The following is a 57671-nucleotide window of genomic DNA, read 5'->3' on the forward strand; positions in this document are numbered from 1 at the left end:
AGGCCGAACCAGCCGCCGGTGGCCAGCGCCTGGGTGCCGTGCAGCGCCTGGTAGCCACCGGCGCTGAGGTCGGCGTTGCCGCCGAACTGGTCGATGATCCGCTGCATCCGGTTCTCGCTGGTGATCGCCAGCACCGCGACGGCGGCCGCCGTCGCCAGACCGGTGACGGCGAAGACCCGCATCGGCACGCCGGCGACGAACAGCGCCCCCGCGACCAGCATCATCATCACCATCGCGGTCCCGAGGTCGTTGCCGACCAGCACCACGCCGATGGCGATCGCGGACACCGGCAGCACCGGGATCACCGCATGGCGCCAGTCCAGCAGCAGGGCGCGTTTGCGGGAGAGCACGGCACCGAGCCAGATGGCGAGTGCGAGCTTGATCGCCTCCGACGGCTGCGCGGTGAACCCGGCGATCGAGATCCAGTTCCGGTTACCGCCCTGCCCGATGCCGAGCGGGGTGAACACCAACAGCTGCATCACGACCGCACCGGCCAAGATGAACCAGGCGAACCGGCTGTAGAACCGCAGCGGCAGCCGCGAGGCCACCCACATCAGCGGCAGACCGATCAGCGCGAACTGGGCCTGGTTGAAGAACACCGCGTAGGGCGATTTGCCGTCGGCCAGGGAATCGACCGAGGACGACGACAGCACCATCACCAGACCGAGCACCAGCAGCAGGACGGTGGCACCGGTCAACAGGTAGTAGCTGGTGACGGCGGAGTTCCACTGGCCGAGCCGGGAGCCCCGGGGCGACGCCTCGACACCGGGGGTCGCGCCGGTGGGCACCGGGGCCTCGGTGGTCTGTGCCATGCCCGGTCTCCTCACCGCTCCGGATCGAGGGCGTGCACCTCGGCCGCGAAAGCCTCTCCCCGCTCGGCGTAGGAGGAGAACTGATCCATGGAGGCGCACGCCGGCGCGAGCAGAACCGTCAGTCCGGGCACGGCGGCGTCCACCGCCAGACGGCGGGCCTCCTGCACGGCGCGGTTCATGGTGCCAGTGTCGCCGGGATCGATCCTCACCACGGGAACCTGCGGGGCGTGTCGGGCCAGAGCATCCGCCAGCGGCGCCGAGTCCACCCCGATCAGCACCACGGCGCGCAGCCGGTCGCGTCGGGCCGTGATGAGCTCGTCGAAGCTGGCGCCCTTGGCCAGTCCCCCGGCGATCCAGACCACCGACTCGGGGGCGAAGGCCGCCAGCGAGGCAGCAGCGGCATGGGCGTTGGTCGCCTTGGAGTCGTCGACCCAGCGCACCCCGTCGATCTCGGCCACGGTGGCGATCCGGTGCGCGCCCGGACGGTAGGCACGCAGGCCGTCCCGCACCGCGACCGGCTGGACACCGTGGGCCAGTGCCAGGGCCGCGGCCGCCAACGCGTTCTGCACCGTGTGCGGAGCCAGCGCCGCGCCGCCCGGCGCCAGGTGGGCGAGGTCCGCGAAGGTGGCGAGCTCGGCGGCGTGGGTGCGCCGGTCAGCAGTGAAGCCCCGGTCCACCAGCACGTCCTCGACCAGGCCGACCTGGCCGAGTCCGGGGGTGCTCAGGGTGAATCCGACCGCGACCGCCCCGTCGGCGACATCGGCCTCGCGCACCAGCTCCTCGGTCACCCGGTCCGCGCTGTTGTACACGCAGGCGCACTCGACCCCGGTGAAGATCCGTCCCTTGTCCGCGGCGTAGGCGTCCATCGACCCGTGCCAGTCGAGGTGATCGGCTGCCAGGTTGAGCACCGCGGCCGCCTCGGCGGCCATCGAGTACGTGTGGTGCAGCTGGAAGCTGGACAGCTCGACGGCCAGCACGTCCAGCGTCGGGTCGGTGGCGGCGAGCACCACCGGGGTGCCGACATTGCCGACCGCGGCCGTGCGCTCCCCCCCGGCGGTCAGGATGCTGGCGAGCATCTCCACCGTGGTGGTCTTGCCGTTGGTGCCGGTGACCGCGAGCCAGGGCGCCGGTCCGCCGCCGCCCGCGCGGTCCACCCGCAGCTGCCAGGCCAGCTCGACCTCGCTCCACACCGGCAGTCCGGCGGCGCGGGCGTCCGCCAGCAACGGATGGTGCGGCGGGATCCCCGGGGAGACGACGATCAGGTCGACCTCGGACAGTCGGTCGCGGGCGGCGTCCAGGCTGAGGTCGCCCACCCGGTCGTCGGCGGTCAGCACCGTGGCGCCACGGTCGAGCAGGACGTCCCGGGCGGCCCGGCCGGACAGGCCCAGGCCGGCGACCAGCACCCGGTTCAGGTCGGTCAACCCGCCACCCACTCGGCGTAGAAGATGCCCACGCCCAGGGACACGAACAGGCCGGCGATCAGCCAGAACCTGATCACGATCGTGACCTCGCCCCAGCCGGACAGCTCGAAGTGGTGGTGCAGGGGTGCCATCTTGAACACCCGCTTGCCGGTCAGCTTGAAGAAGCCGATCTGGATGACATCGGAGACCACGATGATGACGAACAGCCCGCCGAGGATCGCCGCCAGGATCTCGGTGCGGGTGACGATCGACATGCCGGCCAGCGCACCGCCGAGGGCGAGGGAGCCGGTATCGCCCATGAAGATCTTGGCCGGGCTGGCGTTCCACCACAGGAAGCCGAGACAGGCACCGGTGATCGCCGCCGCGACCACCGCCATGTCCAACGGGTCACGGGTGGCGTAGCACCGGGCGGCCAGATCGGCGCCGCACCGCTGGTTGAACTGCCAGACGCAGACGATCACGTAGGCGCCGAAGACGATCAGCGAGGCACCGGTGGCCAGGCCGTCCAGCCCGTCGGTGAGGTTCACCGCGTTGGACCAGGCGGTGATCAGGAAGTTCGCCCAGATCACGAACAGGATCGCGCCCACCGCCACCCCGGCGAACGCCAGGTCCAGGTGGGTGTCCCGGATGAAGCTGATCTGCGTGGAGGCCGGGGACCTGCCCAGGGAGTCCGGGAACTGCAGCGCGAGCACCGCGAAGGTGATGCCGACCAGCCCCTGGCCGATGATCTTCCACCGGGCCTTGAGGCCGAGCGACCGCTGCCGGGAGATCTTGATGAAGTCGTCCAGGAAGCCGACCACGCCCAGGCCGGTCATCAGGAACAGCACCAGCATCGCCGAGGCGCTGGGCGTCGTGCCGCTGAACAACACGGCTGCCAGCCAGCCGAGCAGGGTGGCCGCGATGATGACCACGCCGCCCATGGTCGGGGTGCCACGCTTGGTGAGGTGGGCGGTCGGGCCGTCCTGCCGGATGAACTGGCCGTACTGCTTGGCGACCAGGAACCGGATGAACAGCGGAGTGGCGAACAGCGCCACCAGCATGGAGACGCCACCGGCGACCAGGACCGAGATCACGCGGAGACCTCCACGTCGGTCAGCAGGTCACCGAGCCGCCACAGGCCCGCGTCGTTCGAGGACTTGACCAGCACCACGTCGCCGGGTCGCAGCTCGCTCTCCAGCACGCGGGTCGCCTCGTCGACGTCGTCCACGAACAGCACCTCCTCGCCCCAGGACCCCTCCCGGACGGCACCGGCGGCGATGGCACGCGCGCCGTCACCGACCACGACGGTCAGTCCGATGTTCAGCCGGACCACCTGCAGCCCGATCGCCTCGTGCTCGACCCGGCTGTCGGCGCCCAGCTCCATCATCTCGCCCAGCACCGCCACCGAGCGGCGGTCCCGCCCGGCGAGCACCGCCAGGGCCTTGAGCGCCGCCCGCATCGAGTCCGGGTTCGCGTTGTAGGAGTCGTCGATCACGGTGATGCCGTCCGGCCGGTCGACCACGTGCATCCGGTGCGGGGACAGCGCGTCGGCCTGGTTCACCGCGGCGACCACGTCGGCCAGCGGCAGTCCGGCGGTGACGGCGGCGGCGATCGCTGCCAGCGCGTTGTGCGCGTGGTGCTCGCCGACCAGCCGTAGCGCCACCTCGGCGCGCTCGCCCCGGTGCTCGACGGCGAACTGGGCGCGACCGGCGCGGTCCACCCGCAGGTCGAAGGCGCGCACGTCGGCGGCGTCGGTGGTGCCGAAGGTGAGCACCTCCCCCGGTGCCTTGACGGCCATCGCCGCCACGCGGGAGTCGTCGGCGTTGAGCACCGCGACCCCGGTGGGCAGCAGCCCGGCCACGATCTCCGACTTGGCGGTGGCGACGGCCTCGATGCCACCGAATCCGCCCAGGTGCGCGTGCCCGACCACCAGCACCACCGCGATGTCCGGCGGCGCGATCCGGGTCAGGTACTCCAGGTGGCCCATCCCGCTGGCGCCCATCTCCAGCACCAGGAAGCGGGTGGACTCGTCGGCGCGCAGCACGGTCAGCGGCAGGCCGATCTCGTTGTTGAAGGACTTCTCCGGTGCGATGGTCGGTCCGGCGGCGGCGCAGATCTGGGCCAGCAGGTCCTTGGTGGTGGTCTTGCCCACCGACCCGGTGATCCCGATGACGGTCAGCGGCTCCCCGCCGGGCACCTGGGTGGCCTCGCGCAGGGCGGCGAGCACCCCGCGCGCCAGGTCGCCGAGCGCGACCTCGACGTCGGGCACGATCACCGACGGGACGCCGGGCAGCTCGCGGGAGGCCAGCACCAGGTGCGCACCGCCCTCGGTCACCGCGCGCTCGGCGAAGTCGTGCCCGTCGACGTGCTCACCGGGCAGGGCGACGAACAGCGACCCCGGCTCGACCTGCCGGGAGTCGGTGACCACCGGTCCCGTGACCAGGGTCGCCGGGTCCAGGTGGGCCAACCGTCCTCCGGTCGCCTCGGCCACCTGCTGTGCGGTCCAGGCGATCACGCGGGGGTCCCTCCGAAGTCGTGCTCGAGCAGGACGTCGCGGTCGTTGTACCGGTGGAACACCCCGGCGATCTCCTGGGTCGGCTCGTGGCCCTTTCCGGTGATGATGATGGTGTCCTGCTCCTCGGCCAGATCGAGTGCGTCGTGGATCGCCTGTCGGCGGCTGGTGGCCTCGTGGACGTCCGCGAGGGTCGGTCGCTGCTCGCGCACCCCGGACAGGATGGCGGCGCGGATGGCGGCGGGGTCCTCGGACCGGGGGTTCTCGTCCGTGACGACCAGGACGTCGGCCAGCCGGGCGGCGATCTGCCCCATGATCGGGCGCTTGCCCTGGTCCCGGTCGCCGTCGGAGCCGAAGACGATGATCAGGCGGCCCGGCGTGATCGGGCGGACGGCCTCCAGCGCGAGCACCAGGGCGTCCGGGGTGTGCGCGTAGTCGACCAGACCCAGCGGACGACCGGGGGCGCGCTCGATCACGCGCTCCATCCGGCCCGGGATCTGGTGGGCGTGCGCCACGGCGTCGATGGCGACGTCCAGGTCCACCCCGGCCCGGTGGGCGATGACGACGGCCAGCGCCGCGTTCGAGACGTTCACCAGGCCCGGCAGCGGGCTGGCGGCGGTGTGCCGGGCGCCGTCCGGGCCGCGCAGCACGAAGGAGGAGCCGACCCCGTCCAGGCCGATGTCCGCCTCGACGACCGCCCAGTCGGCGGTCTCGCCCTCGGGTGCGCCGACGTGGGTGGCCACGGTGTCCACCGGGATCGTGGTCTCGGCGGCCAGGCGGCGGCCCCACTCGTCGTCGACCACGATCACGCCGTGCCGGGCGTGCTCCGGGGTGAACAGCTGGGCCTTGGCGCGGAAGTAGCCCTCCATGTCGCCGTGGAAGTCCAGGTGGTCGCGCTGCAGGTTCGTGAACCCGGCGACCGACAGCACCAGGCCGTTCATCCGGCCCAGGGCCAGCGCGTGCGAGGACACCTCCATCACTGACGCGGGCAGACCCAGCTCCCGGCCGCGGGCCAGCATCGACTGCACCACCGGTGCCTCGACCGTGGTCCGGGGGCTCTCGATGGTGTGCGCGCCGATCCGCAGCTCCACGGTGCCCATCAGCACCGTCTCCCCCAGCGCCCGGCGCAGGGCAGCGTCGACGAAGTAGGTGGTGGTGGTCTTGCCGTTGGTGCCGGTGATGCCGACGGTGGTCAGCGCCTCACCCGGGTGCTGGTGCAGGACGGAGGCCAGGTGTCCGGCCAGCGCGCGCGGGTCGTCGGCGACCAGCACCGGCACCCCGAGGTCGCTCACCAGCGTGGCACCCGCCCGATCGGTGACGACGGCGACGGCACCGGCCGCGACCGCGTCCTCGGCGAAGCGCGCACCGTGCGCCTTGGCACCGGGCACCGCCACGAAGACGTCGCCGGGCTCGGTGTCCGCACTCGACACGGTGACCCCGGAGGCCAGCAGGTCGGACGGCAGCGGCGCACCCTCCACCGGCAGCGCGAACGCCTCGGCGAGGTCGGCGACCCGGGGGCGGTGAGGCTGCTCGGGGCGCAGCCGACCCTGGGGGGACGTCATGGGCACGAATCTACCGCCAGAAGCCGCGGCGCCCGACCCGAGGGTGGTGGCGCTCACCACTCGGTCGGGAACAGCTGGGCCGGAGCACCGGAGGGCGCGATGCCCAGTTCGGTCAGCGCGTAGCCGGCGATCTGGCTGAACACGGGGCCCGCGACGGTGCCGCCCCACTCCGAGGTCTTCGGGTTGTGCAGCACCACGGAGACCGCGATCTGCGGGTCGTCGGCGGGCGCCACCCCGATGAAGGAGGACGTGATGCCCTGGTTGCCGTTCTGGTCCCAGTTCTGCGCGGTACCCGTCTTCCCGGCGACGCGGTAGCCGGGAATCGCCGCTGTCGAACCGGTGCCCTCGTCGACGGCGCTCTCCATCATGGTGAGCACGGTCTGCGCGGTCTCCGGCGACACCACCTGGGTCTGCTCGGCGGCGACCGGGGTGGTGAGGTTGCCCTGGTCGTCCGTCCAGCCCTTGACCAGGTGCGGCTGGATCCGGACCCCGCCGTTGGCGATGGTGGCGAAGACCTCGGTGGCCTGCAGCGCGGTCACGGACAGACCCTGACCGAACAGGACGGCGTACTTGGTGCGGCCGTCCCAGTCGTCCGCGGGCTTGAGGCTGCCGGCGGACTCGTTCGGCAGTTCGATGCCGGTCTTCTGACCGAAGCCGAACTTGTGCAGGTAGTCGTACCGGGTCTGCTGCGGGATGTTCTGGCCGATCATCACGGTGCCGGTGTTGGACGACTGGGCGAGGATGCCGGTGGTGGTCAGCTGCATCCCGGCGTGCTCGTGCGAGTCCTTGAAGGTCTGCCCGTTCGCCGTCGTGTAGGTGTAGGGCACCGTGAACTGGCTGTAGGGGTCGGCGATGCCGCTCTCGATCGCGGCGGCCATCGTGATGACCTTCGCGGTGGAGCCGGGCTCGAAGACGTTGGAGACCGACTTGGACCCGCCGAGCAGGGTCTGGTCCGCGCCCGGGTTGTTCGGATCCACCGTGGCGGACTCGGCCAGCACCAGGATCTCCCCGGTCTTGACGTTGATCGCGACGATCGAGCCGGACTCGGCACCGGTGGCCTGCACCTGGGCCTGGATCGCCTGCTGCGCCCGGTACTGCAGGTCGGTGCTGATCGTCAGCTGCAGGTTCTTGCCGTCCTGCGCGGGGGTGGTCTCCTCGTAGCCGCCGGGGATCAGCTGACCACCACGGCCGCGCTCGTACTCGGTCTCCCCGTTGGTGCCGGACAGCTCGTCGTTCAGCAGCTGCTCGATGCTCTGCGCACCCACGCCGTCACCGTTGACCCAGCCCAGGACGTTGCCGGCGGTGTTGCCGTTCGGGTAGACCCGCTCGGCGACCTGCTCGGCACCGATGCCGTTGATCCGGAACTCGCGGACCGCCTTCCAGACCTCGGGCAGCACCTTCTTGGCGACGTACTTGAACCCCGCGTCGCCCTGCAGCGTCGCACCCAGTTCGGCGGCCGGGATGTCCAGGATCGGGGACAGCAGCTCGGCGGCACCGGCCGCTCCGGAGTAGGTGGTGCCGTCCTGCACCATCGACCAGGTCGCGATCTGCTTCTGGTTGACGTAGATGTTGTAACGGTCGACCGAGGTGGCCAGCACCACGCCGTTGGTGTCGGTGATCTGGCCCCGGTTCGCGATCAGCACCGAGGTGGACATCCGGCTCTGCTTGGCCTCGGCCGCGATGGCCGGTCCGGCGATGCCCTGCACGTAGATCAGTCGTCCGGCGAAGACGCTGAGCAGCGCGGCGACGAACACCACCAGGACCGTGCGTCGACGGGAGAAGTTCGCCAGCCGCGGACCGACCCGGTCGGAGATCGGCGCGTGCGGTCGCTGCGGGGCACCACGACGGGCGCCACCGGACCGGGCGTTCCCGGCGCGCTGCGCACCGGCACGGGGGCCGCCGACCGGGCGGGCGCTCACTGCCCCGCTCCGCGCACCGTTCCGTCGGACAGCCGCAGCCAGCCGGTCGAGCCCGCGGGCACCATGCCGAGACCCGCCGCGCGCTCGGCGAGCTGGGCGGGCGAGCTGTTGGTGTCCAGCTGCGCCGACAGGTCCTGCTCGGTCCGGGCCAGCTCGGCGAGCTGCACGTCCAGCTGGTGCTGTTCGTAGGCACCGGCGGCGAGCCGGGTGTTGAGCAGCAGGGCGGTCAGCAGCGCGGCGATCAGCACCGCCATGCACACCACCACGAAGGGCACGTGACTGCGGGCCTGCGCCGGCGGGCGGACCAGGCGCAGCCGCGGCGCGCTGCGCGGCGTCGAGTCCGGTTGGACCGACGGCCGCGGGAGTGCCCGGGCGCGGACTGCCTGCTCGGCGCTCATGCGGTTCTCCTGCCGTGCGTGGTGTGGGGCGTGAGGTGGGACGGGGTGGGACGCAGTCGCTCCGCGGCCCGCAGCCGGACCGACTGGGAACGCGGGTTGCGGGCGAGTTCGGCCTCGTCCGCCTCCTCGGCGCCGCGGGTGAGCAGGCGCAGGTACGGGGCGTGGTCCTCCGGGATCACCGGCAGCCCGGGGGGCGCACTGGTGGTGGCACCGGCGGCGAACGCCCGCTTCACCAGGCGGTCCTCCAAGGACTGGTAGGACTCCACCGCGATCCGGCCGCCGATCAGCAGAGCCTCCACCGCGGCCGGGATCGCCCGGGCGAGGACGGCCAGCTCGTCGTTGACCTCGATCCGCAGCGCCTGGAAGGTGCGCTTGGCCGGGTTGCCGCCCTTCTGCCGCGCGGCCGCCGGGATGCTGGCCCGGATCAGGTCGACCAGCTCGCCGGAACGCAGGATCGGGGTGGTCTGCCGGGTCTGGACGATCCGGCGGGCGATCCGGCCGGCGAACCGCTCCTCGCCGTACTCGCGCAGGATCCGCACCAGGTCGGACTCGTCGTAGGTCGCCAGCACGTCGGCGGCGGTCCGGCCCCGGGTCGGGTCCATCCGCATGTCCAGCGGGGCGTCCTGGGCGTAGGCGAAACCGCGCTCCGCCTCGTCCAACTGCAGGGAGGACACCCCCAGGTCCATCAGGACGCCGTGCACGCCGGGCAGTCCCAGCTCGTCCAGCACGTCCGGGATCTCGTCGTAGACGGCGTGCACCGGGGTGAACCGGTCGCCGAAGCGGGCCAGCCGGGCCGAGGCGAGCTCCAGCGCCTGCGGGTCGCGGTCGATGCCGATCACCCGCACGGTGTCGATGGCGTCCAGCACACCCTCGGTGTGACCGCCCATGCCGAGCGTCGCGTCGATCATCACCGCGCCCGGCTGGGACAGCGCGGGGCCGAGCAGATCGAGGCAGCGTTGCAGCAGTACGGGCGTGTGCCGACGGGCGGCGTCGCTCGTGCTCATGCGCTGGTCCCTTCTGCGTGCTGGTGACGGTGTTGGTCGGACGGCCCCTCCAGCCGTCCGACCAGATCCCCCACCGGACCTCTGCCACCGGGGAAGTGGCGTCAGAAGAACGGGGAGAGACCTCATCGGGCGGATGCGGGACTGCTGGTGGTGCGGGCGGTGCTGGTCGAGCTGGTGCTGCTGGGTCGAGCGGGTGGTACGGGGTGGGTCAGAACGCGCCGCCGGGGAAGACCTCCTCGGCGGTCTCGGCGTATCCGGCCTCCTGGGCTGCCAGGTAGGTCTCCCAGGCCTGCAGGTCCCAGACCTCGACCCGGGTGCCGGCACCGATCACCGCGACGTCCCGGTCGAGACCGGCGTACGCCCGCAGCATCGGGGGGATCGAGACCCGGCCCTGCTTGTCCGGCACCTCGTCCGAGGCTCCGGAGAGGAAGACGCGCAGGTAGTCACGGGCTTGCTTGCTGGTCACCGGCGCCTGGCGGAGCTTGTCGTGCATCCGCGCGAACTCGTCGAGCGGCAGCAGGAACAGGCAGCGGTCCTGGCCCCGGGTCATCACCAGACCCTGGGCGAGTTGCGGACGGAACTTGGCGGGGAGGATCAACCGTCCTTTCTCGTCCAGGCGCGGGGTGTGGGTGCCGAGGAAGGGGACGCCGGTGCCGAGCCCGGCCATCGCCTGCTCCAACCCCATGACGTCACCTCCCCGATGCGTCGTCGCGGGCACCCGTCGGCACCCGATGGCCCCACGGTACTCCACTTCGCTCCACCTGCATCGGTGCAACGGGTGAATTTCGTGCGTCCGGATCGTGTTTTCCCTGGTCAGCGCGCGGGGAGCGATGTGGAGCGATTTCGAGCCCAGCGCGTCGCACCGGGGCGACTTCTCGGCTTCTGGGGTGGTTTGCCGGGTCCGACCGGGCACCCGCGCACCCCGGAGGGGAGGGATGTGGAGGATCACCCCCCACCACCGGGCCGCTCGCCCGTACGCTCATCCCCACCACATCCGACTGAGGGGTTCTCCATGCCACACCCGGACCGGGACGACACCGCCGAGCTGCTCGAGGTGGCCGCCGCCATGCGCACATCGGTGGAGCGCGTGGTCACCGGGCGCCCCGACCTGGTCCGGATGACCGTCGCCGTGCTGCTCGCGGGCGGGCACCTGCTGCTGGAGGACGTCCCCGGGGTCGGCAAGACCACCCTCGCCAAGGCCATCGCCCGCAGCATCGACTGCACGGTGGGCCGGGTGCAGTTCACCCCGGACCTGCTGCCCGGCGACCTGACCGGCGTGACGATCTACCGCGCTGCCACCCAGGAGTTCGAGTTCCGGCCCGGCCCGCTGTTCTCGCACGTGGTGATCGGCGACGAGATCAACCGCGCCTCGCCCAAGACCCAGTCGGCGTTGCTGGAGTCGATGCAGGAGGCCCAGGTCACCGTCGACGGGCGCACCCACCCGCTGCCCCGCCCCTTCCTGGTGATCGCGACCCAGAACCCGGTCGAGATGGAGGGCACCTACCCGTTGCCCGAGGCGCAGCGGGACCGGTTCATGGCCCGGCTCTCGCTCGGGTACCCCTCGGCGGCCGACGAGCTGGCGATGTTGGAGGTGCAGGAGACCTCCGACCCCCTGGCCGACCTGGCACCGGTCACCGATGCCACCCAGGTGTCCCGGCTGATCGAGGCGACCCGGGGGCTGCACGCCTCCGCCGCGGCCAAGCAGTACGTGGTCGACCTGGTGGGCGCCACCCGCGCCGACGGTGCGCTGCGCCTGGGCGCCTCCCCGCGCGCGTCGATCCAGCTGTTGCGTGCGGCGAAGGGGCTGGCAGCCGTGGACGGGCGGTCGTTCGTCCTGCCGGACGACGTGCAGGAGCTCGCCGTCCCGGTGCTGGCCCACCGGCTGATCCCCTCCGCCGAGGCCCGGTTGGCCGGTCGCGGACCGCAGGACGTGGTGCGCGACCTGGTCGCCCGGGTCCCGGTGCCGACGGTCCCCGGCGAGGACGACCGTCCCGGCCGGGTGTCGCTGCGTTCCGCCCTGCGCTGATGCGCTGGCGTCCGACCGCTCGCGGCGTGGGCATGGTCGTGCTCGGCCTCGCGGTGATGGCGGCCGCGACCGCGATCGGATCGACCGACCTGCTGGTGCTCGGGGCGATCCCGGTGCTCGCCGCCGCGGCCGGATGCGCCCTGCTGGTGGTCGAGTTGGCGCGTGGCCGTCGCCGGGGCCACGAGGTGCGCCGCACCGTCCGCCCGGACCCGGTGCACGCCGGGCGGATCGCCGAGGTCGAGGTCGAGGTCACCGGTCACCGTGCCGAGCAGCTCCGGCTCCGCGAGCAGGCAGCCACCGAGCTGTCCGGCGGACGACCGTTGCGCGCCCGGGTCTCCCGCACCGACGACCGGATCCGGCTGCGGTACCAGGTGCTCGCCGGACGGCGCGGGCGGTGGACGATGGGGCCGCTCACCGTGACCCGCACCGACCCGTTCGGGGTGGCCAGCATCCGGGGAGCGCTCGGCGTCGAGCAGGACCTCAGCGTGTGGCCGGACGTCGAGGAGCTGCCGGTGCCGCGCACCCTGCTGCTGGCCGAGCCCGACCGCGCCGTCACCGGTGCGCACTCCCCCGGTTCGGACGACGCGGCACTGCGCGAGTACCAGGTGGGTGACGATCTGCGCCGGGTGCACTGGCCGTCGTCGGCCCGCCGCGGGTCGCTGCTGGTGCGCACCGACGAGCACGCCGGGGTCCGAACCGCCTCCGTGCTGCTCGACCCGTCGCCGGAGGGCGAGGCCCTGGAGTGGAGCATCCGGATGGCGGCGTCGGCGGCGATCGCCCTGCAGGCTGCCGGGCACCCCACCCGCCTGCTCACCGACGGCCCGCATCCCGGCACCGGCGACCGGACCGCCCTGCTGGACGCCACCGTCGACCTGGTCGGACAGCCGGACCGGGACGCCGCCGACCGGTCGCTGCTCGCCCAGATCCGCACGGTCGAGGGCACCGACGGGGGTGTCGGGTTGGTCGTCGCCGTGCTCGGCCCCCAGCACCCCACCCTGCGAGCGGCCCTGGCCGGCCTGAGCACCGCCCGCCCGTGCTGGGCGATCGTGCGCGGCACCGGTGAGGAGGCCACCGCCACCGCCCGCGACCTGCTGCGGGCCGGGTGGCGCACCGTGCAGGTCGAGGTCGGGGCCGACCTGACGGCGACCTGGCTCAGCCTGGGCAGCGTGGCATGAACGACCGGATCCGACCCGGCACCCCGCGCGCGCTGCTGTCGACGGCAATCCTGATCGCCGCCCTGCTCACTGGGCTGGGCGCGTTCTCCGCCCTGGTCACCACCACCGGGCCCTGGCTGATCCACCTCGGCCTGGCGCTGCTCGGTCTCGCCGCCGTGGTGTCGCTGACCCGGGCGGTGACCACCTCGGTCTGGCTGCCCTCGATCACCGGCCTGGTCGTCGCCGGGTACGGGATGCTGATCGCCTACGGCCCCGGCGCACTGCCCCTCCTGCCGGACACGGCACGCTTCACGGCGGTGGTCCGGGACGGCATCGCGGCGGTCCGGGACGGGGTGGTGCCGCTGGACGTCCAGCGACCGGTCGAACTCCTGATCATCGGCGCGGTCCTGGTGCTCTACCTCGCCGCCGACCTGCTCGCGGTCGGTGTCGGGATGCCCGCCCTGGCCGGTCTGGCACTGGCCACGCTCTGGGTGCCCGCCGCCGCGCTCGGCTTCCCCGGCAGCACCTGGGCCCTGTTCGGCACCGGGGTGCTCTACCTGGCCCTGATCCTGGTCGGACGGGAGCAGGGACCGCGCACCACCCGCAGCCGGACCGTCCGGGGCGTCGCCGCCACCGGAACGCTTGCCGCCGCACTGGTCGTCATCGTGGCCATCGTCGGGGTGCCCCACCTGACCGCGCTACCGGTCTGGTCCTGGTCCGGTCCTCCGGTCTCCGGCACCGGGGCGATGGGCTCGGTCCGGCTCGCCGACGACCTCGACCTGCGCGACAGCCTCGGACCGCAGTCCGAGCAGGTGGTGCTCCGGTACCGGGTCGACCCGGTCGGTCAGACCGACGACGACGCGCCGCGGGCCACCGCCACCCTGGCCGGACCGCTGCGGTCGTTCACCCTGCGCGACTTCGACGGTCGGTCCTGGTCCCGCGACGCCGAGGGCGAGACCACCGACTGGGACCGCGACACCCTGCTCGCCTCCGACCGCTCCCTGCTCGGCACCACCCCCGACCCCAGCCGCGGCACCCTCGTCGCACTCGACCTGGTGGTCGGCGCCCTGCGCGAGGAGCGCCTTCCGGTCACGGTCTTCCCGCGCACGGTCGACATCGGCAGCCCCTGGGTCTACGACGTCGACCGGGACGAGGTGGTCGGCGGCCGGACCGACGTGAGTGAGCGCTACACCATGGTGGTCCAGGTCCCCGGCCTGACCGCCGACCTGCTGCGTTCCGCCACCGGTGAGCTGCCCGAGGACATCGACCCCTACCTCGACGTGCCGGGCACCGAGCATGAGGACGACCTGCGCGCACTGGCCGCCGACATCACCGCCGATGCCGCGACCCCCTTCGACCAGGCGCTGGCCCTGCAGACCTACTTCCGCGACACCACCCGGTTCCGCTACGACACGGACATCGACCAGGGCGACTCCGACGACGCGGTGTGGGACTTCCTGCAGAGCCGGCGCGGCTACTGCGTCCAGTACGCCACCTCGATGACCCTGATGGCACGGATGCTCGGCATCCCGGCCCGGCTCGGCGTCGGCTTCCTGCCCGGCAGCCTGGCCACCGACGGCGACTACGAGATCACCGGCTCCGACGCCCACGCCTGGCCCGAGCTGTACTTCCCCGGCGTCGGGTGGGTCCGGTTCGAGCCCACCCCCGCCGTGCAGACCGGCGCACCCCCGAGCTGGAGCAACCCGTCCACCGCCTCCGCCCCCACACCGTCGGCCGCATCCACCGTCGCCCCCAGCGCCGCCGCCTCCGCATCCGCCGCGGCCAGCGCTTCGGCCAGTGCCGCGGCCCAGCAGGCTGCCACGGCGGCCCAGGACGCCGACCGGGTGGAGACCGGGCCGATCGCGGCTCTGGTGAGCCTGCTGGTCATCGGGGTGGTCACCGGCGTGCTGCTCACCCGGCGACGGGCCGCCCTGCCGCTGACCCCGGAACGCGCGTGGGCCATGCTGCGCACCGGGCTGCGCCGGTCGTCGATCACCTGGTCCGACGCGGTGACACCCCGGCAGGCGGCGCAACACATCCGCGATCAGGTCGACCAGGCGCGCGGGCGACCGCTGGGGACCGCGGCCTCCGAGGCGCTCACCGCCCTGCTGCACGCGGTCGAGTCGGCGCGGTACCTACCGGAGCCCGAGGCGCCGACCCCGGAGGTGCTGCGCGGGTGGGTGGACACGGTGCTGACCGACCTGCGCGGCGACCGGAGCCGACCCCTGGGCCGTCGGGACCGCGGGTCGGCGGACCCGGCCACCGTGTCCCGTCGGTGACGTCGGCGCGTCGTTCGGCCATTGGACGAACCCCGCGGACGCGGCACCCACCGGTCCTGTCGGGCACGTCGGCGCGTCGCTCGGCCATCGGACGCACCTCAGCGGACGCGGCACCCACCGGTCCTGTCGGGCACGTCGGCGCGTCGCTCGGCCATCGGACGCACCCCAGCAGACGCGGCGACCGCCGCCCGTCGGCGACGTCGGCGCATCGTTCGCTCATCGCACGCGTCCACGGGGAGCGGCCTCGCGCCCGACGGGCATGTCGGCGCCTCGTATGTCGCCGTCGCCACGCGGCCCAGGACGTGGCGGTCCAGGACGTGGCGGTCCAGAAGGGTGGCGGTCCAGGTGGCGGCCCGACGCATGATCGTCGGCGCCCGGACAGCACGAAGCGCCGCGCAGGACTGCTGCGCGGCGCTTCGTCCGACAACTGGATTCGATCAGCGACCAGATGACCCGCTGTGGGTCAGCGGCCGCCCTCGCCCCGCCGGTCCCAGCGTTCTTCGATCCGGTCCATGAATCCCTTCTTCGCGGGCTTCCGGCCGGCGGCGGGGCGCGGGGCCGTGCTGCCGTCGGGGCGGACCACACCGGCCGGGCCGGACTTGCGCGGTTTGGTGAAGGCCACCGCCACCGCACCGAACATCACCAGGAACCCGATCACGCCGAGCCACACCAGTGAGGCAGCAGCGCCGATCACCAGCAGCAGCAGGCCGACGAGCGCGCCGATTCCGCCCAGGATGTATCGCAGGACCGGCTTGCGACCGCTCGATGTGAGCGTGGTCGCGAGCCGGGGATCATCAGATGTGAGCTGCCGCTCCATCTGCTCCAGTACACGTTGCTCGTACTCGGAGAGAGGCATATCAACCCCCGTGCTCCGCCGTCGGGACTTCTTCGCCTCAGGATAGAGGGCGTTTTGGATTGCCGGTAGTCGAGCGCTCATGCCTCGTCCCGCCGGGGACCGCCACCGGAGCTCAGTCGGTACTTCCTGGGCAGGTCCCGGGCCAGGCGTTCCGGGGCCAGAGCGGCCTCCGGGCCGGATGCGGCTGCCGCATGCGGTGCCTCGCCACGTTCGCCACCAGCGGAGCCGTCCGGCTGCACGGCCTTCGAACTGACGTGCCGCGCGGCCACCGCACCACCGCCGGCGCCGCGGCCGACCGCTCGGGTCGCCGACCCGATGGCCGCCCGGCCGAACCGCTCGCGCACCTGGTCCATCACCAGCTCGGCCTGTCGCTGCGCCTCGCCCTGCCCGGTCATCGCCTCCTCCAATGTGGGCTGCTGCACCACGTGCTCGGCGGCGACCAAACCCTCGGCCCGCACGCCGATCAGCCGGATCGGCAGCCCGGCGAGGTCGACCCCCGCCAACAGCTCGCGGGCGGCGAGGTACAGCTCTCGGGCGACGTCGGTGGGCTGGGTGAGGGTCCGCGACCGGTTGAGGGTGCGGAAGTCGGAGGTGCGGATCTTGATCGCCACCGTCTTGGCCATCACCTGCTGCGCCCGCAACCGACCCGCGCACCGGTCGGCCAGGTCGAGCAGCTTGCTCTCCACCTGCCGCAGGTCGTGGATGTCGACGGCGAAGGTCTCCTCCGCACCGACGCTCTTCTCCTCCCGACCCGGGCTGACCGGCCGCGGATCACGTCCCCAGGCCAGGTCGTACAGGTGCGCCCCGGCGGTCTTACCCACCGCCTGCTGGACGGTGCGCACATCGGAGTCGGCGAGTTCGGCCACGGTGCGGATCCCCCACCGCTCCAGATTCGCCGCGGTGCGCTCGCCCACGCCCCACAGCGCGCCGACCGGAAGCACCCTCAGGAACTCGACCGTGGCAGCCCGCGGGATCAGCAGCACCCCGTCCGGTTTGGCGTGGCCGGAGGCCAGCTTGGCGACGAACTTGTTCGCCGCGATCCCGACCGAGCAGGTGATGCCGTGTTCGGCGCGCACCCGCTCCCGGATCATCGCGGCGATCCGGGTCGGTGGACCCAACCGCCGACGCGCCCCCGCGACGTCCAGGAACGCCTCGTCCACGCTCACCTGTTCGACCAGGGAGGTGACCTCGTGCAGCACTGCCATCACCGAGCGGGAGACGTCGTAGTAGGCGCCATGGTCCGGCGGGATCACGATCGCCTGCGGACACAGCCGCTGCGCCACCGCCATCGGCATCGCCGAGTGCACCCCGAAGGCCCGCGCCTCGTAGGTAGCGGCGAGCACCACCGACCGCTGCGACCCACCGACGATGACCGGCCGTCCGCGCAGGTGTGGGCGGCGCGCCAGCTCCACCGAAGCGAAGAACGCGTCCATGTCGACGTGCAGGATCGAGGCGCCCTCCTCCTCGTGACCCCAATCGCGACGCGCGCCCTCGGCCCGCGGACCCCGGCTCATCAGCCCGCGCGGCGGCCGCCGGGCGCCACCGGGTCCGCACCGGACTGCTCGGCCCACGCCTCGAGCTCCGCCCGGACCACGTCCAGGAAGTCCTCGGCGTGGCAGAGCACCTGCTCCGCGCGCTCGTCCGAGACAGCGTCGAACCGACCGGCGTCGACAGCGGCTCGCAGCGCGGCGCCACCCGCGAAGTACGCGGTCCAGCGGGCCAGCTCGGGCATCACCTGGTCCAGCAGCTCCCACACCGTCCGGGTCTGGCGTCGCCGGGACAGCGGCTGCCGTTCCGCCAGTACGGCGGCACCGGCGCGCAGGGCGGCGAGGTGGGCGTGGGCGAACTTCTCCCACGGCTCGGAGGAGAACTGGGCGGCGACCAGCTCGGCATCCGCCCGGGACAGCAGCTCAGCAGTGCGCCCGGACAGCCCCGGGGCCGCGGCCCGTGCGACGTGCAAGGTCCTGACCGACATCCCGCACCTCCCTCTCTCGTCCACCCAGTATCGAACACCTGTTCGAATAGGTCAACACGTACGGTGGGTCCGTGGCCCACCGTGAACCGCGACGTGCGCAAGCTTCCCACCGGGCACCGACACGCCCGGCGGACGCCTGGCCGCGCGGTCCGGTGCCGATCGGTTCCGGCACCGCCGAGCTCGTGGTCACCCCGGACGACCCCACCGCCGTGACCCTGATGGTGAACGGCGTGCCCAGCTCGCACCTCGACCTGGCCGACCCGCTGCGCCTCGACTTCGAGTACATGCAACAGATGGCCGCGGTGCTGGACGCGATGCCCGCCGGGGACGGGCCGTTCCGCGCCGTGCACCTCGGCGCCGCCGGGTGCGCGATGGCCCGCTGGGTGGACGCCCGGCGACCCGGTGCCCGGCAGATCGCCGTCGACCTGGACCCGATCCTGGTCGACCTGGTGCGCGGCTGGTTCGACCTGCCGCGCTCCCCCGCTCTGCGGCTGCGGGCCGGTGATGCCCGCACCCAGCTGGACACCCTGGCCGACGACTCGGCGGATGCCGTGCTGCGGGACGTCTTCGCCGGAGACCGCACGCCGGAGCACGTGACCACGGTCGAGTTCACCGCCGTCGCACACCGCGTCCTGCGACCCGGGGGCGTCTACCTGGCGAACTGCGCGGACCGGCCGCCGCTCGGACTGGCGAAGGACGAGGTCGCCACGGTGGCGGCGGTGTTCGAGCACGTGGGACTGGTGGCCGAGCCCGCGGTGCTGCGTGGTCGCAGGTACGGCAACCTGCTGCTGATCGGCACCGACGACCCGGACCTGCTGGACGACCCGGGGCTGGGGCGGGCGCTGCGCTCCCTGCCGGTGCCGGCGCGGCTGCTGGTCGGCGACGAACTGCACGACTTCGCGCGCCGTGGCGCATCCTTGCGCGACAGCGCCCCGGTGCGCGACGCCGAGGAGTAGCCGGACCGGGTCGGCGGCACCACCCGAGTCGCTGGTCGCCGACCGCCCGCCGGACACAGCACGAGGGCCGCACCCCGGAGGATGCGGCCCTCGTCGAACGATCAGTCGTCAGTGACAACCACTCGCGCGTGTAGCGAGATCAGAGCGGGCGAACCTGCTCGGCCTGCGGGCCCTTCGGGCCCTGGGTGATCTCGAACTCGACTCGCTGGCCCTCTTCGAGGGAGCGGTAGCCCGAGGAGTCGATCGCGGAGTAGTGCACGAAGACGTCGGCGCCGCCGCCGTCCTGGGCGATGAAGCCATAGCCCTTCTCAGCGTTGAACCACTTGACAGCACCCTGTGCCATGTTCTTGTCCTTCTTGTCCATCCGGTGACGGCGCGTGACCCGTGTGGCCTCGAACCGTGCCGCAATGCCAAAACCACGTCCTGCACCGGAGGACCAGCCAAGGCTGGCGGTGCCCGATCGGGAGACCCCGTCCGGACGCCGGTCAAGCGTCAGTACGTCACTGCAACACCGCGATCCTCTCACGGCCGATGGCCCGGCGCTACGTGCATTGCTGACCGGAACGCGACGTTTCGGACAACGTTTTGGTCACGGCGCGGTCACGGAACAACACAGTGATCCCACGACCCGACGGTCAGAGGTCGATGCCCGGGTGTCGTCGGCGCAGGGTCCGCGCGCCGTGCAGCATGCCGACCAGCCCCACCGTCCACGGCAGTGCGACGCAGGCGAAGGCCACTCGGAAGGCGGCCAGGTCGCGCACGCCGCCACCGGCCCGGTCGAGCACCAGCCCGATCAGCAACATGGTGACGAAGGCGCCGATGAACCCGCCGGTGTTGACGAATCCGGTGGCCGCGCCCAGCCGGGACAGCGGATTGCTGGACCGCGCCACGTCGAAGGACACCAGCGAGATCGGCCCACCGACCGCGACCACCACGACGAACACCGCCAGCACCCACCAGGGCACGGGCCGGGACGGCAGCAGCACCGCCAGCCACATCACCCCGATCACCAGCAGGGTCCCGATCGCCAACGGCACCCGCAGCCGCGGTCGGCGACCGACCAGCGCGCCGATCACCGGGCCGGCGATCACCCCGGCGATCACGTTCACCGTCAGCAGAGCGCTGGCCTCCCCGGCCGACCGTCCCTCGCCCTCGACGAAGAACGCGTACCCCCACAGCAGCACGATCACGTGGTTGCTGAACTGACCGGAGAAGTGCATCCAGAACGCGAGTCGGGTGCCCGGTTCGGCCAGGACCGCGCGCAGCGCACCGGGATCACGGGGCGCCGCCGAGGCGGCACGCAGCCGGGCCAGGAAGCCCACCCGGTCCCCCGGCGGCACCGTGTCGTCGACGGCATCGGTGGCGGAGGCCGGTGGGGCGTCCCGGATCACCGCGAGCGCCAGCGCCGACGCCAGCACCCCGACCGCCGCCACCGCGAGGAAGGTGGTCCGCCACCCCTCGGCGTGCAGCAGGGCGACCACCGGGATCGCCGACAGCACCTGGCCCAGCTGACCGATCGAACCGGTGAGCTGGGTGATGACCGGGACCTGTCGGGGCGCGAACCAGGCCGGCACCAGGCGTACGACCGACACGAAGGTCAGCGCGTCGCCAGCACCGACCAGCACCCGGCCAACCAGGACCCAGCTCGCCACAGGGGCCACCGCGAGCACCGCCTGGCCGATCGCCATCACCAGCGCGCCGGAGGCGACCAGCACCCGGGGGCCGTAGCGGTCGAGGAGCACCCCGACCGGCACCTGCAGCGCGGCGTAGACCACCAGCTGGGCGACCGCCATCGAGGCGATCAGCGCCGATGACACCCCGAACAGGTCCCGCACCTCGAGGGTGGCCACCCCGAAGGACGACCGGTTGAGGATCGCGACCACGTACGCCGCGACCCCGACGCCCCAGACGATCAGGGCGCGACGGGGCTGCGGTACGTGGCTCACGTGGGGTCATTCTGCCCCGTGGTCACCGGTCGGTGTCGGGACCCTGTTCGGCGAGGAAGCGCTCGAACTCGGCACCGAGCTCGTCCGCGGTGGGGATGTCGCTGGTGTCGGCCAGGAGGTTGGGCCGACCGATGTTCTTGCTGAAGGCGTCGTACTGCTGCTCCAGGGCGTGCACCACGGCGGCGACCTCCGGCGACTCGGCGACCTGCCGCTCGACCTCCAGCATGGTGTCCTGCGCCGACTCGGTCAGCTCGGCCAGGTCCAGCTCCAGCCCGGTGGCCCGCTGCACCTGCTCCAGCGCCATGATCCCGGCCTGCGGGAAGGACGACTGCGCCAGATAGTGCGGGACGTGCACCGCGAACCCGAGTGCGTCATGGCCGGACTCCCCCAGGCGGATCTCCAGCAGGGTGCTCGAGTCGGCGGGGACCTCGACGGTGCCGAACCAGGGCATGTGGTCGGCGACCAGCTCGGCGCGGTTGGCGTGCGCGGTGACCGACAGCGGCCGGGTGTGCGGGATCCCCATCGGGATGCCGTGGATGCCGACGGTCAGCGGCACGTCGAAGCGCTCGACGATCTGCCGGACAGCGGCCACGTACCGCTCCCACTGCACATCCGGCTCCATGCCGTGCATCAGCAGGAAGGGCACACCGGCCGAGTCGCGCACCAGGTCGACGACCAGCTGGGGCTGCTCGTAGCCGGACCAGCGGTTGGCGTCGAAGGTCGCGGTCGGTCGCCGGGACCGGTAGTCGATCAGCTGGTCGGTGTCGAAGGTCGCCAGCCGGGCGGTGTCGTAGGTGTCCGTGAGGTGCTCGGCGGCCAGCCGGCCGGCGCTGCCGGCATCCATGAAGCCGCGCACGGCGTGCACGAGCACCGGGCCGTCGCCGCCCGCGCTCCGCGCCTCCACCTCGGCGGCCACCACCGGGTCGATGGCGTAGATCTCGCTCGGGTCCAGCATCGGTCCTCCTGGTGAACCTGATTCGGGGTACGCGGCATGTAACGCGCCCACACCGGCGATCCTTCCCACCGGCGTGTTCGCCCGCAGCGCACGGCCACGAACCGGCCACGCACACGGCATAATGGACGGCCGCTCGCCTGGGTCGAGCGCGGTGAGGGCGACAGACGGAGCACGGGTGAATTCCATCGACAAGCAGCTGCGTGCCGAGCAGGACGTGGTGGACGGTCTGTATCGACGGCTGGACGAGTTGCGCGCCCAGACCCGGGACCGGCTGGCGCGAGTGCGGCAGGCGGGTCCCTCGGGCTCGCCGCAGAACCGCTCGGAGCGGGACGCCTTCGCCACGCTGTACGAGGACCGGGTGGCCCGGTTGGAGGCGGTGGAGGACCGTTTGGCCTTCGGTCGACTGGACCTGGCGGGGGGCGAGCGCCGGTACATCGGCCGGATCGGGCTGAACGACGAGGAGCACGCGCCGCTGCTGACCGACTGGCGCGCTCCCGCGGCGCAGGCCTTCTACCGCGCCACCGCCGCACACCCGGACGGCGTCGTGCTGCGGCGGCACCTGGTGACCCGCGGCCGAGCGGTGACCGGGGTCGAGGACGAGCTGCTGGACCTGTCGGCGGTGGACGAGGACGACGACCGACAGCTGTCCGGCGAGGGTGCCCTGCTCGCGGCGCTGGCGGCGCGGCGCACCGGCCGGATGGGCGACATCGTGGCCACCATCCAGGCCGAGCAGGACGCGGTGATCCGCTCGGCCCTGCAGGGCGCACTGGTGGTGCAGGGCGGGCCGGGCACCGGCAAGACGGCGGTGGCGCTGCACCGCGCCGCCTATCTGCTCTACAACCACCGTCGGGTGCTGGAGCGCTCGGGTGTGCTGCTGATCGGCCCGAGCCGCACCTTCCTGCGGTACATCGACCAGGTGCTGCCGTCCCTGGGTGAGACCGGTGTGGTGTCGACGACGGTGGGCGAGCTGTTCCCCGGGGTGGTCGCCACCGGCACCGAGGACGACGCCGTCGCCGAGATCAAGGGCCGCGCCGTCTGGCGCGAGGTGATCGAGCGAGCGGTCAAGCAGCGCCAGCGGGTGCCCGCCGAACCGGTGCGGGTGGTGATCGACGGCCACACGGTGGTGGTCAAGCCCGCCGACGTGCGCGCCGCGATCCACCACGCCCGGCGCGGTCACCGGCCGCACAACCAGGCACGGGTCACCTTCGTGCGGGACATGCTGGGCCGACTGGCCGACCAGTACATCAGCCAGCTGGCGTTCGCGGTGGCACCGGAGGACCGGGGCGAGATCCTGGAGGAGCTGCGCAGCACCCGGGAGATCCGGATCGCGCTGAACCTCGCCTGGATGCCGTTGACCCCGCAGGGGCTGGTGTCGTCGCTGTTCGCCAAGCCGCAGCGCCTGGCCGACGCGGCGGCGGGTGTGTTCAGCCGGGCGGAGCGCCGCCGACTCGAACGCCCGGCGGACGCGCCGTGGACGGTCGCGGACATCCCGCTGCTGGACGAGGCCGCCGAACTGCTGGGCGAGGACGACCAGGCCGCCAAGGCGCAGGCCCGCCTCGACGCCGAGCAGCGCCACCAGGAACTCGACTACGCCCGCCAGGTCCTGCAGCAGTCCGGCAACGCCCTGGTGTCGGCCGAGGTCCTGGCCGACCGCTTCGCCAGCAGCGGCCCGGTGCTGACCACCGCGGAGCGCGCCGCCGCCGACCGGGCGTGGGCCTACGGCCATGTGGTCGTGGACGAGGCGCAGGAGCTGTCGGCGATGGCCTGGCGGATGATCCTGCGCCGGGTGCCGACCCGCTCGCTCACCGTGGTCGGCGACGTGGCGCAGACCTCCACCGCCGCCGGGACCCGGGACTGGTCGGCGGTCTTCGACCGACTGCTGGCCGGGCAGTGGCGGCAGGAGACCCTGACCGTCAACTACCGGACCCCGGCCACCGTGACCCGGGCGGCCGAGGCGGTGGGGCGCGCGGCGGGTCTGCCGCTGACCACCAGCGAGGCCGCCCGCGACGTGCCGGACGCCCTGGTCACCGAGCACGTGGCGGCGGAGGGACTGGCCGCGGCCGCCGCGCGCTGGGCGGTCACCGAGGTCGCCGCCGTCCGGGACGCCTCCGGTGCCGGCCGGGTCGCGGTGATCGCCCCCGCGTCGCTGATCGGCCCGGTGCGGGACGCCCTGGTCGCCGGTGGACACGGGGACCTGATCGGCGCGACCCGGGCAGGGACGCCGGATCTGGACGCCGCGATCACCCCGATGACCGCCGAGCAGTCCAAGGGGCTGGAGTTCGACGCGGTCGTGCTGGTCGAGCCGGACGCGGTGCTGACCGACGGCGGTCCGGGCGACCTGTACGTGGCGATGACCCGGCCGACCACCGCGCTGCGGGTGGTGCACCACCGCCCGTTGCCCGAGGGGTGGCCGTCCGCCTGACGGGACCGGTTTGGCCGAATGGCGGCGGGGGTGCACCCTAAGCGCGTGCTGCGCGCCCTGTTGCTGGAGAATCTGCACCCCCAGGCCCGGACCATCCTGGAGGCCGCCGGATACGAGGTCGAGACCCGGACCGGTGCCCTGGACGAGTCCGAGCTGTCCGAGGCCCTGCAGGGGGTGCACCTGCTCGGGATCCGGTCCAAGACCCAGGTCACCGAGGCGGTGCTGGAGTCCGCGACCGACCTGATCGCGGTCGGCGCGTACTGCATCGGCACCAACCAGATCGACCTGGCGGCGGCCGCCGCCCGCGGTGTGGCGGTGTTCAACGCGCCGTTCTCCAACACCCGCTCGGTGGTCGAGATCGCCCTCGCCGACATCATCGCGCTCACCCGTCGCCTGACCGTGCTCGACAAGTCGATGCACGACGGGATCTGGAACAAGTCGGCCGACGGCTCGCACGAGGTCCGCGGCCGCACGCTGGGCATCGTGGGCTACGGCAACATCGGCACCCAGCTGTCGGTGCTGGCCGAGAACCTCGGCATGTCGGTGGTCTTCTACGACACCCAGGAGAAGCTGGCGCTCGGCAACGCCCGCCGCGCCGAGACCCTGGACGAGCTGCTGGACGTCGCGGACGTGGTCACCCTGCACGTCGACGGCCGCAGCGGGAACGCCGGGATGTTCGGTGCGCAGCAGTTCGCCCGGATGAAGCCGGGCGCGATCTTCCTCAACCTGTCCCGGGGCTTCGTGGTCGACTACGCGGCGCTGCGGGACGCGGTGCTCGACGGCCGGGTGGCCGGGGCGGCCGTGGACGTCTTCCCGGTGGAGCCCAAGCGCAAGGGCGACCCGTTCGAGTCCGAGCTGCGCGGGCTGGCGAACGTGATCCTGACCCCGCACACCGGTGGCTCCACCGAGGAGGCGCAGGAGGCGATCGGCCAGTTCGTGTCCAACAAGCTGCGCGACTACCTGAACACCGGCACCACCACGCTGTCGGTGAACCTGCCGAACCTGACCCTGGAACCGCGACCGGCCGTGCAGCGGATCGCGTACCTGCACCGCAACGTCCCTGGTGTGCTGGCGGCGGTGAACCAGACCCTGGCCGAACACGGGGCGAACATCGAGGCCCAGCTGCTGGCGACCCGCGGCGAGGTCGGCTACGTGGTCACCGATGCCGGTTCGGTGGAGGAGACGGTGCTCGCGGCGCTGCGGTCGCGTCCGGAGAGCATCCGGCTGCGCGTGCTGTCCTGAGCGGTGCTGGCCTGCGCTGTCCTCTGCCGTCCTGGGCAGTCCTGGTCGGCACGGGCCGCCGATCCCCGCTAGCGTCGCGGTGTGAACCGAGCCGCTGACCGTCTTCCCCTCCGCCGGGCCGGCCGCACCGGCCTCCAGCTGCCGGCCGTGACCCTGGGCCTGTGGCAGAACTTCGGCGACGCCACCCCGTTCGCGGACCAGCGCGCGCTGGTACTGGCGGCGGTCGACGCCGGGGTGGTGCACCTGGACCTGGCGAACAACTACGGACCGCCGCCGGGGGCCGCGGAGGAGTCGGTCGGTCGGCTGCTGTCCACCGACCTCGCCCCGTACCGCGACCAGCTGTTGCTGGCCACCAAGGCGGGGTACCGGCAGTGGCCGGGGCCCTACGGCGAGTTCGGGTCGCGCAAGTACCTGCTGGCGTCGCTGGACCAGTCGCTGCGGCGGCTCGGCACCGAGTACGTGGACGTCTTCTACAGCCACCGCTACGACCCGGACACCCCGCTGGAGGAGACGCTCGGTGCGCTGAAGACCGCGGTCGACTCCGGCAAGGCGCTGTACGCGGGCATCTCCTCCTACTCGGCGGACCGGACGGCCGAGGCGCTGGCGGTGGCCGACCAGATCGGGCTGACCCTGAGCCTGCACCAGCCGTCGTACTCGCTGCTGAACCGGTGGATCGAACAGCCCGGGGCCGACGGTCGCTCGCTGCTGGACGTGGTCGGCGAGGCAGGAATGGGCGTCATCGCGTTCTCCCCGCTGGCGCAGGGGATGTTGAGCACCAAGTACCTGAACGGCGTACCGGAGGACTCCCGCGCGGCGACCGGGACGTCGTTGCGCGCGGAGTACCTCACCGAGGAGAACCTGGCACATGTGCGCGCCCTGAACGAGATCGCCGGTGACCTCGGCATCTCCCTGCCGCAGCTCGCGATCGCCTGGGTGCTGCGCGACCAGCGGATCAGCTCGGTGACCCTCGGCGCGCGGACGCCGGAGCAGCTGCGGGAGAACCTGGCGGCGACCCGGATCGACGCGCTCTCCGACGACGATCTGGCCCGGATCGACCAGCACGCGGTCGACGCCGGGATCAACCTCTGGGGCGCGCGGTCCAGCGATCTCTAGGGCCCATACAGGGAAACCTACGGTTGCGTAGGTTATCGTTCGTCACGTGACGAGTTTCGAACGTTCCTGGCACCGGTCCTACGCCCCGTGCGTGTCCGGTGACATCGTGATCCCGGACGAGCCGGTCGGCTTGGCGGTCGAGCGATCAGCCGCGGACTTCCCGAACCGGATCGCCGTCGACTTCCAAGGCGCGACCCTGACCTACGCCGAGCTGGCCGAGCGGATCGCCCAGGGCGCCGCCGCCCTGCACGACCTCGGGGTGCGCGCCGGTGACCGGGTCGCGATCGCTCTGCCGAACTGCCCCTCGCACGTGGTCGCGTTCTACGCCGTGCTCCGGCTCGGCGCCGTGGTCGTCGAGCACAACCCGACCTACTCCGGTGCCGAGCTGGCCCACCAGCTCGCAGACTCCGGGGCGACCGTCGCCCTGCTCTGGCAGAAGGCGGTGCCCGCGGTCCTGGAGCGCCAGGCCGAGACCGACCTGCGCACCGTGGTCGCGGTGGATGTCGCCGCCGACCTGCCGCGCATGAAGCGGATCGCGCTGCGGCTGCCGGTGAAGGCGGCCCGCCAGACCCGCGACGCCCTCTGCGGGCCGGTCCCGGCGGAGATCCCGAGCTGGCACCGACTGGTCGCCGCCGCTTCCCCGCTGCCGAGCGACCACCCGTGGCCGACCGCGCAGGACGTGGCGCTGCTGCAGTACACCGGCGGCACCACCGGGACACCGAAGGGCGCGGTGCTCACCCACCGCAATCTGGTCGCGAACACCGTGCAGGGCCAGGAGTGGACCCAGCACGCGCCCGGCACCGAGACCCTGTACGCGGTGCTGCCGTTCTTCCACGCCTTCGGCTTGACCCTCTGCCTGACCTACGCACCGCGGATCGCCGCCACGCTGGTCGCCTTCCCCAAGTTCGACGCCGCCTCCGTGCTCGCCACCCAGCGCCGCCGTCCCGGCACCTTCCTGCCGGCCGTGCCGCCAATGCTGGACCGGCTGTGCGCAGCGGCGGAGAAGTCGAAGGCGGACCTGTCGTCCTTCCGGTACGCGATCTCCGGTGCGATGGCGCTGCCCGCGGCGACCGCCGATCGCTGGGAGCGGTTGACCGGCGGCCTGGTGATCGAGGGCTACGGCATGACCGAGACCAGCCCGGTCGCGCTCGGCAGCCCGCTGTCCCCCGACCGGATCCCCGGGGCGCTCGGCCTGCCGTTCCCCAGCACGGACGTCCGGATCGTCAGCCAGGAGGACCCGACCCAGGACGTCCTCCCCGGCGAGTCGGGTGAGCTGCTGATCCGGGGCCCCCAGGTCTTCCAGGGCTACTGGAACCGGCCGGAGGAGACCGCCGAGCAGTTGCTCGCCGACGGCTGGCTGCGGACCGGCGACGTGGTGCAGATGACCGAGGACGGCTTCGTGGTCCTGGTCGACCGGATCAAGGAGATGATCGTCACCGGCGGGTACAAGGTGTATCCGTCCCAGGTCGAGGAGCACCTGCGCAACATGCCGGGTGTGCGGGATGTCGCGGTGGTGGGGCTGCCCGGTGGGGACCTGGGCGAGAAGGTGGTCGCGGCGGTCGTCGTGGACGCCGATCACCCGCAGATCGACCTGCAGGCGGTCCGCGACTGGTGTCAGCAGAAGCTCGCCCGGTACGCGGTGCCGAAGGACCTGGTCATCCTGCCGGACCTGCCGCGATCCCAGATCGGCAAGGTGCTGCGCCGGGTGGTGCGGGACAACCTGCTGGCGGCGCTGCCCACCCCGGCCTGAGGCACCCGACAACCGAGAGGCCCGGTCGATCCGCACTGGATCGACCGGGCCTCTCGCTGTGCCAGCTCAGACCGGCAGGTGCTCCGACCACCAGCGCAGCACGTGGTCGAACCGGACCTTGCGGTGCTGCGGGCGGCCGGAGCGGGTCAGCTCGTGGCCCTCGCCCGGGAACAGCAGCAGCTCGGCGGGCACGCCGCGGCGCTTGAGCTCGACGAACCAGCGCTGCCCCTGCTCGACCGGGCACCGCCAGTCCTGCTCGGAGTGGATCACCAGCGTCGGCGTCGTGACCCGGTGCACCTGGGCCATCGGCGACTGGGCCGCGACCGCCGCACGGTCGGCGTCGGTGTCACCGTCGCCGAGGTACTCCAGCCCAAAGAACCAGCCGATGTCCGAGGATCCGACGAAGCTCACCGGGTCGAGGAAGCCGCGCTCGACGATCGCCGCCTGGAACCGGTCGGTCTGCGTGGTCAGCCAGGCGGTCATGTAGCCGCCGTAGGACCCGCCCATCACGCCGACCCGCTCCCCGTCCAGCGCCTGGTCGGTCAGGGCCAGGTCCAGCAGCGCCAGCACGTCCACCGCATCCACGGTGCCGAATGCCTGCCGGATGCTGCGCCCGTGCTCGCGGCCGTATCCGGCGGCGCCGCGCGGGTTCCCGTAGACCACGGCATAGCCGCGCTCGGCCAGGGTCTGCACCTCGTCGAAGAGCCCGACGGTGTACTGGGCGTACGGGCCGCCGTGGATCATCAGGATCGTCGGGTGCGGTCCGGCGCCGAAGCGCTCCGGGTCGGGGGTGACCAGCCAGCCGTGCACGGGATAGCCGTCCGGCGCGGTGCCGTTCAGCTCGCGCGGCGCCCGCAGCCGCCCGGTCTCCCGCAGCGGTGCCGACCAGTCGGTGAGCCGGCGCTCGACTCCGGTGCTCAGGTCGATGGCGTGCACCTCGCCGCTGGTCAGCGGGCCTGCCGCCGAGGTCACCACGGTGCCACGGGCCTGGTCGGCGCCGTGGGCCACCAGGCCGGTCAGCAGGTCGCGGGAGCTGCCGTCGCGGCGGATCTCCCGCAGGCGGACGGTGCCGCGGTCCAGTTCCCCGACCAGCACCCCGTCCTCGGTGGCCGCGAAGGTCCCCGGGTCCAGGTCCACCGCGTCGGCGTCGGTGAGTCGCAGCGGCACGCCGTCGGCACGGGGACCGTCGGCGCCGTCGGTCAGCGGCAGGCGGAACAGCCCGGTCTGCGCGGCGACGAAGTCCCGGCCGTTCGGCCCCATGTCCTGCGCGAGCAGCCACAGGCCACTGCCGTCCGTGGCCTCCAGCGCGGCGGCCACGGCCAGCGTGCTGCCCTGGTCGGCATCGGTGAGCGGGCGCAACGCGTGGTCCGCGTCGGGCCGCACGTCCACGGCGGACACGTCCACCCGCAGGTCCTCGTCCGCACCGGCGTGCCGGGCCGCCACCACGGCGACGTGCGCGGAGTCCGCGAGCCAGGCGACGTCGTTCACCTCCAGGTCGGTGGTGATCTGTCGCGCTTCCGGCCGGTCGCCCTCCCCGGGCTGGGCGGGCAGGTCGATGACGAACAGCTGCGGCTTCTTGTCCAGCGTGAAGCCAGCACCGTCACCGCGGTAGGTGTAGGTGGTGATGTGCCGCGGCGCCTCGGCGGCGGGGTCGCCGTCCGGGAGGTAGCGACCCTCCTCCGGCACCCGCGCCAGGTAGGCCAGCATCCGGCCGTCCGGGGAGAACCGCAGCGCCGAGACACCGAGGGGCACCTCGGTCAGCTGCACCGGCTCGCCGCCCTCGGCCTCGACCAGGAACACCTGCGGGCGACCCTTCGGCTCGGTGCGCAGGAAGGCGATCCAGCGGCCGTCCGGGGAGAAGCGCGGCGCCGTGTCGCGGTGACCGCGGGTCAGCGGCGTCGGGGCGGCGCTGCCGTCGGTGGGCAGCCGCCACAGTCGCCCGACGTACTCGTCGGCGGCCAGGTCGGGGGCGGTGCGGGCGACCACGGTCCAGCGCCCGTCAGGGCTGATCGCGGGAACACCGGGGGTGTGCAGGAGGTCAAGGTCAGCGGGGATCACCCGATGACCGTAATACCCCTGACCGCACGGCCGCGCACGGGTCGCCGTTCAGTCGGTCGTCGCTGGCGCGGTGTCCTCGTCGGCGTCGGCTCCGTCGGCCCGGCGCGCCTCGGCCTCCTCGTTCTCGGCGCGCAGCGCGGTGATCGCCGCCTCGAAGTCCTCGAGGGAGTTGTACGCCTGGTACACGCTGGCGAACCGCAGGTAGGCGACCTCGTCCAGTTCCCGCAGCGGTCCGAGGATGGCCAGGCCGATCTCGTACGCGTCCAGTTCGGCGGAACCGGAGGCGCGGAGCGTCTCCTCGACGCGCTGGGCCAGGACCGCCAGGTCGTCGTCGGAGACCGGTCGACCCTGGCACGCCTTGCGCACGCCGCCGACGATCTTCTCCCGGCTGAACGGCTCGGTGGCGCCGGAGCGCTTGACCACCGAGAGGCTCGCGGTCTCCAGGGTGGTGAAGCGACGGTTGCACTGCGGGCACTGCCGACGCCGACGAATCGACAGACCGTCGTCCGAGGTCCGGGAGTCGACCACCCGAGAGTCCGGGTGCCGGCAGAACGGACAGTGCATGCGTGCCTCCTCCTCGCGCCACCCACCCGGTTCACCGATGGGCGGGGGTCACTGTACCGGGCGGAGACCGGCACAGGACGCCGCCTGCCCTACCGGCGCGCGGCGGTGGCGAGGCATTTCCGGGTCGACGCCCTCCGGACAGACGACGAGGGTGGCCGCGTGTTCTCGCGGCCACCCTCGGTGGGACGCCCCCGTCCCGTCACGCCGTGGCGACTCGCCTCGCCTCAGCGTTGTAGATCACGCGCGGCGACACTGTCACCAGTGCCGAAATCGCGTCCCTCGGGGCGAGCCCCCCAGCCAGCCGTCGAGGTGGCACCACAGTAGAGCGCGCTCCCCGAATTACGCAAGCAGCGACTTTCGTAATCTCACCGTGACCCCGGATGAACCGCTCCGACGCCTGTCAGGCGTCAGCGGTCGGGCATCCAGGGCAGGGCGTCGGGGGTCGAGTCAGGGGCAGGACGTCGCGGGTCGGGCGTCAGACGTCGGCCGGGAGCAGGAGCACCTGCCCGGCGAGCAGCGAGGTGTCGGCCAGGTCGTTCAGCCGCTGCAGCTGGAGCACGACGTCGCGGACGTCCTCCCCCGGCTGGGCCACTCCCTGCGCGATGCTCCACATGGTGTCGCCGGTCTGCACGGCGTAGGTCTGCACCTCGACCGCCTGCTGGGGCGACTCGGCCACCGCACGGCCGCCCATCACCCCGGCGACCGCCAGCAGCAGACCGAGGGCGACCACCACCACCCGACCGCGCCGGGTCAGGCGCAGCCGGCCGTCCGGAGCGGACTGCGACGCGACGGGCCGGGGCCGCGGGTGCGCGGTGGATGCGACGGGTGCGGTGACCCGGGTGCGTCGCACGGGGGCGACCTGGCCGATGATCCGCGGCTGCGCTGCGATGGTGCTCATAGCCACCACTTCCCTCCTGCCACCCTGGCTGGGTGACCGTCCGTCCGGTCGAGTCGAACAGGTGTTCGTCGAACGCTTGTACGAAGACTGCCACGATCCGGCGGGAAATGTCGAGACACGATCGAACACATGTTTGATCCGGCGCGTCCCGACCCCTAGGCTCGGGGCACTGGGAACACCCGATCACGAGGCACTGACACGCCCGCCGATCGCCCGCTCACCAGGGCGGTCGTCCGGCACGGCGGCCCGGGACCGGCAGTGGGCACGAAGGACGGAGAGGCGCATGGCACCGAAGGCGACCGAGGACGAGGCCGAGATCGGTCTCGGCGACGGCCTGACCCCGCGGCAGCGGCTGGTGCTGGACACCGTGCGCGCCTCGGTGGAGAGCCGTGGGTACCCGCCGAGCATGCGCGAGATCGGCGACGCCGTCGGCCTGACCAGCCCGTCCAGCGTCAAGCACCAGCTGACCGCCCTGGAGCGCAAGGGCTACCTGCGCCGCGACCCGAACCGACCCCGGGCGATCGAGGTCGTCCAGCCGGACGACTCCCGGCCGGTCGGAGCGCTGCCCGGCGCGCTCACCAGCCTGATCGGCGACGAGGACACCGCTGCCCGGGAGGGTGCACCCGCCGCCGCCTACGTGCCGGTGGTGGGACGGATCGCCGCCGGCGGCCCGATCCTGGCCGAGCAGCTGGTGGAGGACGTGTTCCCGCTCCCCCGGCAGCTGGTGGGCGAGGGCGAGCTCTTCCTGCTCAAGGTGGTCGGCGACTCGATGGTGGACGCCGCGATCTGCGACGGCGACTGGGTGGTCGTCCGCCGCCAGCCGGTCGCGGAGAACGGTCAGATCGTCGCCGCCATGCTGGACGGCGAGGCCACGGTGAAGACCCTCAAGCGCACCGACGGGCACGTCTGGCTGCTGCCGCAGAACCCGGCCTACTCGCCGATCGACGGCGACCAGGCGCAGGTCCTCGGCCGCGTGGTGTCCGTGCTGCGCAGCCTGTAGGCCACACCGTCCGATTAGGGGATACCGGAGCATCAGGGCGTCCGGGACTGGCACGCTTCACCCTTGTGACCACTGCACCTGCACCCGTCAGCATCCTCGGCACCGGCTCCGTGCTGCCGCGGCGCGAGGTGACCTCGCTGAGTCTGGACCAGCGGTTCGGGCGTGAGCCCGGGACGTCCGAGCGGCGTTCCGGGGTCCGGGTCCGGTACTGGGCCGACGGGGCCGACCCGGCGGAGACCAGTTCCGGGCTGGCGACGGCCGCGCTGGTCCGCGCGCTGGACGCCGCGGCGCTGACTGTCGACGACCTGGACGCGGTGATCGTCAGCGCGGTGGCACCGCAGCAGCCGATGCCCACCACCGCGGTGCTGGTGCTGGCCCAGCTGGGCGCGACCGGCGGCCGGTGCGAGGCCTTCGACCTGAACGCCTCCTGCGTCGGGTTCCTCACCGGCCTGGACCTGGCCACCACCGGGATCACAGCGGGACGCTGGCGGCGGGTCGCGGTCGTCGCGAGCGAGCTGGCATCGCCCGCCCTCAATCACGAGGACCCCGAGTCCTCCGCGCTGTTCGGCGACGGTGCCGCGGCGGCGGTGCTCGGCCCACCCGTCGGCGACTCGGCGGTGCTGGCCCGGCATTCCGCCGTCTGGCCGGAGGCGTGGCAGGCGTGCCGGATCGAGTCCGGCGGCACCCGGTACAACACGATGCGACCCTCCCCCGACCCCGGTGACCAGTTCTTCCGGATGGACGGTCCGGCGTTGCTGCGGGCGGTGGCCCGGGCGATGCCGTCCTTCGTCCGGGAACTGGACCGCCGCCTGGGCGGTGTGCGGCCGGACGTGGTGATCCCACATCAGGCGAGCGCTGTCGGGCTGCGCTACCTGCGGGAGCGGTCGGGGATCAGCGCCGACCGGGTGGTGGACATCCTGGCCGATCACGGGAACCAGGTCTCCGCCTCGATCCCGACCGCGCTCGACCACGCCGTGCGGTCCGGGCAGCTGCGCCGAGGCGACACCGCGCTGTTGCTCGGCACCGGGGCGGGCCTGAGCCTGTCGGCTGCCGTGGTGCGCTACTGATGGCGCGGGTGGAGCTGCTCACCGCGGGCTGGACCGAGCATCCCGGAGCGGTGGCCCGGCGCGGCGCCGGATGGGCGCCGGTGCGGTTCCCGGCACTGGTCGCGCTGATCGAGCACCCCCGGGGCCGGGTGCTGTTCGACACCGGGTACGCGCCCCGCGTGCCCCGGCTGCTGCGGCGCGGGATCGACCGGGTCTACGGCACGCTGCTGCCGGTGCACCTCGACCCGGCGCAGTCGGTGCCGGCGCAGCTGCACGCCCGCGGCCTGGACGCCGCGGACATCGACTGGGTGGTGCTGTCCCATCTGCACGCCGACCACGTGGGCGGACTGCTCGACTTCCCGACGGCGCGGGTGGTGGCCGATCCGGGAGCAGTGGCGCAGGCCCAGGCGTTGCGCGGACTGGGACGGTTGCGGCGTGGGGTGGTCGGTGGCCTGCTGCCGCCCGACCTGCTCCGGCGGGTGGTGGACCCGGCGACCCTGCCGGTAGGGAGCACCGACGACTGGGCGCCGCTCGGCCCCGCCCACGATCTGCTCGGCGACGGGGAACTGCAGGTGCTGCCGTTGCCCGGACATGCGCCGGGACACCTCGGGCTCGCGGTGCGTACGCATGTCCCCGCGCACCCCGAGCTCCTGCTGATCGGGGATGCCGGGTGGCACGCCCGCGCCGTCAGCCACGGTGAGCTGCCCCACCCGGTGACCCGGATCGCCACCGAGGATCCGACCGGATACCGGGCGACACTCGCACAGCTGGGCGACCTCGCCCGACGCCGCCCGGGCCTGATCGTGCTGCCCTCGCACGATCAGGCGGCGATCGACACCGCGCGCGGGCTGCTGGCATGAGTCGGGCGCGGGTGCTCGCGCACTACCTGCGCGCCCGTCGCCGCCGGTTCGCCGACCGCGAGGCGGTGGAACGCTGGCAGCGGCGCCGCCTGCGCCGGGTGCTCCGGCTGGCACCCTCCCGGTACGCCTTCTACCGCGAGTGGGGCGGTCGGCCGCTGACCGAGCTGCCGGTGGTGGACAAGGCCGAGGTGCTGGCGCACTTCGCCGAGCTGAACCGGCGGGGCCTGGACCTGGAGACCTGCCTGGCGGCGGCGCGGGCCGCCGAGCGTGGGCGGGACTTCGGGACCGAGCTGGCGGGCCTGAGCGTGGGGCTGTCCTCCGGCACGTCGGGTCGGCAGACCGCCTTCCTCACCTCGGCGGCCGAACGCGACCGCTGGGCCGGTGAGGTGCTGGCGAGGGCGCTGCCGGACGGCCTGCTCGCCGGTGCCAGGATCACGCTGGTGCTGCGCGCGGGCGGCCCGCTGTACGCGGCGGTGACCGGGGGCAGGATCAGCTTCCGCTTCGTCGACCTCGCGCTGCCATTGGACCGGCTGCTGGCCGAGATCCGGGCCGGGGACCCGACGGTGCTGGTGGCGCCCCCGTCGATCCTGGTGCACGCCGCGACGCTCGGCCTGCGTCCACGACAAGTGTTCTCGGTGGCGGAGGTGCTCGACCCGGAGGACGAGCGGACGATCAGCGACGGCTTCGGCGTGCGGGTGGGACAGATCTACCAGGCGGCGGAGGGCTTCCTCGGGATCAGCTGCCCGCACGGGACGCTGCACCTGAACGAGGACCTGCTCCGGTTCGAACGCGAGGAGCTGGGCGACGGGCGCTGGGTGCCGGTGGTCACCGATCTGGTCCGGGACTCCCAGGCGGTGATCCGGCGCAGGCTGGGTGACGTGCTGGTGGACGGCCCCGCCTGCACCTGCGGGAACCCGATGCGCACCGTGAGCGCCATCGTCGGGCGCGCCGACGACGTGCTCTGGTTGCCGGCGCGGGAGCGGGCGGGGTCGAGATCGTTCCATCCGGACTTCGTGCGGGCGGCCGTCCTGCGCACCGCCGGGGTGCTGGACTTCCGGCTGGTGCAGACGGCGCCGGACACGGTGCGGCTGGCGGTGGTGCCCGCCGCACGTTTCGCGGCGGCCGCGCGGGAGCTGACGGCCGACCTCGACGCCGCCGGGATCGGTGCGGTCAGGATCGAGGTCGGGGAGCTGACGGCGCAGGACCCGTTGGTCAAGCGCCGTCGGGTCACGCGCGCGCCGGGGGTCCCGGCGGGCGAGGCGTCCGCCCGGTGACCCGGAACAGGGTCTGGGCGGTGGCGGTCACCGGGTCGTAGCCGGCCGAGGCCGACCGCAGGGCGTCCAGTCGGCTCCGGTCGCCGCTCGCCACCCGGGCCAGCGCGGCGGGCACCTGGGACCACCTCCGGACCCGGACGCCGGCACCGGCGGCGTCGATCCGGGCGGCGAAGTCGAACTGGTCGTAGTCCTGGGGCAGCACCACCGCCGGGACACCGGCCTGGATCGCGGCATAGGTGATCCCGGCCCCACCGTGGTGCACCACGGCCACGCAGCGGCGCAGCACCCGGTCGTAGGGCAGGTGACCGTAGACCTGGAGGCCGGTGCGGTCGACGATCGGCGGTCGACCCCGGCGGGCCGCCTCGCCGAGCGAGACCACCACGGTCGTCCCCGGGATCGCCCCGACCAGGGCCGCGGCACGCTCCGGCAGCTCGTCCTTGGCCCAGCGCAGGTGGGTGCCGAGGGTGACCAGCACCAGCGGTCCCTCGGCCAGACCAGGCGGGTCCGGGGTGGGTTCCACCGTGCCGGTCACCGGTCCGATCATCCGGAACGGGGCGGGCCAGTCCCGGTCGAACTCCAGCTCGGTCATGCCCAGACCGAGGATCGCGGTCGGCGAGTAGGCGGCCTCGCTGCCGTCCGGGCGGTACACCTGGGCGCCCGCCGCCGCGAACCGGCTGCGCAACACCCGGGACATCCCGCGTTTGGTCCATCGGGTCACCGATCGGCCGGCCGCGTCGCGCATCCGGTGTCCGGCGTGCCGGGCCGGTCCCCACCCGCCGCAGTACGAGGGGGTGCCGGCGCGGGTCTCCAGGGCGAAGGGGGTGGGCATCGTGGTCACCCAGGGCAGCCCGTGCCGTTCGCCCACCATCCCCGCCACCGGCGCGGTGAAGTCCGCCAGCACCGCGTCCGGTCGGTGCCGGGTGATGGCGGCGTCGATCTGCTGCGCGGCGCCGGGGAACAGGTCCAGATTGGCGGCCAGCTGCTTGACCAACGACAGCGGACGCGACCGGACCGGGCCCGGGGTGTCGGAGATCCGGTCGAAGACGCCGGGGTCGTCGGGGAACAGCGGGACGACCGGCAACCCGAGTTCGGTGACCAGCGGCGCCTTGCTGACACCGGTGACCACCACCGGCTCGATCCCGAACCGGCGCAGCCCGAGGCCGAGCACCAGCAGCGGGTGCAGGTGCCCGGCGAACGGCGGCGCAGCCACCAGGATCCTCATCGCGCTGCCTCCCCGGCCCAGTCGCGGATCGTGGCCAGCGCCTCCGGCGATGCGGTGGCGGACAGGTGCCCACCCGGCACCGTGCGGTCGGAGCGGCCCGGGTAGCCGAACGCGCTGATCGCGTCCCACCGACCGCGCAGCACCCGCACCCGCCACGGAGCACCGGGCAGCCGTCCCACCGGACCGACGCCGATCACCTCGACCCGCAGGCCGGGTGGCAGCTCCAGCAGCGGCGCGGCCGACGACAGCAGCCGGGCACCGGCCGATCCGGCGAGCACGATCAGCCGTCGCCGGGTGCCGGTGACCAGGGGTTGCAGGCCGGCCGCCACCTGGGCCGCCAGCCCACCACCCGGGCGGCCCGCCAGGAACTGCCCGGCGTTGCGGATCGAGGCCCGGAGCAGGGGCGCTTGCACATACCGGGCGGCCGGATCGGGCTCGTCCCATGGTTGCCCGACCCGCACGGTCGACCAACCGAGCTCGGCCAGCGCGTCCAGCACCCGGTGCTGGACCGGTGACAGCAGGGCCGAGCGCGGGTCGCTGCGTCCGGTCAGCCAGAGCGCCCGAGCGTCGACGGTCATCGCCGCGCTCCCTCGGCGCGGGTGGCCGCGTCCCGGCCGCGGGGTGTCAGGAACCCGCTGCCGACGGCGACCGAGCGGCCACGCCAGCGCACCCGGCGCGGGCCGAGCACCGCCGCCAGGGTCAGCACCGGCGTCAGCAGCGCCGCCACCGGGAGCAGGGCGGAGCCGGAGCGCGGCCCGCCGGTCAGTCGACGCGCGACCGCCGCACCGGTCAGCACCGCTCCCAGCACCCCGGCCGTCGCGCGGGGCGAGCGGGCCAGCGCGGCGGCGGTCAACCCCACCGTCGGCAGCGCGGCGGGCAGCACGGCGGCGGCGAGCACCCGTGGCGTCCCGTCGTGCCGGATCACCTCGGTGCCGAACAGCAGCCACCGGCGCATCAGCCGCAGGTACTCCCCCGGTCCGGACACCGTGGTGGCGACCTCGGCCCACTGGGTGGTCTGCACGATCCGGCCACCGGCCGCCCTGACCGCCCGTGCCAGCGCGTAGTCGTCACAGGTGGCACCGGCGATCACGCCGAGACCACCGATCCGGTCCAGCGTGCCGCGGTCGATCAGGAGCACCATCCCGTTCACGGTGACCGGGTCGTCCGCGAGCGGCAGATAGGTCAGAGCGGCCGAACCGTTCACGAAGGCCGCGACCAAGCGGGACCACGGGCCGCCCTGCTCCCGGTAGCGCGGCAACCCGGTCACCAGCCCACCGTCAGCACCCTCGGTGCCCCGGCCATCGAGAGCGGTGACAGCACCGAGAGCACCACGCAGTCGGGCCAGGCCCCGCGGTGGCAGCACGGTGTCGTCGTCGATCAGGGCGACCGGCCCCGGTGCCGCGACGGCGGGGGCGATCAGCTTGTGCACCTTGGGGTTGACCCCCGGTGGCGGCGGTGCGCACCGCAGCACCCGGACGTGCGCCTGGCCGCGCGCGGCCTGATCGGCGGCCGCGATGCCGTCCGGGTCGTCCTCGTCGACCAGCAGCTCCACCCGGGCCGGGGCCAGGGTGCGCACCGACGCGGCCAACGAGGCCGCCAGCAGCGGGTCGCCGGAGCGGATCGGCACCAGCACCGTGACATCGGTCGGTTCGGCACTCGGCGCGTCGGAACCCGCCGCGATCCGAGCGGCGGCGGACCGGCCCCGCCAGCCGGTGAGCAGCACCGACCCGGCCGCCGCCCACCAGGCGACCGCCTCAGCTGTACGCATGCACGATCCGTCGCACGCCCTCGTCCAGCGACACCGCCGGAGCACCCAGGTCCCGCACCGTGCTGCGCACGTCGAAGGTCTTGGACCGGGACAGCACGCTGACCCCGAACCGGGTGATCGGCGGCTCACGCCAGTCGAGCAGGGTCGCCGACACCTGCTCCGCCAGGGCAGCGGCCGCTCGCACCACCCGGGGCGACACCCGCACCGTGCGTGGCTGGGCCCCGAGCCGGTCCAGCACCTCCAGGACGAACGGGTACAGCCGCACCGGTGCGGCATTGGTGAGGTTGTAGGTCCCGACGGTTCGGCGGGCCACCGCCTCGGTCAGGTAGTGCGCGCAGGTGTGGATCTCCACCAGGTCGATCGTGACCGGCCGGGCCGGGTCCTCCATCCGGGGCAGCACGCCGCCCTGGGCCAGCCGCAGGATCCGCGGCAGCAGCACGGTGTCCCCGACCCCGAACACCGCCCGGGGCCGCAGCACGGCGAGGTCGCCGTCGTAGCGGGCGGCCACCCGCTCGCCGATCGCCTTGGTCCGGGCGTAGACGTTGATCTGCTCCGCGTCCGGGACGACCGGGCTGTGCTCGGAGAGGTCGAACTGATCCGCGTCCCGGTAGAGCACCGAGGTGCTCGACACGTGCACCACGTGCGGTCGCCCGTGCGCGCGGGCCCAGCGGATCAGGTGCCGGGTGCCGTCGACGTTCGCCGCGACGAACTCCGCGGACCGCGCCCACGGCGACGACAGCCCGGCGCAGTGGATCACGGCGTCGACGTCACCGGGGATCGCGTCGGGCACCAGCGGCCGGGCCAGGTCGTGCCGGACGTAGTCGTCGACCGGGGTGGTGGGCCGGGGCGCGCGCCCCAGACCCACCACCTGCCAGCCACGCTGCCGGGCGTCCGCCACGACCGCCCGGCCGACGAACCCGTTCGACCCCGTGACAAGAACGCGCATGCCCGGAGCCTAGTGGCAGGTCAGAAGCCGAATCGGTGCGCGACCGCGCGCAGCGACTCCGCCGACCGGCGCAGGCCCGCGAGCTCGTCGGCGCTCATCGGCACCTCGAGCCGCTCGCCCACACCCTCGCGCCCGACCACGCTGGGCACCGACAGGCACACGTCGTTGATGCCGTGGTAGCCCTGCAGCAGGGAGGACACCGGCAGGATCCGGTGCTCGTCCTTGAGGATCGCCTCGATGATCCGCGACCCGGCCAGCGCCACCGCGTAGTTGGTCGCGCCCTTGCCCTCGATGATCCGGTACGCCGACTCGACCACCTCGCGGGCGATGGAGTCGCGGACCTGGCCGGTGAGCGGCACGTGACCGTCCAGGCCGTTCCAGTCCAGGATCGGCACGCCACCGATGGTCGCGGACGACCACAGCGGCAGCTCGGTGTCCCCGTGCTCACCGGCGATGTAGGCGTGCACGTTCTGCACCGCCACCCCGGTGTGCTGGGCGATCAGGTAGCGCAGCCGGGAGGAGTCCAGCACGGTGCCCGAGCCGAACAGCTGGGTCGGCGGCAGGCCGGAGATCTGCAGCGCCGCGTAGGTGACGATGTCCACCGGGTTGGTGACCATCACGTAGATCGCGTTCGGGGCGACCTGGACCACCTCGGGCAGGATCTTCTTGACCAGGGAGATGGTCGCCTCGGCCAGGTCGATCCGGGACTGACCCGGCTTCTGCTTGGCACCGGCGGTCACCATCACCACGTCGGCGTCCGCGCAGACGTTGATGTCGTCCGAACCGACGACCTCCGCCATCGGCATGAACTGGATGCCGTGGCCCAGGTCGAGCGCCTCGGCCTCCACCTTGGCCTTGTTGATGTCGTAGAGCGCCACGGAGCGGGCAGCACCGCGCATCAGGGCGGCGTAGGCCATCGTGGAGCCCACCGCCCCGGCGCCGATCACCGCCAGCTTGGTCGTCCGGCGGGTGCCGGCGGTGGCGCTGGTCAGGCCGAGCTCGTCGCCGTCGTCAGTCTGCTGGCTCACAGGTCCTCCTCGCAGGGGTCGGCGCAGGTCAGGCACCTCCGCCCGGACACGAGGCTAGACGACCGCAGGCTATTCGGCCTTCGCCGTGTCGTCGCTGGTCAGTCGGCGCAGCGCCCCTTCGGCGACGGCTCGGTCCGAGGTGCGCCAGAACGGCGGCAGCGAGCGGGCCAGGAACTCGCCATAGCGGGCGGTGGCCAGGCGCGGGTCGAGCACCGCCACCACGCCGCGGTCACCGGTCGACCGGATCAGCCGACCGGCGCCCTGGGCCAGCAACAACGCCGCATGGGTGGCGGCCACCGACATGAAGCCGTTGCCACCGGAGGCCGCCACCGCCTCCGACCGGGCCGACTTCACCGGGTCGTCCGGCCGGGGGAAGGGGATGCGGTCGATGATGACCAGGCTGTTCGACCGGCCGGGCACATCCACGCCCTGCCACAGCGACAGGGTGCCGAACAGGCAGGTCGGCTCGTCCTGCGCGAACTGCCGCACCAGGGTCGGCAGCTGGTCGTCGCCCTGGACCAGGATCGGCACGTCGAGCCGTTCCCGCATCGCCTCGGCGGCCGCCAACGCTGCCCGGCGGGAGGAGAACAGCCCCAGGGTGCGACCACCGGCGGCGGTGACCAGGGCCTCGATCTCGTCCAGCTGCGCGTCGGTGGCCGGTTCGCGCCCGGGCGGCGGGAGTCGTCGGGCGATGTAGAGGATGCCCTGCTTCGGGTAGTCGAACGGGCTGCCGACGTCGATCCCGTGCCAGGGCAGCTTCGCGGGAGCCTGGCTGGGTGCCTGCTGATCCGCCGCCGACTCCCGACCCTCCGGCACCGAGTCCGCCAGCACGGCCGCGGAGGCGGTCGCGGTGGCGGCAGCGCCCTCGGTGGCCCCGGCGAGTCCGACCGCGCGCGCCGTGGCGTCGAACTGCCCGCCCAGGCTGAGCGTGGCGGAGGTGAAGATCGAGGCGCGTCCGGCGAGCAGGTTGGTGCGGATCAGGCCGTTCACCGCCAGCGGTGCCGCGTACAGCCGGGTGGCGCCGTCGCCCCGTGGCCCGTCCTGCCGGGAGCACCACATCACGGTGTAGCGCTGGTCCTCCGGGTCGGCCGCCATCCGCTCGGCGACCTCGAACAGGGCCAGCACCGCGGAGCTGGCGAGCTTCAGGCCGGTGTCCTCCTGCTCGCCCTTCTGCGGCTTCAGGTCGCTGAGCAGGCCGCGGGCGGCGTCCCGGACCATCGCCACCGCCTGTCGCGCACCCTCCGGCAGTCCGGCGGTGAACCGGCCCTCGGGCAGACCGATCAGCACGGTGCCCAGGACGGTCGCGGCCTGGTCCAGCTCGGTGGTGACGACGCCGCCGTGGCGCCGCGCGCTGCGGGCCGCCTGCTCGACGGTCCCCACGGACAGTTCGGCGGTGGCCTGGGCGGTCACCCGGTCGGAGAGCTCGTGCGCCTCGTCGACGATCAGCACCTGGTGCTCGGGCAGCACATTCGGCGAACCGCCAGCCGCGATCCCGAGCATCGCGTGATTCGTCACCACCACGTCGGCGGCACGGGACACCGCACGTGCCTTGTCCGGGAAGCACTCCTCCAGCAGCGGGCACTTCTGGCCCAGGCACTCCAGCGCCGTCACCGACACCTGCCGCCACGCCCGGTCGCTCACCCCGGGCACCAGGTCGTCGCGGTCACCGGTGTCGGTCTCCTGCGCCCAGTCCCGCAGCCGCATCACCTGGGCACCGAGGGACTCCCTGCCGTCGTCCCCCTCGGCCGGGTGCTCCGCGGGTTCGGGCGCGTCGGCCACCGCGAACAGGGTGCCCTGGTCGTCATCGGGGTAGCCACCGGCGATCTTGTGCACGCAGACGTAGTTGTGCCAGCCCTTGAGCAGGGCGATCTTCGGCGGACGGGGCAGCCGCGGGCCCAGGGTGTCGGCCACCAGCGGCAGGTCACGGGTCATCACCTGGCGTTGCAGCGCGAGGGTCGCCGTGGAGACCACGACCCGCTCCTCCGCCGTCACCGCGTGCCGCACCGCCGGGACCAGGTAGCCCAACGACTTCCCGGTGCCGGTGCCGGCCTGCACCATCAGGTGCTCGCCGGACTCCACCGCCTCGGCGACCTCGCGGGCCATCGTGCGCTGGCCGTCCCGGGGCGCGCCGCCGAGCTTCGCCACCGCCAGGTCGAGCAGGGCATCGACGTCGGGGGTGGGATCGGGCACCGAGACAGGGTAGGCGACCGGAGGGGGTGCCCGGGCCCACCGATCCTCCGGTGCGGCCCGGGCGTGCGGACTCAGGCCGAGCGGACGTCCACCGCCGCGAGCTCCGCCGCCAGGCCGGCGTCGACCCGGCCCCGGAGCACGGTGCCGTCGGCGATGTGCTCCTCGGCGTCGATGTCGCCGTGCTCGTGTGCCCGGTGCACCAGGTCGCCCCGGTCGTAGGGCACCACGACGTCGATGGTCACGCCGGGACGGGGCAGCTGGTCGGCGATCAGTGCCTGCAGTTCCTCGATGCCCTCACCGGTGTGCGCGGAGACGACGATCGCCCCGTGCTCCCGCGAGCGCAGCCGGGCGACGGTCTCCGGTTCGGCCAGGTCCACCTTGTTCAGCACGATGATCTCCGGCACGTCCATCGCGCCCGGGATGGTGCCGAACACCTCGCGCACGGCGGCGATCTGGCCCTCCGGGTCCGGGTGCGAGGCATCCACGACGTGCAGCACCAGATCCGAGTCGGCGACCTCCTCCAGCGTGGAGCGGAACGCCTCGACCAGCTGGTGCGGCAGGTTCCGGACGAAGCCCACCGTGTCAGCCAGGGTGAACACCCGGCCGTCGGCGGCCCGTGCCCGGCGCACCGTCGGGTCCAGGGTGGCGAACAGCGCGTTCTCCACCAGCACCCCGGCGTCGGTCAGCCGGTTCAGCAGGGAGGACTTCCCGGCGTTGGTGTACCCGGCGATCGCCACGGACGGGATCGCGTTCTTGCGCCGACTGGTGCGCTTGGTCTGCCGGGCCGGCTCCATCGCCGCGATCTCCCGCCGCAGCTTGGCCATCCGGTTGCGGATCCGGCGCCGGTCCAGCTCGATCTTGGTCTCACCGGGTCCACGCGAGCCCATGCCGGCACCGGCCCCGCCGACCTGACCACCCGCCTGCCGGGACATCGACTCGCCCCAGCCGCGCAGTCGCGGGAGCAGGTACTCCAGCTGCGCGAGCTCGACCTGTGCTTTGCCCTCCCGCGACTTGGCGTGCTGGGCGAAGATGTCCAGGATCAGCGCGGTCCGGTCGACCACCTTCACCCGGACCACGTCCTCCAGCGCACGACGCTGGGACGGGGCCAGATCACCGTCGACCACCACCGTGTCCGCACCGGAGGCGGCGACCAGCTCGGCCAGCTCGGCCGCCTTGCCGGAGCCGAGGTAGGTGCTCGGGTCCGGGTTCTGCCGCCGCTGGATCAGCCCGTCCAGCACCTCGGAGCCGGCGGTCTCGGCCAGCGCCGCCAGCTCGCGCAGCGACACCTCCGCGCCCTCCAGCGTGCCCTGGGTCCAGAGCCCGACCAGCACCACCTTCTCCAGGCGGAGCTGCCGGTACTCGACCTCGGTCACGTCCTCCAGCTCGGTGGACAGTCCGGCGACCCGGCGCAGCGAGGTGCGCTCGGCCAGGTCCAGCTGGTCGCCGTCGTGACGGGTGTGCACCGTGGCACCCTCGTGCACCGCGGTCCCGGCCCGTGCGAGCACCCGGGCGACCACGTCGTCCGCGACCCGCTGGGCGTCCCGCGCCTCCTGCTGGGGGTCCTGTGCGGTCGTCGTCTCGTCCATGTGGTCGCGTTCGGTCACGGGGGTCCTCTCGGGGGTGCGGTGCTGGGTCCGTGCGTGGACGTCGGGGGCCTGGCGACCCGGCGGCGTCCGGTGCTGATGCCAGACTGACACGGGGCGGGGACGGGGCGCGACTGGATTCGCGCACGGCGCAGCACCCGGGATCCCGCGCACTAGGGTCGAGGGGTGTCCGACCACTACTTCACCGCCGAGCCCGCCTCCCCCGACCAGCGCCGCAGCCGCACCGTCCGGCTGCGCGGCGACGAGGTCGCGGTGGAGACGGCCGGCGGCGTGTTCTCCCCCGACCACGTGGACACCGGCACCGAGGTGCTGCTGCGCAGCGTGCCCGAACCGCCGGTCGAGGGCGACCTGCTCGACCTCGGCTGCGGCTGGGGTCCGATCACCCTGAGCCTGGCCGCCGCCAGCCCGTTGGCCACGGTGTGGGCGGTGGACGTGAACGAGCGCGCCCTCGACCTGACCCGGCGCAATGCCGAGGCGGCAGGCGCGGCCCGGGTGCATGCGGTGCGGCCCGAGGACGTCCCGGAGGACGTGCGCTTCGCCGCGATCTGGTCGAATCCGCCGATCCGGGTCGGCAAGGAGGCGCTGCACGCGATGCTCCGCCTGTGGCTGCACCGGCTGCTGCCCGGTGGCGAGGCGCACCTGGTGGTGGCCAAGCACCTGGGATCGGACTCGTTGCAGCGCTGGCTGGACACCGAGCTCGGGGCGGAGTTCGGCGCCGACCGGGCCGCCACGTCCAAGGGCTTCCGGGTGCTGCGGGTGACCCGCGCGGGCTGAGCGCCGGGTGCCGACGCCCGGCGCGGCTCAGCCCAGGGTGCTGACGGCCGCGCGAGCCTGCGCCAGGCTCGGGACACCGGCCAGGCGGGCCAGCGGGGCACCCTGCGGGTCCAGCACCACGACCAACGGCGTGGCGGTGACCGCGAACCGCTCGGCCAGCTCGGCGTGATCGGCGACATCGACCTCGACGTGCGCCACGCCCTCGCTGGTGTCGACCACCCGGTCCAGCACCCGACGGGCGGCCCGGCACGGGGCGCAGAAGCCGGTGGAGAACTGCAGGAACGTCAGGCGGTCGCCGAGCGGGGCACCGAGGTCGGCGGCGGTCAGCGGTGCGGCGGGCATGTCAGCTCCAACCCGGGGCGGTGACAGGGTGTTCCCGGCCCGACCCGGGCGGAACGTGTCGGCTCAGACCGCGGCCAGGGCGTCGAGGTCCACGTACAGCTCGGCGACCAGCACCGCGGGTCCGGCGAGCTCCACCCGGCCGCCGGGAAGCGCGGTGACGCGCACCGTGCCGCCGGGCACGTCCACCAACCACACCGCGGGCGATCCGTCCCCCGCCCAGGTGCGGACCGCGAGCGCCGCTGCGCAGGCCCCGGTGCCGCAGGACCGGGTCTCGCCCACCCCGCGTTCGTGCACCCGCATCCGGAGCCGACCGACCGGCGTCCCGTCCTGGTCCACCGTCTCCCCCAGCGGCACCACCAGTTCGACGTTCGTGCCGTGCGGCGGCACCGGTCGCACATCGGGCGCGGCCGTCAGGTCGGCGGCGGCGAGCTCGGCCTCGTCGGCCAGCGCCAGCACGGTATGCGGGTTGCCCAGGTCGACGCTCAGCGCCGGGCGGGGCACGGCGAGCCCGGCCACCGTCACCTCGGCGTCGGCACCGACAGCGGCCGCCTGCTGACCGGCGGGCAGGTGCCACTCCCCCATGTCGACCGCGTACCAGTCGGCCGCCGGCGATCCGGTCGGCGGCTCGACCCGACGCACCCGGCGCACCCCAGCACGGGTGCCGAGCACCAGGTCACCGGCGGCCGGGTCCCACATGCCCAGCGACCGGGCGTAGTCGGCCACCACCCGCACCCCGTTGCCGCACATCTCCGCGATCGATCCGTCGCCGTTGCGGTAGTCCATGAACCAGACCGCCCCCGGCTCGGTGCGCAGCAGCGCGGCCCCCTCGGGCAGCTCGGCGGAGGCGGTCAAGCGGATCACGCCGTCCGCACCGATCCCGGCGCGGCGGTCGGCGAGCGAGCGCACCAGCGCGGTGTCCAGCGGCGGGGTGGTCCGGCCGTCCAGCAACACGAAGTCGTTCTGCGTGCCGTGACCCTTGGTGACGTGCAACGGGGCGGTCATGACCCCAGACTACGGCGCGGCGCCGGGTCCGCCGTGGCCGGTCCGAGGGTGCCCGCGTCGGCGGCGGCCACCAGCGCCAGGGCCCGGTCCACCAGCGCGGGGTCCCGGGCGTCCAGCCAGTGCACCCGGGGGTCACGACCGAACCACCCCATCTGCTTGCGGGCCAGCCGCCGGGTGCCCGCGACGATCTGCTCCCGGGCCTCGTCCAGGGTGATCTCCCCGCGCAGTGCGGCCAGCACCTCCGCGTAGCCCACGGCGCGGGCGGCGGTGCGGCCGATCCCGCCCCGGGCCAGCAGCTCGCGGACCTCCTCGACGAGTCCGTCCTGCCACATCCGGTCCACCCGCAACTCGATCCGGCGGTCCAGTTCCCCGCGGTCGCAGTCCAGGCCGATCTGGACGGCCGGTCGGTGGTAGTCGTGGCCGGGGAGGTTGGCGGAGTACGGCTGCCCGGTCAGCGCGATGACCTCCAGCGCCCGGACGATCCGCCGGGTGTTGCGGGGACCGATCGACGCGGCGGCGACCGGGTCCGCGGCGTGCAGCTCGGTGTACAGCGCGCGGGTGCCGTCGCGTTCGGCGCGTTCCTCCAGGGCCGCCCGGACCTGCGGATCGGTGCCCGGGAAGTCGATCTGGTCCAGCAGCGCCCGCAGATAGAGCCCGGACCCCCCGACCACGACGGCGCGGTGACCCCGCTGCTCGATCGCCGTCACGTCGGCGCGTGCGGCCGCCTGGTAGGTCGCGACCGTGGCGTCCTCGGCGGGGTCGAGCACGTCCAGCTGGTGGTGTGGGATACCCCGCCGCTCGGCGGCCGGGAGCTTCGCGGTGCCGATGTCCATCCCGCGGTAGAACTGCAACGCGTCCGCGTTGACGATCTCACCGTCGAGGCGCTCGGCGAGGTCGAGGGCCAGGTCGGACTTGCCGGTGGCGGTGGGGCCGACGACGGCGACGATCACGCTCATGCCGGGACCTCCCACCGGGCGACGGCGTGCTGCGCGCCACCGGGTGTGCCGGACCAGAGCAGCTCGGCCCGGGCGTCCGGCAGCGAGGCGTCGCCGGCCAGCAGCGACAGCAGGGCACGCCACGGTCGGGCGCCGGTGATCGCCAGCCGGTCGGACGCGGGCAGGTGCAGCTCCCCGAACACCTCGGCCAATGCCCGGGGCCCGGCCGCGAACGCGGTGAGCAGGGCGACGTCGGCGGCGATCGCGGCAGGGTCGTCAGGCAGGGGGGCGTCGGGTCCGTGCCGGGCGGACAACGACCCGACCACCACGATCAGCTGCGGATCGCTCGGCAGGACCGGTGACCCCGCCCGCTCGTCCGGGTCGGTGGCCGTGGGGGCGACCTCGACCACGGTGGTGCCGCGGTCCGGGTCGTGGCCCGCCGCCCGCAGCACCGCGAGCGCGGCGGCGGCACCGACCCCGGGGACCGCTCCACCGGTGCCGCTCCCCTCCGGCGACCGGAGCAGCCGCGACCCGTCGATCCCGGCCGCAGCCAGCCCGTCGCCGAACGGTCCGGTCAGCACCCGGGACGACCGCCCGGGCGCGATCAGCAGCACCCGGGCACGCCGCGGCACCGACCGCAGCACCCGCAGCGCGGCGTCCCGCGCCTCGGCCAAGGGGTCGGCCAGCGCCCCACCGGCCCCGGGGACCAGCAGGGCGGAGTCGGGCAGCAGCAGGACGGTGGGCACGTGCGAACGCTACCGAGTCAGCTCACGATCTCCCGCGCCAGCTCCTCCGCCCGGGCGGTCTGACCGGAGTCGCGCAGCACCCGCACCAGCAGGCTGGCGACCTCACCCCACGGCTCCCGCTGCCGGACGTGGCCGAAGCCCTCCAGCGCGGACTCCAGGTTCCACACCGCGTCCTCGACCTGGCCCAGCTGGTCGTACAGCCGTCCGGCCAGCCAGAAGGCGTGCGCGGCATCGGCCACCGCACCCAGACCGCCGTAGGCCTCGGCCGCCGACTGGGCGGTGCCGGCGGCGAGCGACAGCTGCTCGGGTGCGTCGGCACCGGCATCGGCCAGCAGCCGGGCGGCGGCGTCCTCCAGGTCGGCGGCGGCGCGGCGCCGGGTGGCTCGATCCCGGGCCGCCAGCTTCTCCTCCGGGGTGGTGGCTGCCTGCGACCCGTCGACCGTGGCGGCGGCGTCATCGAGGGCGCGCAGCGCTGCCAGGCAGCGGTCGATCTCCCCGAGGGCGTCCTCGGCGGTGCCGAGCTGGGCGGCGGTGGGCGCCCAGGCGACCAGCACCTGCACCAGCAGCTCGGGCGCGAGCCCACCGGCGCGCAGCCGCGGCACGGCGGAGCGGTACCCGGCGTCCGCCCCCTCCTGGTCGTCGAAGAGCTGCGCGATCCGGGCGCACTCGGCGTAGGCGAAGCCCGCGTCCACCAGTCGACCGTCGGTGTCCGCGGCACCGGCGGCGGCGATCCAGGCGACGGCCGCGCGCTGCGGCTCCCCGGCCTGCAGCAGCCGGTCGGCCCAGGCGCCGGTGTCCTCGTCCGGCCGCTGGGCCAGCGGGTCACCCGCCGCCGGGTCAGCACCGGCACCGACGGTGGGCAATGTGGGCACAGTGGGCACCGTGGGCGACCCGTCCGGGGCCGGTGCCGCACTGAAGCCGCGGGGCAGCACCTCCAGGTCGAGGGCGACCGACGCCGCTTCGGTGGACCATGCCTGGCGCACCAGGTCGCTCTGGTGGTCGGTGCCGTTGCGGGCGTCGAAAGCGGCAGCCAGCCGCTCGGCCTTCGCCCGCAGCCAGTCGTCCAGGGCCGCGACGGTGGGCCGGTCACCGAGCTCGCTCACCGCGGTGATCCGCAGCGCGCGGTCGGCGTGCTCGGCGCGCAGCACGTGGGTGGCGGCGCCGACCAGCCGGGCGAAGGACAGTTCGTCGTAGGGGGTGTCGGCCTTGACCAGCAGGTGCTGCTCGGCCTCCAGCGCCCGGATCGCCCGCTCGGGCTGACCCCCGCGCGCCAGCAGCCGGATCCGCTGCCCGCGCGCCGAGGCCATGTCGCCCTGAGTGCCCGCGAGCTCGGCCACCGCCTGGCGGTGCGCCCGCACGGCATCCTGCGGGCGGCCCAGGTCCAGGTAGGCGTCGGCGAGGTCGGCGAGCATGTCGGCGGGCTCGGAGGCGCACCGGGGCCGCTCCGGCAGCGTCTCCTCGATCAGCCGCACCCCCTCCTCCAGTCGACCGGCGGAGATCAGGTACGCGGCCCGGTCACCCGGGTCGCAGGCCTCGCACTGGGAGAAGTCGTCCCGCGGGGTGGCCACCCACCGGGCGAACAGGTCCTCGGTCTCCGGGGCGCCGCGCCGGTTCGACCAGGAGAAGCGCTCCAGCGCCACCGCGTCCATGCCGTTCCCGGCCAGCGCGTAGCGGCGCTCCATGTCGTCCAGGGTGCGCTCGATCTGCTCGGCCGGGACGTTCGGGAAGTCGGCGAGACCCGAGACCATCCACTTGAACGCCCAGAACAGCGAGTGCTGGTCGTCGGTGTCGAACATCTCCGGTCGCTGGTCCCACCAGCGCAACAGCTGGGCGAAGGGCACGTAGCCGCGCTCCGGCTCACCACCCCACTGGTACGCGTCGATCAGGGTGAACAGCGCGAAGGCCTTCGCCTCGTCCGGACCCTCCGCCTCGACGAGCTTGACCTGCTCCTCGGCCGCCTGGGTGTGCGCGAGGCCGTAGGGCATCTGGCGCACCCGGCTGATCTCGAGGTTCGCCTGGTCGAGCGTGCGGGTCATCGGTGGTCCTTCTCGGGGTCGTCGGTGCGGGGAGGGAGGGTGCCGGCCAGACCGGCGCGGAGCAGGGCCGCCATCGAACCGGTCATCAGCTCGGACTCGCGGGCGCGCAGCGGCTCACCGGCCAGCAGTAGGGCGGAGACGTACAGCGAGCGCAGCCCGGCCTCGAAGACCTCCCCCGGCGGCGCGGCCAGCAGGTCGCGCACCAGCGGGGCGGCGTCGTTGAGCACCAGCTGGCGGGCGGCCACCGGCTGCGCGAAACCGGAGAGCACGTCGCCCCACAGGTCGTCGGCCTCCGCCTGGGTGCGCCGCAGCGCACGCTGGTGGTCGCCGTCCCGGTCGTGCAGCAGGACCGCGGGCAGCTCGGCGGGTTCGAAGGTGCGCAGCACCAGTTCGCAGTCCTGGTCGGCCAGCACGGTGTTCCCGGCGGCCACCGCGTCCAGGGTGGCGAGTTCGCGCTCGGGGGTCACGGGGCTGAGCACCTGGGCGATGTCGCCGGTGGCCAGCGGGCGCACCGTGCCGGGCCGGCGCTGGGCCAGGCGTGCCAGCAGATCGGCGTCGTAGACGTATCCGGCGTTGACCACCGCCATGCCCTGGGCTCGGGCGACCGGGGCGATCCGCTTGTACTCCTCCAGGGTCGCGGCGTAGACCACCGCCCCGTGCTGCTCGGCCACCTCGTCCAGGGTGAGCTGTCCGTCGGTGGTCTCGTAGGGCAGGATCCGGGCGGCCAGGTCCAGCATGGTGTCGTCGGTGAGCGCCAGGGAACGCACGGCGAGGTGGTGGGTCCGGACGAACTGGGCCGCCTGACCCGAATCCGATTCCAGGGTGGTCAGCAGCCAGCTCCGGATCGACGCGGCCAGCGCCTCCTGCGTCGCCAGCAACACCTCGTCGGAGTAGAGCTGCTCGCGCGAGGCGGTGGGCCGCAGGCCGGAGGCGTCGATCACGCACCGGACGAAGAACGCCCACTCCGGCAGCAGGCCCTCGACCCGGGTGCCCAGCAGCATCCGCTTGAGATAGACCCGGTGCGCCCCGGAACCGCCCGGCGGCACCGCGGTGGGCAGCACGTAGGCGACGCCACTGACCCCGGCCAGCGGCACGTCCAGGTCGATGGCGGCCAGCGGGGTGAAGCCGAGCGCCCGCTCGCAGTACCGGGTGAGGGCGGCGGCGCGGCGACCAGCGTCGGGGTACTCGACCTGCCAGGGCAGCGCGGGCTCGGAGATCCGGCGCCACACCCGGGCGGCCGTCCCGTCCTCCAGGGGCACCTCCACCGCCAGGTCGACCGGCAGCAGCGAGCCGAACTCCTCGGCCAGGGCCACGACGGTGCCGACCTCGAGCCAGTGCTCGGCGTCCCGGCGCGGGCGCAGCAGCACGGTGGAACCGGCCGGCACGTCGGCGTCGGCGGGCAGTTCGGTCAGCTCGTAGGACCCGTCGGCGTGCCCGATCCACCGCACGGCGGGGGCCTGCGGGTCGCGCGCGGACCGGGAGGTGAGCTCGATCCGGTCCGCGACCATGAAGGCCGACAGCAGTCCGATGCCGAACTGCCCCAGGTACTCCTGGCGGGCCAGCCCGAGGTCGGCGTCCCGCTTGGACGAGCGGCCGACGGTGGCGAGCAGTTCCTCGGCCTCGGCGGCGGTCAGCCCCACGCCGGAGTCGGTGACCGCCAGCGCACCGTCCGGCAGCGGGCGGATCCGCACCGTGGCCGGGGCATCGGGGTCCAGGCGGCGGCGCGCGGTGATCGCGTCCACCCCGTTCTGCATCAGTTCGCGCAGGTACACCCGCTCGCCGGAGTACAGGTGCCGGGCCAGCAGGTCGACCACCCCGTGCAGGTCGACCTGGAACGCCTTGCTCTCGCTCATCGGTTCCTTCCGTGCAGGCGACGGGGCCGTGACGCCAGTGTCGTCACGGCCCCGTCGTCGTCCGCGTCACTCGGCGTCGTACTCGGCCTTCGCCACCGCGGCCTCGGCCGGGTATGCCTCGTCCAGCTGCTCGAAGAACTGCAGCGTGGTCATGATGCCGCAGGCCAGGTGCTGGTCGAGCTGCTCGTCGGTGAGCCCGGCCTCGTAGTCGACGGTGTGCTCGCCGTAGACGCCGAGCACCTCGTCCTCGACCCGGACGTAGACCTTCGGCCACAGCTTGGTGGCGTTCCACTCGTTGACCGCCTCGGTCACCGCGGCGAGCTGGTCGACGCCGACCTTGCGGTTCCAGCGGCCACGGGTCTGCAGGTACTCCCCGTTCTGGCCGAGCTGGAAGAAGAAGAACAGGTGCCCGTCCCAGTAACCACCGATGTCGCCGTCGTCGTCGACGCCGTAGTTCATCTCACGGCTGTCCAACACCGCCTTCATCCGGTCCTTGGTCAGCGGGGCCAGCGCACCCGCGGGGGTGGCGTCCGGCTTGGTGAAGAAGCCCATGATGATCCTCGATGGTCGTGCGGTCAGGGTCTGGCGCGACAAGACACTACCGAATCGGACGTTTCCCTCCAGGTCAGGGGGTCACCCGGCCACCCGAGCCACGGATGACCTGCCCGGGTAGTGTGAGCCCATGGGTCTCTTCCGGAACCGCCGGCGGCCGACCACATCGGGCGACGCACGGGGTGGGATGCTCGACGCCGCCCTGCTGGACGGCCGTCCGACGCCGCTGGCCACCGAGCGGATCATCGCCTGGCTGAAGGACAACGACTTCCACTACTTCACCGATGACGACGGCGACATCGGCGGCCTATGGAAGGGTCGGCTGTTCTTCTTCTTCCTGCTCGGCGAGAAGCAGGAGATCCTGCAGATCCGCGGCCAGTGGCACCGGGACATCGCCCTCGAGCGCCTGCACGAGGTGCTCGACGTGTGCGAGGAGTGGAACGCCGAGCGGATCTGGCCCAAGGCCTACGCCCGGGTGCGGGACAACGGCATGGTGAACGTGGTGGCCGAGACGTCCACCGACCTGGAGCACGGTGTTACTCAGGAGCAACTCGATCAGCTCCTCTCGTGCGGCCTGAGCAGCGCGAACAGCTTCTTCGACAGCATCGACCAGCTGTACCCCGACCCCGCGGCGGTGGCCCCGTGACCGGCCCGGGCTGGCTGTCCCGGGTGCTCGGCGCGCAGCAGACCCCGACCCGCCCCGCGCAGGCCCGACCGACCACGCTCACCCAGGACCGGGTCGCCGCCGCGCTCAGCGCGCACGACTACCACTTCCGGGTGGACGACGACGGCGACCTGACGGGGGTGTGGAACCAGAACCGGTTCTGGTTCTTCCTGCTCGGCGACGAGCAGGAGGTGTTGCAGGTCCGGGGTCGCTGGCACCGGCAGCTGCCGGTCGAGGCCCGCCGCTCGGCGTCGCTGGCGCTCAACGACTGGAACCGGGACCGGATCTGGCCCAAGCTCTACCTGCGCGAGGAGCAGGGCCAGCTGGCGTTGTACTCCGAGGTCTCCACCGACCTGGAACGCGGGGTGACCGCTGAGCAGCTGGACCAGCTGATCTCCTGCGGACTGGGCACCGGGGTGCAGGCGTTCGAGGCACTGGACGGGTTGCTGCCCCCGGTCGGCTGAGCGGGCCGTCCCGCCCGGCGGCTACTTGAGCGTCGGCAGTCCGAGCAGCACCGGACCCGCCGGGGCGCCGGTGCCGCAGGCGTCGCCCGCCTCGCCGTGGCTGTGCTCGTCGCCGCGCGCCCAGGCGTCCCCGGCCCGGGTGCGCCGGACCGCGAAGCCGCCACCGGTCAGCCCGGAGTCGGCGACCAGGAAGTGCGGCGCGGCCCGGGTGACCTCCACGGTCACCAGGTCCCCCGGCCGCGGACGGTCGGCCTCGGCCAGCTCGCTCGGCAGCGCGACGTGCACCAGCCGGTTGTCGGCGGCACGGCCGGACAGGCGGTGCGTGGCGCCGTCCTTGCGTCCCTCGCCCTCGGCCATCAGCACCTCGACGGTGCGGCCGACCTGCGCCTGCATCTCCTCCAGCGCGATCCGGTCCTGCAGGGCGGTGAGCCGCTCGTAGCGCTCCTGCACCACGGCCTTCGGCAGCTGGTCCGGCAGGTCCGCCGCGGGGGTGCCGGGCCGGATCGAGTACTGGAAGGTGAAGGCGGAGGAGAACCGGCTCTCCTCGACCACCCGCAGGGTCTCGGCGAAGTCCTCCTCGGTCTCCCCCGGGAAGCCCACGATGATGTCGGTGGTGATCGCCGCCTCCGGCATCGCCGCCCGGACCCGCTCCAGGATGCCGAGGAACTTGGCCGAGCGGTAAGAGCGGCGCATCGCCCGCAGGATCCGGTCCGAACCGGACTGCAACGGCATGTGCAGGCTGGGCATCACGGTGGGGGTCTCGGCCATCGCCGCGATCACGTCGTCGGTGAAGGAGGCCGGGTGCGGGGAGGTGAACCGCAGCCGCTCCAGCCCGGGGGTGGCACCGGCGGCCCGCAGCAGCTTGGCGAACGCTCCCCGGTCACCGAACTCGACGCCGTAGGAGTTCACGTTCTGCCCGAGCAGGGTCACCTCGATCGCGCCCTGGTCGACCAGCGCCTGCACCTCGGCGAGCACGTCGCCGGGCCGCCGGTCGCGCTCCTTGCCCCGCAGGTGCGGCACGATGCAGAAGGTGCAGGTGTTGTTGCAGCCCACGCTGATGGACACCCAGCCCGCGTAGGCCGACTCGCGCTTGGTCGGCAGCGTGGAGGGGAACACCTGCAACGACTCGGCGATCTCCACCGCGGCGTCCTGGTTGTGCCGGGCGCGGTCCAGCAGCACCGGCAGCACGTCGAGGTTGTGGGTGCCGAAGACCACGTCCACCCACGGGGCGCGCTCGACGATGCCGGTCCGGTCCTTCTGCGCGAGGCAGCCACCGACGGCGATCTGCATCCCGGGCCGGTGACGCTTGATCCCGGCGAGCCGTCCCAGGTTGCCGTACAGCCGGTCGGCGGCGTTCTCCCGCACCGCGCAGGTGTTGATGACGATGACGTCGGCCTCCTCGGCGGCAGCGGCCTCCGGGCTCGCGGCCACATAGCCCGCCTGCTCCAGCAGTCCGGCCATGTGCTCGGAGTCGTGGACGTTCATCTGGCAGCCGAGGGTCTTGACCAGGTACGTGCGGGTCGCCTGGTCGGCAGCGGGGGGCGTCATCGTGCTCATCGCGGACCAGGGTACGTCCAGCTGTTACCTGCCTGTGACCGCACCGAATGGCGCAGGTCACACTCCCCCCCTACCGTCACGGAATGGCTCAGACCGACACAGCGCCGCTGGTGGTGCTCGAGGGGGTGCAGAAGCACTTCGGCGATCTGCACGTGCTGCGCGACATCAACCTGACCGTGCGCACGGGCGAGGTCGTCGTGGTGATCGGCCCCTCCGGCAGCGGCAAATCCACCCTCTGCCGCACGATCAACCGGCTGGAGACCATCGACGAGGGCACGATCAGCGTCGCCGGGACCCCGCTGCCCGCCGAGGGCAAACAACTGGCCCGACTGCGCGCCGACGTCGGGATGGTGTTCCAGTCCTTCAATCTCTTCGCGCACAAGACGGTGCTGGAGAACGTCACCCTCGGACCGATCAAGTCCAAGCGGCAGACCAAGGCCGAGGCGAAGCGATCGGCCCAGGAACTGCTGGAACGGGTCGGCGTCGCCAATCAGGCGGGCAAGCTCCCCGCCCAGCTGTCCGGCGGTCAGCAGCAACGGGTGGCCATCGCCCGCGCCCTGGCGATGAAGCCCCAGGTGATGCTGTTCGACGAGCCGACCTCCGCCCTCGACCCGGAGATGATCAACGAGGTCCTGGACGTGATGACCGACCTCGCCAAGGACGGCATGACGATGATCGTCGTCACCCACGAGATGGGCTTCGCCCGCCGCGCCGCACACCGGGTGGTGTTCATGGACGGCGGCCAGATCGTCGAGGAGGGCACCCCCGACGAGTTCTTCACCGCACCGCGCACCGACCGCGCCAAGGACTTCCTGTCGAAGATCCTCACGCACTGACGTCAACCGGAAGGAAACACGCCATGCACCGCATCGCTCGCACCGGAGCGGCCGTCGCCGCCCTGGGCCTGACCCTCGCCGCCTGCTCGTCCGGGGGCTCCGACTCCGGATCCACCGACGGCGGATCGAACAGCTCCGACAAGCTCACGGTCGGGATCAAGTTCGATCAGCCGGGACTCGGCCTGCAGCAGGGTGGGGACTACACCGGCTTCGACGTCGACGTGGCGCGGTACATCGCCGAGCAGCTGGGCTACTCCGAGGACCAGATCGAGTTCCGGGAGGCCCCCTCGGCGCAGCGGGAGAACCTGCTGTCGAACGGGCAGGTCGACATGATCGTCGCCACCTACTCGATCACCGACGAGCGCAAGCAGACCGTCGACTTCGCCGGGCCGTACTTCGTCGCCGGGCAGGACCTGCTGGTCGCCGAGGACTCGGACATCACCGGCCCCGAGGACCTGGACGGGCAGCTGCTCTGTTCGGTCACCGGCTCCACCCCCGCGCAGCGGATCAAGGACGACTACGCCGGTGACGTCCAGCTGCAGGAGTTCGACGGCTACTCCGAGTGCGTCGAGGCCCTGGCCGCCGGGACGATCGACGCGGTGACCACCGACGACATCATCCTGGCCGGATTCGCCGCGCAGGACGCCTACGCCGGGAAGCTCAAGGTGGTCGGCAACCCGTTCTCCGAGGAGAACTACGGCGTCGGCCTGCCCAAGGACTCCGACATGTGCCAGGACGTCACCGACGCGATCACCGCGATGATCGACGACGGCACCTGGGAGAAGCTGCTGGACGAGAACCTCGGCGACGCGAACTACACCCCGAACGCCGACCTCAACCCGCCGACGCCCGAGTCGTGCAGCTGACCGCAGATGGGTGACTACTGGGCGGACTTCAGCGAGCTGTTCAGCCAGTACAACGTCATCGCCGCCTTCCTGACGACGCTCGAACTGTCAGGACTGGCGGCGGTGGGGTCGCTGGTGATCGGCACCGTGATCGCCGTGATGCGGGTGTCGCCGGTGCCGAGCATGCGGGCCGCCGGGGCGTTCTACGTCAACACGATCCGGAACACCCCGTTGACCCTGATCATCGTGTTCTGCAGCCTCGGGCTGTTCTACACGATGGGCCTGTCGCTGGCGGACCGGGAGTCGCCGACCTTCCTGGACGACAA

General features: G+C 73.1%; 51 protein-coding genes (2 of these 51 cut by a window edge). 18 read left to right on the plus strand and 33 right to left on the minus strand.

All coding sequences use genetic code 11. The annotated features are described in order from the left end of the window. From ftsW to mraZ, 9 genes are all read right to left on the minus strand, one after another. Positions 1-812, minus strand: the 5' portion of a protein-coding gene (ftsW, locus tag HGK68_RS09810) for a putative lipid II flippase FtsW (RefSeq protein ID WP_169165799.1). It extends 439 nt beyond the left edge of the window; 812 of the gene's 1251 nt are visible here — the first part of the coding sequence; the start codon lies at positions 810-812; the stop codon falls past the left edge of the window. Positions 813-823: 11 nt separating this feature from the next. Next, positions 824-2233 carry a UDP-N-acetylmuramoyl-L-alanine--D-glutamate ligase gene (gene murD, locus HGK68_RS09815; RefSeq protein ID WP_246260261.1) on the minus strand — a complete coding sequence of 470 codons (1410 nt, stop codon included), beginning with the start codon at positions 2231-2233 and terminating at the stop codon, positions 824-826. Beyond that, positions 2230-3306: a phospho-N-acetylmuramoyl-pentapeptide-transferase gene (mraY, locus tag HGK68_RS09820; protein WP_169165801.1), complete on the minus strand. Its 1077-nt coding sequence runs from the start codon at positions 3304-3306 to the stop codon at positions 2230-2232. Before mraY ends, murD begins: the two co-directional genes overlap by 4 nt. After that, positions 3303-4727: a UDP-N-acetylmuramoyl-tripeptide--D-alanyl-D-alanine ligase gene (locus HGK68_RS09825; RefSeq protein ID WP_169165802.1), complete on the minus strand. Its 1425-nt coding sequence runs from the start codon at positions 4725-4727 to the stop codon at positions 3303-3305. Before HGK68_RS09825 ends, mraY begins: the two co-directional genes overlap by 4 nt. Further along, entirely contained in the window at positions 4724-6286 is a 1563-nt protein-coding gene (locus HGK68_RS09830) for a UDP-N-acetylmuramoyl-L-alanyl-D-glutamate--2,6-diaminopimelate ligase (protein WP_169165803.1), read from the minus strand. The genes HGK68_RS09825 and HGK68_RS09830 overlap by 4 nt, the downstream gene beginning before the upstream one ends. Positions 6287-6339: 53 nt before the next feature. Then, entirely contained in the window at positions 6340-8205 is a 1866-nt protein-coding gene (locus tag HGK68_RS09835; RefSeq protein ID WP_246260262.1) for a peptidoglycan D,D-transpeptidase FtsI family protein, read from the minus strand. Then, positions 8202-8603 carry a cell division protein FtsL gene (gene ftsL / locus HGK68_RS16125; protein WP_246260263.1) on the minus strand — a complete coding sequence of 134 codons (402 nt, stop codon included), beginning with the start codon at positions 8601-8603 and terminating at the stop codon, positions 8202-8204. Before ftsL ends, HGK68_RS09835 begins: the two co-directional genes overlap by 4 nt. Then, positions 8600-9607, minus strand: coding sequence for a 16S rRNA (cytosine(1402)-N(4))-methyltransferase RsmH (gene rsmH / locus HGK68_RS09840; RefSeq protein WP_169165805.1), 1008 nt, complete (start codon positions 9605-9607; stop codon positions 8600-8602). The genes ftsL and rsmH overlap by 4 nt, the downstream gene beginning before the upstream one ends. A 208-nt stretch (positions 9608-9815) precedes the next feature. Further along, entirely contained in the window at positions 9816-10274 is a 459-nt protein-coding gene (mraZ, locus tag HGK68_RS09845) for a division/cell wall cluster transcriptional repressor MraZ (protein ID WP_168631023.1), read from the minus strand. Between the two features lie 345 nt (positions 10275-10619). Between mraZ and HGK68_RS09850 the strand changes: the two genes are divergently transcribed. From HGK68_RS09850 to HGK68_RS09860, 3 genes are read left to right on the plus strand one after another with little or no spacing between them, the layout of a single operon-like run. Beyond that, on the plus strand, positions 10620-11633 hold the full coding sequence (locus HGK68_RS09850; RefSeq protein WP_169165806.1) for an AAA family ATPase: 1014 nt from the start codon (positions 10620-10622) through the stop codon (positions 11631-11633). Then, complete coding sequence (locus HGK68_RS09855) at positions 11633-12808, plus strand: DUF58 domain-containing protein (protein ID WP_169165807.1); 1176 nt, start codon at positions 11633-11635, stop codon at positions 12806-12808. The genes HGK68_RS09850 and HGK68_RS09855 overlap by 1 nt, the downstream gene beginning before the upstream one ends. Continuing rightward, positions 12805-15066, plus strand: coding sequence for a transglutaminase TgpA family protein (locus HGK68_RS09860; RefSeq protein ID WP_169165808.1), 2262 nt, complete (start codon positions 12805-12807; stop codon positions 15064-15066). The genes HGK68_RS09855 and HGK68_RS09860 overlap by 4 nt, the downstream gene beginning before the upstream one ends. 463 nt (positions 15067-15529) lie before the next feature. Here the strand turns inward: HGK68_RS09860 and HGK68_RS09865 are convergent, their stop codons facing one another. The 3 genes from HGK68_RS09865 to HGK68_RS09875 all read right to left on the minus strand — a co-directional run bounded on the left by HGK68_RS09865 (position 15530) and on the right by HGK68_RS09875 (position 17897). Then, a complete protein-coding gene (locus HGK68_RS09865) occupies positions 15530-15922 on the minus strand; it encodes a DUF3040 domain-containing protein (protein WP_169165809.1) in 393 nt (130 codons plus the stop codon). 77 nt (positions 15923-15999) lie between these two features. Beyond that, positions 16000-17436 (minus strand): DNA polymerase IV, encoded by a 1437-nt coding sequence (locus tag HGK68_RS09870; protein WP_169165810.1) that lies wholly within the window; start codon positions 17434-17436, stop codon positions 16000-16002. Beyond that, complete coding sequence (locus HGK68_RS09875) at positions 17436-17897, minus strand: SAV_6107 family HEPN domain-containing protein (protein ID WP_169165811.1); 462 nt, start codon at positions 17895-17897, stop codon at positions 17436-17438. Before HGK68_RS09875 ends, HGK68_RS09870 begins: the two co-directional genes overlap by 1 nt. Positions 17898-18049: 152 nt before the next feature. Between HGK68_RS09875 and HGK68_RS09880 the strand changes: the two genes are divergently transcribed. Beyond that, the gene (locus tag HGK68_RS09880; protein WP_169165812.1) at positions 18050-18853 is read left to right on the plus strand and encodes a spermidine synthase; all 804 of its coding nucleotides are present in this window, start codon (positions 18050-18052) and stop codon (positions 18851-18853) included. Between the two features lie 139 nt (positions 18854-18992). Here HGK68_RS09880 and HGK68_RS09885 read toward each other — a convergent pair whose 3' ends face one another. The 3 genes from HGK68_RS09885 to HGK68_RS09895 form a co-directional block, all read right to left on the minus strand. After that, entirely contained in the window at positions 18993-19196 is a 204-nt protein-coding gene (locus HGK68_RS09885) for a cold-shock protein (RefSeq protein WP_154731012.1), read from the minus strand. 292 nt (positions 19197-19488) lie between these two features. Beyond that, entirely contained in the window at positions 19489-20799 is a 1311-nt protein-coding gene (locus tag HGK68_RS09890; protein ID WP_169165813.1) for an MFS transporter, read from the minus strand. A gap of 22 nt (positions 20800-20821) precedes the next feature. After that, positions 20822-21754 (minus strand): proteasome assembly chaperone family protein, encoded by a 933-nt coding sequence (locus tag HGK68_RS09895; RefSeq protein ID WP_169165814.1) that lies wholly within the window; start codon positions 21752-21754, stop codon positions 20822-20824. 175 nt (positions 21755-21929) lie between these two features. Here HGK68_RS09895 and HGK68_RS09900 point away from each other — a divergent pair, with 175 nt between their 5' ends. From HGK68_RS09900 to HGK68_RS09915, 4 genes are all read left to right on the plus strand, one after another. Further along, the gene (locus tag HGK68_RS09900) at positions 21930-24176 is read left to right on the plus strand and encodes a HelD family protein (RefSeq protein WP_246260264.1); all 2247 of its coding nucleotides are present in this window, start codon (positions 21930-21932) and stop codon (positions 24174-24176) included. 45 nt (positions 24177-24221) lie between these two features. Beyond that, entirely contained in the window at positions 24222-25418 is a 1197-nt protein-coding gene (serA, locus tag HGK68_RS09905; RefSeq protein ID WP_169165816.1) for a phosphoglycerate dehydrogenase, read from the plus strand. A gap of 147 nt (positions 25419-25565) precedes the next feature. Continuing rightward, positions 25566-26531: an aldo/keto reductase gene (locus HGK68_RS09910; protein ID WP_281358343.1), complete on the plus strand. Its 966-nt coding sequence runs from the start codon at positions 25566-25568 to the stop codon at positions 26529-26531. A gap of 46 nt (positions 26532-26577) precedes the next feature. Then, positions 26578-28281 carry an AMP-binding protein gene (locus tag HGK68_RS09915; protein ID WP_169165818.1) on the plus strand — a complete coding sequence of 568 codons (1704 nt, stop codon included), beginning with the start codon at positions 26578-26580 and terminating at the stop codon, positions 28279-28281. Between the two features lie 66 nt (positions 28282-28347). Here HGK68_RS09915 and HGK68_RS09920 read toward each other — a convergent pair whose 3' ends face one another. The 3 genes from HGK68_RS09920 to HGK68_RS09930 form a co-directional block, all read right to left on the minus strand. After that, complete coding sequence (locus HGK68_RS09920) at positions 28348-30339, minus strand: S9 family peptidase (protein ID WP_169165819.1); 1992 nt, start codon at positions 30337-30339, stop codon at positions 28348-28350. A 48-nt stretch (positions 30340-30387) separates the two neighbouring features. Next, positions 30388-30903, minus strand: a complete 516-nt coding sequence (gene nrdR, locus HGK68_RS09925) for a transcriptional regulator NrdR (protein ID WP_169165820.1) — start codon at positions 30901-30903, stop codon at positions 30388-30390. A 475-nt stretch (positions 30904-31378) separates the two neighbouring features. Then, positions 31379-31801 carry a LysM peptidoglycan-binding domain-containing protein gene (locus tag HGK68_RS09930; RefSeq protein WP_169165821.1) on the minus strand — a complete coding sequence of 141 codons (423 nt, stop codon included), beginning with the start codon at positions 31799-31801 and terminating at the stop codon, positions 31379-31381. A 283-nt stretch (positions 31802-32084) separates the two neighbouring features. Between HGK68_RS09930 and lexA the strand changes: the two genes are divergently transcribed. The 4 genes from lexA (at position 32085) to HGK68_RS09950 (ending at position 35981) form a co-directional block, all read left to right on the plus strand. Next, the gene (gene lexA / locus HGK68_RS09935; RefSeq protein WP_169165822.1) at positions 32085-32801 is read left to right on the plus strand and encodes a transcriptional repressor LexA; all 717 of its coding nucleotides are present in this window, start codon (positions 32085-32087) and stop codon (positions 32799-32801) included. Between the two features lie 65 nt (positions 32802-32866). Further along, complete coding sequence (locus HGK68_RS09940) at positions 32867-33868, plus strand: 3-oxoacyl-ACP synthase III family protein (protein WP_169165823.1); 1002 nt, start codon at positions 32867-32869, stop codon at positions 33866-33868. Next, entirely contained in the window at positions 33868-34707 is an 840-nt protein-coding gene (locus HGK68_RS09945) for an MBL fold metallo-hydrolase (protein ID WP_169165824.1), read from the plus strand. The genes HGK68_RS09940 and HGK68_RS09945 overlap by 1 nt, the downstream gene beginning before the upstream one ends. After that, positions 34704-35981 (plus strand): F390 synthetase-related protein, encoded by a 1278-nt coding sequence (locus HGK68_RS09950; RefSeq protein ID WP_169165825.1) that lies wholly within the window; start codon positions 34704-34706, stop codon positions 35979-35981. Before HGK68_RS09945 ends, HGK68_RS09950 begins: the two co-directional genes overlap by 4 nt. Here HGK68_RS09950 and HGK68_RS09955 read toward each other — a convergent pair. The 7 genes from HGK68_RS09955 to hflX form a co-directional block, all read right to left on the minus strand. Further along, positions 35935-37203, minus strand: a complete 1269-nt coding sequence (locus HGK68_RS09955; RefSeq protein ID WP_169165826.1) for a glycosyltransferase — start codon at positions 37201-37203, stop codon at positions 35935-35937. The genes HGK68_RS09950 and HGK68_RS09955 overlap by 47 nt on opposite strands. Continuing rightward, complete coding sequence (locus HGK68_RS09960) at positions 37200-37781, minus strand: hypothetical protein (protein ID WP_169165827.1); 582 nt, start codon at positions 37779-37781, stop codon at positions 37200-37202. Before HGK68_RS09960 ends, HGK68_RS09955 begins: the two co-directional genes overlap by 4 nt. Continuing rightward, positions 37778-38971 carry a glycosyltransferase gene (locus HGK68_RS09965; protein WP_169165828.1) on the minus strand — a complete coding sequence of 398 codons (1194 nt, stop codon included), beginning with the start codon at positions 38969-38971 and terminating at the stop codon, positions 37778-37780. Before HGK68_RS09965 ends, HGK68_RS09960 begins: the two co-directional genes overlap by 4 nt. Beyond that, positions 38958-39917 carry an NAD-dependent epimerase/dehydratase family protein gene (locus HGK68_RS09970; protein WP_169165829.1) on the minus strand — a complete coding sequence of 320 codons (960 nt, stop codon included), beginning with the start codon at positions 39915-39917 and terminating at the stop codon, positions 38958-38960. The genes HGK68_RS09965 and HGK68_RS09970 overlap by 14 nt, the downstream gene beginning before the upstream one ends. Before the next feature lie 20 nt (positions 39918-39937). Beyond that, complete coding sequence (locus HGK68_RS09975; protein WP_246260266.1) at positions 39938-40945, minus strand: L-lactate dehydrogenase; 1008 nt, start codon at positions 40943-40945, stop codon at positions 39938-39940. Positions 40946-41014: 69 nt separating this feature from the next. Continuing rightward, a complete protein-coding gene (locus tag HGK68_RS09980) occupies positions 41015-43135 on the minus strand; it encodes an ATP-dependent DNA helicase (RefSeq protein ID WP_246260268.1) in 2121 nt (706 codons plus the stop codon). Between the two features lie 71 nt (positions 43136-43206). After that, positions 43207-44721: a GTPase HflX gene (hflX, locus tag HGK68_RS09985; protein ID WP_169167054.1), complete on the minus strand. Its 1515-nt coding sequence runs from the start codon at positions 44719-44721 to the stop codon at positions 43207-43209. A gap of 183 nt (positions 44722-44904) precedes the next feature. Between hflX and HGK68_RS09990 the strand changes: the two genes are divergently transcribed. Next, positions 44905-45513 (plus strand): class I SAM-dependent methyltransferase, encoded by a 609-nt coding sequence (locus tag HGK68_RS09990; protein ID WP_169165830.1) that lies wholly within the window; start codon positions 44905-44907, stop codon positions 45511-45513. Positions 45514-45540: 27 nt separating this feature from the next. On the opposite strand, the gene HGK68_RS09995 is transcribed toward HGK68_RS09990, so the two are convergent. From HGK68_RS09995 to HGK68_RS10025, 7 genes are all read right to left on the minus strand, one after another. After that, positions 45541-45855 carry a TlpA family protein disulfide reductase gene (locus tag HGK68_RS09995; protein WP_169165831.1) on the minus strand — a complete coding sequence of 105 codons (315 nt, stop codon included), beginning with the start codon at positions 45853-45855 and terminating at the stop codon, positions 45541-45543. Between the two features lie 63 nt (positions 45856-45918). Continuing rightward, positions 45919-46857 carry a diaminopimelate epimerase gene (dapF, locus tag HGK68_RS10000; protein WP_169165832.1) on the minus strand — a complete coding sequence of 313 codons (939 nt, stop codon included), beginning with the start codon at positions 46855-46857 and terminating at the stop codon, positions 45919-45921. Beyond that, positions 46854-47813, minus strand: coding sequence for a tRNA (adenosine(37)-N6)-dimethylallyltransferase MiaA (gene miaA / locus HGK68_RS10005; protein WP_169165833.1), 960 nt, complete (start codon positions 47811-47813; stop codon positions 46854-46856). Before miaA ends, dapF begins: the two co-directional genes overlap by 4 nt. Then, positions 47810-48538: a class III extradiol ring-cleavage dioxygenase family protein gene (locus HGK68_RS10010; RefSeq protein WP_169165834.1), complete on the minus strand. Its 729-nt coding sequence runs from the start codon at positions 48536-48538 to the stop codon at positions 47810-47812. Before HGK68_RS10010 ends, miaA begins: the two co-directional genes overlap by 4 nt. A 17-nt stretch (positions 48539-48555) precedes the next feature. Next, positions 48556-50574, minus strand: coding sequence for a hypothetical protein (locus HGK68_RS10015; protein ID WP_169165835.1), 2019 nt, complete (start codon positions 50572-50574; stop codon positions 48556-48558). After that, positions 50571-52427, minus strand: coding sequence for an HSP90 family protein (locus tag HGK68_RS10020; protein WP_169165836.1), 1857 nt, complete (start codon positions 52425-52427; stop codon positions 50571-50573). The genes HGK68_RS10015 and HGK68_RS10020 overlap by 4 nt, the downstream gene beginning before the upstream one ends. 66 nt (positions 52428-52493) lie before the next feature. Further along, positions 52494-52979, minus strand: coding sequence for a type III secretion system chaperone family protein (locus tag HGK68_RS10025; protein ID WP_169165837.1), 486 nt, complete (start codon positions 52977-52979; stop codon positions 52494-52496). Positions 52980-53109: 130 nt separating this feature from the next. Here HGK68_RS10025 and HGK68_RS10030 point away from each other — a divergent pair, with 130 nt between their 5' ends. Continuing rightward, a complete protein-coding gene (locus HGK68_RS10030; protein WP_169165838.1) occupies positions 53110-53625 on the plus strand; it encodes a type III secretion system chaperone family protein in 516 nt (171 codons plus the stop codon). Continuing rightward, the gene (locus HGK68_RS10035; RefSeq protein WP_169165839.1) at positions 53622-54107 is read left to right on the plus strand and encodes a YbjN domain-containing protein; all 486 of its coding nucleotides are present in this window, start codon (positions 53622-53624) and stop codon (positions 54105-54107) included. Before HGK68_RS10030 ends, HGK68_RS10035 begins: the two co-directional genes overlap by 4 nt. A gap of 21 nt (positions 54108-54128) precedes the next feature. Here HGK68_RS10035 and miaB read toward each other — a convergent pair whose 3' ends face one another. Beyond that, complete coding sequence (gene miaB, locus HGK68_RS10040; protein ID WP_169165840.1) at positions 54129-55664, minus strand: tRNA (N6-isopentenyl adenosine(37)-C2)-methylthiotransferase MiaB; 1536 nt, start codon at positions 55662-55664, stop codon at positions 54129-54131. An 83-nt stretch (positions 55665-55747) separates the two neighbouring features. On the opposite strand from miaB, the gene HGK68_RS10045 reads away from it, so the two are divergent. The 3 genes in view from HGK68_RS10045 to HGK68_RS10055 are tightly spaced (at most 23 nt apart) and all read left to right on the plus strand, a layout consistent with a single transcriptional unit that may run on beyond the window. Further along, the gene (locus tag HGK68_RS10045) at positions 55748-56500 is read left to right on the plus strand and encodes an amino acid ABC transporter ATP-binding protein (protein WP_169165841.1); all 753 of its coding nucleotides are present in this window, start codon (positions 55748-55750) and stop codon (positions 56498-56500) included. 23 nt (positions 56501-56523) lie between these two features. Next, positions 56524-57366 carry a glutamate ABC transporter substrate-binding protein gene (locus tag HGK68_RS10050; RefSeq protein ID WP_169165842.1) on the plus strand — a complete coding sequence of 281 codons (843 nt, stop codon included), beginning with the start codon at positions 56524-56526 and terminating at the stop codon, positions 57364-57366. 6 nt (positions 57367-57372) lie between these two features. After that, on the plus strand, positions 57373-57671 hold the beginning of the coding sequence (locus HGK68_RS10055) for an amino acid ABC transporter permease (RefSeq protein WP_169165843.1). The gene runs 403 nt beyond the window's last position; only the first 299 of its 702 coding nucleotides appear in the window; the start codon lies at positions 57373-57375; its stop codon lies off the right edge, out of view.

Source organism: Cellulomonas taurus (genome assembly GCF_012931845.1).
Taxonomy (GTDB): Bacteria; Actinomycetota; Actinomycetes; order Actinomycetales; family Cellulomonadaceae; genus Cellulomonas; species Cellulomonas taurus.

Bases quoted from the DNA above. Each gene is read 5' to 3' on its own strand.
- HGK68_RS09830 (WP_169165803.1), bottom strand. From the start codon at position 6,286: ATGACGTCCCCCCAGGGTCGGCTGCGCCCCGAGCAGCCTCACCGCCCC.
- ftsL (WP_246260263.1), bottom strand. From the start codon at position 8,603: ATGAGCGCCGAGCAGGCAGTCCGCGCCCGGGCACTCCCGCGGCCGTCG.
- rsmH (WP_169165805.1), bottom strand. From the start codon at position 9,607: ATGAGCACGAGCGACGCCGCCCGTCGGCACACGCCCGTACTGCTGCAA.
- mraZ (WP_168631023.1), bottom strand. From the start codon at position 10,274: ATGGCCGGGCTCGGCACCGGCGTCCCCTTCCTCGGCACCCACACCCCG.
- HGK68_RS09850 (WP_169165806.1), top strand. From the start codon at position 10,620: ATGCCACACCCGGACCGGGACGACACCGCCGAGCTGCTCGAGGTGGCC.
- HGK68_RS09855 (WP_169165807.1), top strand. From the start codon at position 11,633: ATGCGCTGGCGTCCGACCGCTCGCGGCGTGGGCATGGTCGTGCTCGGC.
- HGK68_RS09860 (WP_169165808.1), top strand. From the start codon at position 12,805: ATGAACGACCGGATCCGACCCGGCACCCCGCGCGCGCTGCTGTCGACG.
- HGK68_RS09865 (WP_169165809.1), bottom strand. From the start codon at position 15,922: ATGCCTCTCTCCGAGTACGAGCAACGTGTACTGGAGCAGATGGAGCGG.
- HGK68_RS09870 (WP_169165810.1), bottom strand. From the start codon at position 17,436: ATGAGCCGGGGTCCGCGGGCCGAGGGCGCGCGTCGCGATTGGGGTCAC.
- HGK68_RS09875 (WP_169165811.1), bottom strand. From the start codon at position 17,897: ATGTCGGTCAGGACCTTGCACGTCGCACGGGCCGCGGCCCCGGGGCTG.
- HGK68_RS09885 (WP_154731012.1), bottom strand. From the start codon at position 19,196: ATGGCACAGGGTGCTGTCAAGTGGTTCAACGCTGAGAAGGGCTATGGC.
- HGK68_RS09895 (WP_169165814.1), bottom strand. From the start codon at position 21,754: ATGCTGGACCCGAGCGAGATCTACGCCATCGACCCGGTGGTGGCCGCC.
- nrdR (WP_169165820.1), bottom strand. From the start codon at position 30,903: ATGCACTGTCCGTTCTGCCGGCACCCGGACTCTCGGGTGGTCGACTCC.
- HGK68_RS09930 (WP_169165821.1), bottom strand. From the start codon at position 31,801: ATGAGCACCATCGCAGCGCAGCCGCGGATCATCGGCCAGGTCGCCCCC.
- lexA (WP_169165822.1), top strand. From the start codon at position 32,085: ATGGCACCGAAGGCGACCGAGGACGAGGCCGAGATCGGTCTCGGCGAC.
- HGK68_RS09945 (WP_169165824.1), top strand. From the start codon at position 33,868: ATGGCGCGGGTGGAGCTGCTCACCGCGGGCTGGACCGAGCATCCCGGA.
- HGK68_RS09950 (WP_169165825.1), top strand. From the start codon at position 34,704: ATGAGTCGGGCGCGGGTGCTCGCGCACTACCTGCGCGCCCGTCGCCGC.
- HGK68_RS09955 (WP_169165826.1), bottom strand. From the start codon at position 37,203: ATGAGGATCCTGGTGGCTGCGCCGCCGTTCGCCGGGCACCTGCACCCG.
- HGK68_RS09960 (WP_169165827.1), bottom strand. From the start codon at position 37,781: ATGACCGTCGACGCTCGGGCGCTCTGGCTGACCGGACGCAGCGACCCG.
- HGK68_RS09965 (WP_169165828.1), bottom strand. From the start codon at position 38,971: ATGCGTACAGCTGAGGCGGTCGCCTGGTGGGCGGCGGCCGGGTCGGTG.
- HGK68_RS09970 (WP_169165829.1), bottom strand. From the start codon at position 39,917: ATGCGCGTTCTTGTCACGGGGTCGAACGGGTTCGTCGGCCGGGCGGTC.
- hflX (WP_169167054.1), bottom strand. From the start codon at position 44,721: ATGGACGAGACGACGACCGCACAGGACCCCCAGCAGGAGGCGCGGGAC.
- HGK68_RS09995 (WP_169165831.1), bottom strand. From the start codon at position 45,855: ATGCCCGCCGCACCGCTGACCGCCGCCGACCTCGGTGCCCCGCTCGGC.
- dapF (WP_169165832.1), bottom strand. From the start codon at position 46,857: ATGACCGCCCCGTTGCACGTCACCAAGGGTCACGGCACGCAGAACGAC.
- miaA (WP_169165833.1), bottom strand. From the start codon at position 47,813: ATGAGCGTGATCGTCGCCGTCGTCGGCCCCACCGCCACCGGCAAGTCC.
- HGK68_RS10015 (WP_169165835.1), bottom strand. From the start codon at position 50,574: ATGACCCGCACGCTCGACCAGGCGAACCTCGAGATCAGCCGGGTGCGC.
- HGK68_RS10020 (WP_169165836.1), bottom strand. From the start codon at position 52,427: ATGAGCGAGAGCAAGGCGTTCCAGGTCGACCTGCACGGGGTGGTCGAC.
- HGK68_RS10025 (WP_169165837.1), bottom strand. From the start codon at position 52,979: ATGGGCTTCTTCACCAAGCCGGACGCCACCCCCGCGGGTGCGCTGGCC.
- HGK68_RS10030 (WP_169165838.1), top strand. From the start codon at position 53,110: ATGGGTCTCTTCCGGAACCGCCGGCGGCCGACCACATCGGGCGACGCA.
- miaB (WP_169165840.1), bottom strand. From the start codon at position 55,664: ATGAGCACGATGACGCCCCCCGCTGCCGACCAGGCGACCCGCACGTAC.
- HGK68_RS10045 (WP_169165841.1), top strand. From the start codon at position 55,748: ATGGCTCAGACCGACACAGCGCCGCTGGTGGTGCTCGAGGGGGTGCAG.
- HGK68_RS10050 (WP_169165842.1), top strand. From the start codon at position 56,524: ATGCACCGCATCGCTCGCACCGGAGCGGCCGTCGCCGCCCTGGGCCTG.